At 69.2% G+C, this 55,390-nt stretch carries 50 protein-coding genes and 2 tRNA genes; 31 read left to right on the top strand and 21 right to left on the bottom strand.

Going from position 1 to position 55,390, the window contains the following annotated elements:
* The 4 genes from AC1DW3_RS25160 to AC1DW3_RS25145 form a co-directional block, all read left to right on the top strand.
* The coding region (locus AC1DW3_RS25160; RefSeq protein WP_477936054.1) for a delta-60 repeat domain-containing protein at nt 1-1,589 on the top strand (1,589 nt) is incomplete at its 5' end.
* Between the two features lie 288 nt (nt 1,590-1,877).
* Entirely contained in the window at nt 1,878-3,032 is a 1,155-nt protein-coding gene (locus tag AC1DW3_RS25155; RefSeq protein WP_477936052.1) for a response regulator, read from the top strand.
* 22 nt (nt 3,033-3,054) lie between these two features.
* Complete coding sequence (locus AC1DW3_RS25150) at nt 3,055-7,458, top strand: response regulator (protein ID WP_477936050.1); 4,404 nt, start codon at nt 3,055-3,057, stop codon at nt 7,456-7,458.
* Nucleotides 7,459-7,499: 41 nt separating this feature from the next.
* Nucleotides 7,500-9,029, top strand: a complete 1,530-nt coding sequence (locus AC1DW3_RS25145; protein ID WP_477936048.1) for an ATP-binding response regulator — start codon at nt 7,500-7,502, stop codon at nt 9,027-9,029.
* A gap of 287 nt (nt 9,030-9,316) precedes the next feature.
* On the opposite strand, the gene AC1DW3_RS25140 is transcribed toward AC1DW3_RS25145, so the two are convergent.
* The 3 genes from AC1DW3_RS25140 to AC1DW3_RS25130 all read right to left on the bottom strand — a co-directional run bounded on the left by AC1DW3_RS25140 (nt 9,317) and on the right by AC1DW3_RS25130 (nt 11,579).
* A complete protein-coding gene (locus AC1DW3_RS25140; protein ID WP_477936046.1) occupies nt 9,317-10,348 on the bottom strand; it encodes a fatty acid desaturase family protein in 1,032 nt (343 codons plus the stop codon).
* 285 nt (nt 10,349-10,633) lie between these two features.
* Nucleotides 10,634-10,723: transfer RNA gene (locus tag AC1DW3_RS25135), tRNA-Ser, on the bottom strand.
* Nucleotides 10,724-10,754: 31 nt separating this feature from the next.
* On the bottom strand, nt 10,755-11,579 hold the full coding sequence (locus AC1DW3_RS25130; RefSeq protein ID WP_477936044.1) for a symmetrical bis(5'-nucleosyl)-tetraphosphatase: 825 nt from the start codon (nt 11,577-11,579) through the stop codon (nt 10,755-10,757).
* Nucleotides 11,580-11,969: 390 nt separating this feature from the next.
* Between AC1DW3_RS25130 and AC1DW3_RS25125 the strand changes: the two genes are divergently transcribed.
* The 3 genes from AC1DW3_RS25125 to AC1DW3_RS25115 all read left to right on the top strand — a co-directional run bounded on the left by AC1DW3_RS25125 (nt 11,970) and on the right by AC1DW3_RS25115 (nt 14,883).
* Entirely contained in the window at nt 11,970-13,277 is a 1,308-nt protein-coding gene (locus AC1DW3_RS25125; protein WP_477936042.1) for a hemolysin family protein, read from the top strand.
* A complete protein-coding gene (locus tag AC1DW3_RS25120) occupies nt 13,274-14,008 on the top strand; it encodes a SapC family protein (RefSeq protein ID WP_477936040.1) in 735 nt (244 codons plus the stop codon). The genes AC1DW3_RS25125 and AC1DW3_RS25120 overlap by 4 nt, the downstream gene beginning before the upstream one ends.
* A gap of 188 nt (nt 14,009-14,196) precedes the next feature.
* Nucleotides 14,197-14,883, top strand: coding sequence for an N-acyl amino acid synthase FeeM domain-containing protein (locus AC1DW3_RS25115; protein ID WP_477936038.1), 687 nt, complete (start codon nt 14,197-14,199; stop codon nt 14,881-14,883).
* Here the strand turns inward: AC1DW3_RS25115 and AC1DW3_RS25110 are convergent.
* Together AC1DW3_RS25110 and AC1DW3_RS25105 are read right to left on the bottom strand one after the other, a co-directional pair.
* Complete coding sequence (locus AC1DW3_RS25110) at nt 14,826-15,320, bottom strand: hypothetical protein (protein ID WP_477936036.1); 495 nt, start codon at nt 15,318-15,320, stop codon at nt 14,826-14,828. The genes AC1DW3_RS25115 and AC1DW3_RS25110 overlap by 58 nt on opposite strands.
* Nucleotides 15,321-15,376: 56 nt before the next feature.
* Nucleotides 15,377-16,786, bottom strand: a complete 1,410-nt coding sequence (locus AC1DW3_RS25105; protein ID WP_477936034.1) for a phospholipase D-like domain-containing protein — start codon at nt 16,784-16,786, stop codon at nt 15,377-15,379.
* 315 nt (nt 16,787-17,101) lie between these two features.
* Between AC1DW3_RS25105 and AC1DW3_RS25100 the strand changes: the two genes are divergently transcribed.
* The 3 genes from AC1DW3_RS25100 (at nt 17,102) to AC1DW3_RS25090 (ending at nt 19,319) form a co-directional block, all read left to right on the top strand.
* Nucleotides 17,102-18,571 (top strand): sigma-54-dependent transcriptional regulator, encoded by a 1,470-nt coding sequence (locus AC1DW3_RS25100; RefSeq protein WP_477936032.1) that lies wholly within the window; start codon nt 17,102-17,104, stop codon nt 18,569-18,571.
* A 68-nt stretch (nt 18,572-18,639) separates the two neighbouring features.
* Entirely contained in the window at nt 18,640-18,843 is a 204-nt protein-coding gene (locus tag AC1DW3_RS25095) for a hypothetical protein (protein ID WP_477936030.1), read from the top strand.
* Nucleotides 18,810-19,319 (top strand): hypothetical protein, encoded by a 510-nt coding sequence (locus AC1DW3_RS25090; RefSeq protein ID WP_477936028.1) that lies wholly within the window; start codon nt 18,810-18,812, stop codon nt 19,317-19,319. Before AC1DW3_RS25095 ends, AC1DW3_RS25090 begins: the two co-directional genes overlap by 34 nt.
* A 19-nt stretch (nt 19,320-19,338) precedes the next feature.
* Here AC1DW3_RS25090 and AC1DW3_RS25085 read toward each other — a convergent pair whose 3' ends face one another.
* Entirely contained in the window at nt 19,339-20,568 is a 1,230-nt protein-coding gene (locus AC1DW3_RS25085; protein WP_477936026.1) for a glycosyltransferase, read from the bottom strand.
* A gap of 52 nt (nt 20,569-20,620) precedes the next feature.
* Here AC1DW3_RS25085 and AC1DW3_RS25080 point away from each other — a divergent pair, with 52 nt between their 5' ends.
* Genes AC1DW3_RS25080 through AC1DW3_RS25070 form a run of 3 tightly spaced genes read left to right on the top strand, consistent with a single transcriptional unit; the run spans nt 20,621 to nt 24,045 of the window.
* Nucleotides 20,621-21,694 (top strand): DNA topoisomerase IB, encoded by a 1,074-nt coding sequence (locus AC1DW3_RS25080; protein WP_477936024.1) that lies wholly within the window; start codon nt 20,621-20,623, stop codon nt 21,692-21,694.
* 29 nt (nt 21,695-21,723) lie between these two features.
* Nucleotides 21,724-22,896, top strand: coding sequence for a glycosyltransferase family 4 protein (locus AC1DW3_RS25075; RefSeq protein ID WP_477936022.1), 1,173 nt, complete (start codon nt 21,724-21,726; stop codon nt 22,894-22,896).
* Between the two features lie 12 nt (nt 22,897-22,908).
* Nucleotides 22,909-24,045 carry a zinc-binding metallopeptidase family protein gene (locus tag AC1DW3_RS25070; RefSeq protein WP_477936020.1) on the top strand — a complete coding sequence of 379 codons (1,137 nt, stop codon included), beginning with the start codon at nt 22,909-22,911 and terminating at the stop codon, nt 24,043-24,045.
* A gap of 28 nt (nt 24,046-24,073) precedes the next feature.
* Here AC1DW3_RS25070 and AC1DW3_RS25065 read toward each other — a convergent pair whose 3' ends face one another.
* A complete protein-coding gene (locus AC1DW3_RS25065) occupies nt 24,074-24,520 on the bottom strand; it encodes a response regulator (RefSeq protein WP_477936018.1) in 447 nt (148 codons plus the stop codon).
* A gap of 103 nt (nt 24,521-24,623) precedes the next feature.
* Here AC1DW3_RS25065 and AC1DW3_RS25060 point away from each other — a divergent pair, with 103 nt between their 5' ends.
* The 7 genes from AC1DW3_RS25060 to AC1DW3_RS25030 all read left to right on the top strand — a co-directional run bounded on the left by AC1DW3_RS25060 (nt 24,624) and on the right by AC1DW3_RS25030 (nt 28,700).
* Nucleotides 24,624-25,133 (top strand): hypothetical protein, encoded by a 510-nt coding sequence (locus tag AC1DW3_RS25060; RefSeq protein WP_477936016.1) that lies wholly within the window; start codon nt 24,624-24,626, stop codon nt 25,131-25,133.
* On the top strand, nt 25,133-26,107 hold the full coding sequence (locus AC1DW3_RS25055; RefSeq protein ID WP_477936014.1) for an SDR family oxidoreductase: 975 nt from the start codon (nt 25,133-25,135) through the stop codon (nt 26,105-26,107). Before AC1DW3_RS25060 ends, AC1DW3_RS25055 begins: the two co-directional genes overlap by 1 nt.
* 96 nt (nt 26,108-26,203) lie before the next feature.
* Nucleotides 26,204-26,473, top strand: a complete 270-nt coding sequence (locus AC1DW3_RS25050) for a GlsB/YeaQ/YmgE family stress response membrane protein (protein WP_477936012.1) — start codon at nt 26,204-26,206, stop codon at nt 26,471-26,473.
* Nucleotides 26,474-26,510: 37 nt separating this feature from the next.
* Nucleotides 26,511-26,900 carry a DUF883 family protein gene (locus AC1DW3_RS25045; protein ID WP_477936010.1) on the top strand — a complete coding sequence of 130 codons (390 nt, stop codon included), beginning with the start codon at nt 26,511-26,513 and terminating at the stop codon, nt 26,898-26,900.
* A gap of 7 nt (nt 26,901-26,907) precedes the next feature.
* Nucleotides 26,908-27,315, top strand: a complete 408-nt coding sequence (locus AC1DW3_RS25040) for a phage holin family protein (protein WP_477936008.1) — start codon at nt 26,908-26,910, stop codon at nt 27,313-27,315.
* Nucleotides 27,296-28,159 (top strand): lipocalin family protein, encoded by an 864-nt coding sequence (locus AC1DW3_RS25035; protein ID WP_477936006.1) that lies wholly within the window; start codon nt 27,296-27,298, stop codon nt 28,157-28,159. The genes AC1DW3_RS25040 and AC1DW3_RS25035 overlap by 20 nt, the downstream gene beginning before the upstream one ends.
* A gap of 112 nt (nt 28,160-28,271) precedes the next feature.
* Nucleotides 28,272-28,700, top strand: a complete 429-nt coding sequence (locus AC1DW3_RS25030) for a hypothetical protein (protein WP_477936004.1) — start codon at nt 28,272-28,274, stop codon at nt 28,698-28,700.
* 27 nt (nt 28,701-28,727) lie between these two features.
* Here AC1DW3_RS25030 and AC1DW3_RS25025 read toward each other — a convergent pair whose 3' ends face one another.
* From AC1DW3_RS25025 to AC1DW3_RS25015, 3 genes are all read right to left on the bottom strand, one after another.
* Nucleotides 28,728-29,180, bottom strand: coding sequence for a PA2169 family four-helix-bundle protein (locus tag AC1DW3_RS25025; RefSeq protein WP_477936002.1), 453 nt, complete (start codon nt 29,178-29,180; stop codon nt 28,728-28,730).
* A gap of 94 nt (nt 29,181-29,274) precedes the next feature.
* Nucleotides 29,275-31,530, bottom strand: a complete 2,256-nt coding sequence (locus tag AC1DW3_RS25020) for a hybrid sensor histidine kinase/response regulator (protein WP_477936000.1) — start codon at nt 31,528-31,530, stop codon at nt 29,275-29,277.
* Between the two features lie 169 nt (nt 31,531-31,699).
* Nucleotides 31,700-32,017: a BON domain-containing protein gene (locus AC1DW3_RS25015; RefSeq protein WP_477935998.1), complete on the bottom strand. Its 318-nt coding sequence runs from the start codon at nt 32,015-32,017 to the stop codon at nt 31,700-31,702.
* Between AC1DW3_RS25015 and AC1DW3_RS25010 the strand changes: the two genes are divergently transcribed.
* Complete coding sequence (locus AC1DW3_RS25010; protein ID WP_477935996.1) at nt 32,016-32,141, top strand: hypothetical protein; 126 nt, start codon at nt 32,016-32,018, stop codon at nt 32,139-32,141. The two genes, AC1DW3_RS25015 and AC1DW3_RS25010, sit on opposite strands and share 2 nt — an antisense overlap.
* A 226-nt stretch (nt 32,142-32,367) precedes the next feature.
* A complete protein-coding gene (gene rpoN, locus AC1DW3_RS25005) occupies nt 32,368-33,855 on the top strand; it encodes an RNA polymerase factor sigma-54 (protein WP_477935994.1) in 1,488 nt (495 codons plus the stop codon).
* Here rpoN and AC1DW3_RS25000 read toward each other — a convergent pair.
* Complete coding sequence (locus AC1DW3_RS25000; protein WP_477935992.1) at nt 33,852-35,177, bottom strand: PQQ-dependent sugar dehydrogenase; 1,326 nt, start codon at nt 35,175-35,177, stop codon at nt 33,852-33,854. The genes rpoN and AC1DW3_RS25000 overlap by 4 nt on opposite strands.
* A gap of 68 nt (nt 35,178-35,245) precedes the next feature.
* On the opposite strand from AC1DW3_RS25000, the gene AC1DW3_RS24995 reads away from it, so the two are divergent.
* Both AC1DW3_RS24995 and AC1DW3_RS24990 read left to right on the top strand, forming a co-directional pair.
* Complete coding sequence (locus AC1DW3_RS24995; protein WP_477935990.1) at nt 35,246-35,500, top strand: DUF378 domain-containing protein; 255 nt, start codon at nt 35,246-35,248, stop codon at nt 35,498-35,500.
* Nucleotides 35,501-35,872: 372 nt separating this feature from the next.
* Nucleotides 35,873-36,064, top strand: a complete 192-nt coding sequence (locus AC1DW3_RS24990) for a CsbD family protein (protein ID WP_477935988.1) — start codon at nt 35,873-35,875, stop codon at nt 36,062-36,064.
* Nucleotides 36,065-36,210: 146 nt separating this feature from the next.
* Here AC1DW3_RS24990 and AC1DW3_RS24985 read toward each other — a convergent pair whose 3' ends face one another.
* Nucleotides 36,211-36,936: a D-glycero-alpha-D-manno-heptose-1,7-bisphosphate 7-phosphatase gene (locus AC1DW3_RS24985; RefSeq protein WP_477935987.1), complete on the bottom strand. Its 726-nt coding sequence runs from the start codon at nt 36,934-36,936 to the stop codon at nt 36,211-36,213.
* A gap of 141 nt (nt 36,937-37,077) precedes the next feature.
* On the opposite strand from AC1DW3_RS24985, the gene ku reads away from it, so the two are divergent.
* Complete coding sequence (gene ku / locus AC1DW3_RS24980) at nt 37,078-38,007, top strand: non-homologous end joining protein Ku (protein ID WP_477935985.1); 930 nt, start codon at nt 37,078-37,080, stop codon at nt 38,005-38,007.
* Between the two features lie 6 nt (nt 38,008-38,013).
* Here the strand turns inward: ku and AC1DW3_RS24975 are convergent, their stop codons facing one another.
* Genes AC1DW3_RS24975 through AC1DW3_RS24960 form a run of 4 tightly spaced genes read right to left on the bottom strand, consistent with a single transcriptional unit; the run spans nt 38,014 to nt 42,148 of the window.
* On the bottom strand, nt 38,014-39,813 hold the full coding sequence (locus tag AC1DW3_RS24975) for a family 2A encapsulin nanocompartment cargo protein cysteine desulfurase (protein ID WP_477935983.1): 1,800 nt from the start codon (nt 39,811-39,813) through the stop codon (nt 38,014-38,016).
* Nucleotides 39,788-40,711, bottom strand: a complete 924-nt coding sequence (locus tag AC1DW3_RS24970) for a family 2A encapsulin nanocompartment shell protein (RefSeq protein ID WP_477935981.1) — start codon at nt 40,709-40,711, stop codon at nt 39,788-39,790. Before AC1DW3_RS24970 ends, AC1DW3_RS24975 begins: the two co-directional genes overlap by 26 nt.
* 40 nt (nt 40,712-40,751) lie before the next feature.
* Complete coding sequence (gene epsC, locus AC1DW3_RS24965; RefSeq protein ID WP_477935979.1) at nt 40,752-41,675, bottom strand: serine O-acetyltransferase EpsC; 924 nt, start codon at nt 41,673-41,675, stop codon at nt 40,752-40,754.
* On the bottom strand, nt 41,675-42,148 hold the full coding sequence (locus AC1DW3_RS24960; protein ID WP_477935977.1) for a rhodanese-like domain-containing protein: 474 nt from the start codon (nt 42,146-42,148) through the stop codon (nt 41,675-41,677). The genes epsC and AC1DW3_RS24960 overlap by 1 nt, the downstream gene beginning before the upstream one ends.
* Before the next feature lie 152 nt (nt 42,149-42,300).
* On the opposite strand from AC1DW3_RS24960, the gene ligD reads away from it, so the two are divergent.
* Nucleotides 42,301-44,817 carry a DNA ligase D gene (gene ligD, locus AC1DW3_RS24955; protein ID WP_477935975.1) on the top strand — a complete coding sequence of 839 codons (2,517 nt, stop codon included), beginning with the start codon at nt 42,301-42,303 and terminating at the stop codon, nt 44,815-44,817.
* Between the two features lie 197 nt (nt 44,818-45,014).
* Nucleotides 45,015-45,290 carry a hypothetical protein gene (locus tag AC1DW3_RS24950; protein WP_477935973.1) on the top strand — a complete coding sequence of 92 codons (276 nt, stop codon included), beginning with the start codon at nt 45,015-45,017 and terminating at the stop codon, nt 45,288-45,290.
* Between the two features lie 12 nt (nt 45,291-45,302).
* On the opposite strand, the gene AC1DW3_RS24945 is transcribed toward AC1DW3_RS24950, so the two are convergent.
* On the bottom strand, nt 45,303-47,189 hold the full coding sequence (locus AC1DW3_RS24945) for an AAA family ATPase (protein ID WP_477935971.1): 1,887 nt from the start codon (nt 47,187-47,189) through the stop codon (nt 45,303-45,305).
* Between the two features lie 358 nt (nt 47,190-47,547).
* On the opposite strand from AC1DW3_RS24945, the gene AC1DW3_RS24940 reads away from it, so the two are divergent.
* Both AC1DW3_RS24940 and AC1DW3_RS24935 read left to right on the top strand, forming a co-directional pair.
* On the top strand, nt 47,548-47,874 hold the full coding sequence (locus AC1DW3_RS24940) for a DUF4398 domain-containing protein (RefSeq protein ID WP_477935969.1): 327 nt from the start codon (nt 47,548-47,550) through the stop codon (nt 47,872-47,874).
* A gap of 178 nt (nt 47,875-48,052) precedes the next feature.
* A complete protein-coding gene (locus AC1DW3_RS24935; protein ID WP_477935967.1) occupies nt 48,053-49,054 on the top strand; it encodes a sensor histidine kinase in 1,002 nt (333 codons plus the stop codon).
* 127 nt (nt 49,055-49,181) lie between these two features.
* On the opposite strand, the gene AC1DW3_RS24930 is transcribed toward AC1DW3_RS24935, so the two are convergent.
* Nucleotides 49,182-49,257: transfer RNA gene (locus AC1DW3_RS24930), tRNA-Thr, on the bottom strand.
* Nucleotides 49,258-49,376: 119 nt separating this feature from the next.
* On the opposite strand from AC1DW3_RS24930, the gene AC1DW3_RS24925 reads away from it, so the two are divergent.
* Nucleotides 49,377-50,162, top strand: coding sequence for an alpha/beta hydrolase (locus AC1DW3_RS24925; protein WP_477935965.1), 786 nt, complete (start codon nt 49,377-49,379; stop codon nt 50,160-50,162).
* Nucleotides 50,163-50,309: 147 nt separating this feature from the next.
* On the opposite strand, the gene AC1DW3_RS24920 is transcribed toward AC1DW3_RS24925, so the two are convergent.
* From AC1DW3_RS24920 to prfB, 3 genes are all read right to left on the bottom strand, one after another.
* Nucleotides 50,310-51,317: a class 1 fructose-bisphosphatase gene (locus tag AC1DW3_RS24920; protein ID WP_477935963.1), complete on the bottom strand. Its 1,008-nt coding sequence runs from the start codon at nt 51,315-51,317 to the stop codon at nt 50,310-50,312.
* 4 nt (nt 51,318-51,321) lie between these two features.
* Complete coding sequence (gene pepN, locus AC1DW3_RS24915) at nt 51,322-53,985, bottom strand: aminopeptidase N (RefSeq protein ID WP_477935961.1); 2,664 nt, start codon at nt 53,983-53,985, stop codon at nt 51,322-51,324.
* A gap of 64 nt (nt 53,986-54,049) precedes the next feature.
* A protein-coding gene (prfB, locus tag AC1DW3_RS24910) for a peptide chain release factor 2 (protein WP_477935959.1) occupies nt 54,050-55,154 on the bottom strand; the annotation gives its coding sequence in 2 pieces (ribosomal slippage) (nt 54,050-55,072 and nt 55,074-55,154; 1,104 coding nt in all).
* A 59-nt stretch (nt 55,155-55,213) separates the two neighbouring features.
* On the opposite strand from prfB, the gene AC1DW3_RS24905 reads away from it, so the two are divergent.
* On the top strand, nt 55,214-55,390 hold a 177-nt coding region (locus AC1DW3_RS24905), incomplete at its 3' end, for a DUF4212 domain-containing protein (protein ID WP_477936056.1).

Below are 55,390 nucleotides of genomic sequence, written 5' to 3'. Positions count from 1 at the left end.
CCCCGACCCCTCCGGCGCCGACCCCGCCCGCACCGCCGCCGCCGCCCGCGGCCGCGGGCTTCAGCTTCACGCTGGACACCGGCAAGGCCATCGTCTGGCAGGGCCAGCAGGCCAGCGTCGCCGTCGCCGTGCAGCGCGATGCCGGCTTCACCGAAGCCATCCAGTTCAGCGCCGAGGGCCTGCCCAGCGGCGCGACGGCCGCAGCGCTCAGCGTGCCCGCCGGCAGCAACGCCGGCACGCTGACGCTGCAGGCCGCTGCAGCGGCGCCGCACTCCCTGCCCACCAGCGTGACGATCAAGGGCAGCGGCGGCACGGCCAATGCCAGCAAGCCCTTGACGGTCACGGTGCGTGGCCAGGCGGGCGACATCGACACCAGCTTCGGCGGCGGCACCCTCGTGACGGCCGGCGGCCTGACGGACGACTATGTGCGCGGCGTGGCCGTGCAGGCGGACGGCAAGGCCGTCGTGGCCGGCTTCGGCGTCTTCGGCGCCGTCACCGGCACGGACTTCATGCTGGTGCGCCACCTGCGCGACGGTGGCCTCGACCCGGCCTTCGGCAACGGCGGCAAGGTCAGCACCGCCTTCAACAACGGCGGCCGCAGCGACGAGGCCCAGGCCGTGGCCGTGCAGGCTGACGGCAAGATCCTGGTCGCCGGCAGCAGCGACCAGGGCGCCACCGGCTACGACTTCGCGCTGGCCCGCTACAACGCCGACGGCACGCTGGACGCCAGCTTCGGCATCGGTGGCCGCGTGACGACCTCCTTCGGCAACGGCGCCGACAAGGCCTATGCGCTGCTGCTGCAGCCCGACGGCAAGATCGTGCTCGGCGGCGACAGCAGCCAGGGTGCCAATGGCAGCGACTTCGCGCTGGCCCGCTACAACGCCGACGGCAGCCTCGACGCCAGCTTCGGCAGCGGCGGCAAGGTGTTGACCGCCATCGGCAGCGACGGCGCGCGTGAGACCGTCTACGCGCTGGCGCTGCAGACCGTCGCTGGTGTCTCGCGCATCGTCGCGGCAGGCGGGGAGGGCGACTTCATTGCCGCGGCCTACCGCGGCGACGGCACGCTGGACGCCGGCTTCGGCTCGGCCGGCATCGTGCGCGGCCTGTTCGGCAGCATCACGGGTGCGGCGCGCGGCGTGGTCGTCACGGCGGGCAACGAGCTCGTGCTGGCCGGCCATCGCGACCACGATTTCGCCGCCGTGCGCCTGCTTGCCAACGGCAGCCTGGACGCGCGCTTCGGCAACGGCGGCCGTAGCGTCGTCGCCGTCAGGACCGACAACTGGGACGAAGCCACGGCCCTCGTGCAGCAGGCCGACGGCCGGCTGCTGCTGGGCGGCTGGGCCTACACGGGCAACAGCTCCAGCGGCGACACCGTGCTGCTGCGCCTGAACGCGGACGGCAGCCGCGATACCGGCTTCAGCCCCGACGGCCTGCGCATCACCCCGGTGGCGGCCGGCACGCGCAGCGACGTCGGGCGTGCGCTGGCCCTGCAGCCCGACGAGCGCGTGTCCACCGTGCGCGTGCTGCAGGCCGGCGAAGCCAGCGGCAGCAGCGACCTCGACGTCGTGCTGATGCGCCACTGGCTCTGAGCCCCGGCATGCCGCCGGATGCTTCCTGGAATCCGGCGGCCTGCCGCCACCGCGCATGGACACCGGCCAGCGCTGCGCCTGGCCGCATCGACTTGCTGTTGCCACACCGGTGGGGCCCGAGCTGAGCAGCCGACGCATATGGAAATTGCGGTCCGTCGTGCGATCTCCCTGCAATGGAGACCGGGCGCTGCTCGTTGTCGTCCTCTCACATGGGCGAGTCATCTGGACGCGCTGGAAGTATGCTGTGTGGCAGCACATCAAGGTGCCGGCCGACCGGGAGCTAACTTCATGGACGATGCAATCCCTGGAACAGGGCGACAAACGGTCCTCGTGGTGGATGACACGCCCGACAACCTGGCCCTGATGGCAGGCTTGCTCAAGGAGCATTACCGGGTGAGGCTGGCAAATGAGGGCCAGAAGGCGCTGCAGCTCGCCGCTCGGGCAGACCCACCCGACCTCATCCTGTTGGATGTGATGATGCCCGGCATGGACGGCTTTGCCGTCTGCCGCGAGTTGAAGGCGGATGAGCGTACGCGCGACATCCCCATCATCTTCCTGACCGCTCTGAGCGAAGCCGTCGACGAGGAGTTCGGGCTCGCCCTGGGTGCGGTGGACTACATCACCAAGCCCATCAGCCCGCCCGTGGTGCTGGCGCGTGTGCGGACCCAGCTGCAGTTGAAGGCGTCAGCGGACTTTCTGCGCGACAAGGCCAGTTTCCTCGAGGCCGAGGTGGCGCGGCGCACGCGCGAACTCGCCACCATCCAGGACGTGACCATCCAGGCCATGGCCTCCCTCGCCGAGACGCGCGACAACGAGACCGGCAACCACATCCGGCGCACGCAGCTCTACGTCAAGCTCTTGGCCGAGACCCTGCGCGGTCACCCGCGCTTCAAGGACCTGCTGACCGACACCTACATCGACACGCTGTTCAAGTCAGCGCCGCTGCACGATATCGGCAAGGTCGGCATTCCCGACCGCATCCTGCTCAAGCCGGGCAAGTTCGAGCCGCACGAGTTCGAGATCATGAAGACGCACTGCAAGCTGGGGCGTGACGCCATCCAGCAGGCAGAGGACCGGCTGGGGCTGAAGGTGGACTTCCTGACCGTGGCCAAGGAGATTGCCTACAGCCACCAGGAGAAGTGGAACGGCTCGGGCTATCCGGAGGGACTTTCGGGCGACGACATCCCGGTCTCGGCACGCCTGATGGCCGTGGCCGACGTCTACGACGCATTGATCAGCCGGCGCGTCTACAAGGAAGGCATGCCGCACGACAAGGCCGAGCAGATCATCATCGATGGCCGCGGGAGTCATTTCGATCCCGACATGGTGGACGCCTTCGTACAGGTTGCCGTCGAGTTCCGCGAGATCGCACAGCGCTACGCGGACAGTGATGCCGACCTGCACGACAAGGAACGCAGCCTCAGCGTCTTCAAGAGCCCCTGAGCGGCTGGAACGGGGAGGGGTGATGCTCGGCTCGAATTGGCTTGAAAGGCGTTCGCTGCGAAGCAAGCTGCTGCTGGGCTTCAGCGTGCTCATGTTCACGATGCTGGCGCTGGGCGCTGGCGAACTGCTCCGGCAACAGGCTCTGCTCGCGCAGATCACCCAGCTCTACGAAAAGGATCTTCTCGGCCTGGCCAATGCCAAGAACGCGCAGGCGGCCTATCTCACCATGGGCCGCGAACTGCGCCAGGCGCTGATTTCGGAGGACTTGGCAGACCGCGGCTTGGCCTTGCGCCACGTGGCCGAACAGGACGCACGCCTGCGGCGAGAGCTGGCCGAGCTGCGGCCGCGGTTGTTCCGCCCGGAGAATCTGCCGCGCCTGACGCAGTTCGAGGACGCGTACGTCCTCTACAAGCTCAACGTCGACAGTGCCGTCGGCATGTTGGTGCGTGGCGAGTACGAGCAGGCGCGCGCCTTTGTCGCTTCGCCGGATTTCCAGACCAGCGGCGACGCCGTGCGCGCGCGCATGGAGGACGTCGTGACGTCCAAGGAGAGCGGCGCTCGCGGCAGCATGGAAGCGGCCCTGGAGCGCGTGGACAAGGCGCGGATGCAGACCCTGGCGCTCCTGTTCGGCGGGTTGCTGCTGGGCAGTGGCGTGGCCTGGCTCGTGGTGGTGTCCATCCGGCGTCCCAACGCGCGCGTGCGCCGGGCGGTCGAGCAGCTCGCCCAAGGGCAACTCCAGATCGAAGTGCCGCATCTGGACTACGAAAACGAGCTGGGCGAGATCGCCCGCTCGGTTCATGTGCTGCAGAAGGTGGCGCAGGAGATGGAAGGCCGCAACTGGCAGAAGAGCCATCTGGCGCAGATCTCGGCGGCGCTGCAGGCGGCGAACGACGACACGGAACTGGCCCGACTGTTCTTCAGCGAACTCGCGGCGGCTGTTGCAGGCATTGGTCACGGTGCGCTGTACGCCTACGAGGAAGACACCCGCGAGCTGCGTCTGGTGGGCGGTTATGCGCTGCCCGAACGTGCCGCGCCGCAGCGGCTCGCGCTCGGCCAGGGCCTGGCGGGGCAATGCGCGCTGGAGCGGGCGCCCATCGTGCTGGCCGATCTGCCGCCGGGCTACCTGCCCATCGGCTCGGCGCTGGGTGCTGCGCCACCCCGCGCCGTCGTGTTGTTCCCGCTGCTGCGGGCCGAGCGGCTGCTTGGCGTGCTGGAGCTGGCCGCATTCCAGCCCTTCAGCGCGCGCGAACGGGGCCTGCTTGACGACCTGACCCCGGTGCTGGCCATGGACCTGGAAATCCTCGAGCGCGCCGCACGCTCGATGCGGCTGCTGCAGGAGACGCAGCGCCAGGCCGGCGAACTGGAGGCGCAGAAGACCGAGATCCAGGCGACCGAGGCCTGGTACCGCGGGATCATTGACGCCGCGCCCGACGGCCTGCTGATTGCCGATCGGGCGGGTGCCATCGTGACGGTCAACCGCCAGCTCGAACGCATGTTCGGCTACGCACTGGGCGAACTGCTCGGCCAGCCGGTGGAGCTGCTGGTGCCTGAAGCGACGCGCAGCCAGCACCCGGCGCTGCGCGCGTCCTTCATGGAGGCCGGTGGCACGCGGGCGATGACGAGCCGCGGTGGCGTGCTGCTGGGCCGCCGCAAGGACGGCACCCTGTTCCCGGTCGACGTGGGCCTGTCGCGGCTGGACGCCAAAGGCGGGCGCGATGCCAGCGTCTGCGCCTCGGTGCGCGACGTGACGACGCGACTGGCGGCCGAGAAGGCTCTGGCCGACAGTGCCGAACGCCTGAACTTCGCGCTGCGGGGCGGCAACCTCGGCCTGTGGGACTGGGACGTGGGCGCCGGGGTCAGCCGGGTCAACGAGATCTGGGCCACGATGCTGGGCTACACGCTGGAAGAAGTGGTTGACGAGCACGGCAGCGCCTCAGCCGCGTGGGCGGAATTGCTGCATCCCGATGACGCCGCGGAAGCCAACCGGCGCTTTGTGCAGTGCATCGAGACGCCGCAAGTGTCGGAGTACGAAGCGCAGTTCCGCATGCGCAGCAAGGGCGGTGATTGGCGCTGGATCCTGTCGCTGGGCCAGGCCACCGAACGGGATGCGAACGGCCGCGCGCTACGCCTTGTCGGCATCCACCAGGACATCACCGAGCGCAAGCAATTGCAGGACGAGATGGCCCGAGCCAAGGAAGCCGCCGAGGACGCAACCCGCGCCAAGAGTGAATTCCTGGCCAACATGAGCCACGAGATCCGCACGCCGATGAACGCCATCATCGGCATGTCGCACCTGGCGCTGCAGACCTTGCTCGACAAGAAGCAGCGCAACTACATCGAGAAGGTGCACCGCTCGGGTGAGAACCTGCTGGGCATCATCAACGACATCCTCGACTTCTCCAAGATCGAGGCCGGCCGCATGACGCTGGAGACGGTGGATTTCCGTCTCGAGGATGTGATGGACCACTTGGCCAACCTGGTGGGCCTGAAGGCCGACGACAAGGGGCTGGAGCTGCTGTTCGACGTCGCCGACAACRTGCCCACCGCTCTGCTGGGCGACCCGCTGCGCCTCGGGCAGATCCTCGTCAACCTGGGCAACAACGCCGTCAAGTTCACTGAAAGCGGCGAAGTGGTGGTCGGCGTCGAGCTGGCGTCCGAGGACGACGGCCAGGCCGAGCTGCATTTCCAGGTGCGCGACACCGGCATCGGCATGACGGCCGAGCAGCTGGGCCGCCTGTTCGTCAGCTTCAGCCAGGCCGACGCCTCGACGACACGTCGCTATGGCGGCACCGGCCTGGGCTTGGCCATTTCCAAGACTTTGGTGGAGCTGATGCACGGCCGCATTTGGGTGGACAGCACGCCCGGCGAGGGCTCCACCTTCCATTTCCAGGTGAAGCTGGGCGTGCAGAGCCAGCCGCGGCCGCGTCGCATGTTCCGCGCCGACGAGCTGCTGGGCGTGCGCGTGCTGGTCGTGGACGACAACGCCTCGGCGCGCGAGATTCTCTCGACCATGGCCCGCAGCTTCGGCCTGGAGGTGGATGTGGCGCACAGTGGTCCCGAAGCGCTGCGCATGGCCGCGCAGGCCGATGCGCGTGACCTCGGCTACGACGTCGTGCTGATGGATTGGCGCATGCCCGGCATGGATGGCGTGGTGGCCATGCACCGGCTGGAGACCGAGGGCCTCAAGCGCACGCCCACGGTCATCATGGTGACGGCCTACGGTCGCGAGGAAGCGCTGGGCGCCGCACAGCAGCAGGGCGTGACGCCCCGTGCGGTGCTGACCAAGCCCGTCACGCCGTCCACGCTGCTGGAGGCCGTGGGCGAGGCACTGGGCCGCCATGGGCTGGTGGAGACGCGCGCCGTCGGGAAGGCCGATACCCACGCCCAGGCTCGCGATCGGCTCGCTGGCGCGCGGCTGCTGCTGGTCGAGGACAACGATCTCAACCAGGAGCTGGCCCTGGACTTGCTGACCGATGCCGGCATCGAGGTCGTCTGCGCGGGCAACGGCCAGGAGGCGCTGGACCTGCTGGCGCATGACGCCCGCTTCGACGGCATCCTGATGGACTGCCAGATGCCGGTGCTGGACGGCTACGCGGCCACCCAGCGCATCCGCGCCCAGCCTGCCCTGGCTGCGCTGCCCATCATCGCGATGACGGCCAACGCCATGGCCGGCGACCGCGAGAAGGCGCTGGCAGCCGGCATGTGCGACCACGTGCCCAAGCCGCTCAACGTCGGCAGCATGTTCGCTACGCTCGCCAAGTGGATCCGGCCCGCCGCCGGCCGTGCGGTGCAGCGACCCAGCGGCGCCGGCCTGCCCGTGGCGACATTCCCCGCCCTGGCCGGCATCGATGCCGCGCGCGGCCTGGCGACGGCCGGCGGCAAGCCCGAGCTCTACCGTCGCCTGCTGCTCAAGTTCCTGGCGGGTCAAGCCGGTTTCTCCGAGGCCTATGCCGCGGCGTGCGCCGATGCCGCCGACGCACAGGCGGCGCGGCGCGTCGCCCACACGCTGCGCGGCACCGCCGGCAACATCGGCGCGCTGGCGTTGCAGGCTGCGGCCGCACGCCTGGAAGACGCCAGCGGGCCCGACCCCAGCGCCGCGGCCGACGCGGCGCTGGCCGAGGTGCTGGATCAGCTCGCCCCCGTGCTGGCTGGCTTGGCTGAGTTCGCGGCGCAGGAGGGCATCACGCCGGCTGCAGCGTCACCTGTCGCCGTGGTGGATGAGGCGCGCCTGCGACAGGATCTGGATCGTCTGTCGCGGCTGCTGTCCGAGGGCGACGTCGAGGCCATCGACCTGGCGGAGGCGCTGCTGGGTCAGGTCGGCGACGCTGCGCTGGCCCGCACGCTGCAGCGCGTCGCCAAGGCCCTTGCCGATTTCGATTTCGACACCGCTGCTGCCGCGTTGCAGGCGCTGGAGCCGTCACCATGACGCCGCCCTCTGCATCCCCCCGGCTTGGCCCGGAGACCCGCGTGCTGGTCGTCGACGACTTCGAGGCGATGTGCAAGGTCACGGTGAGCCAGCTGCGCCAGATGGGCGTGGAGCGCGTCGTCACGGCCCGCAATGGCGCCGAGGCGCTGCGCCAGCTGCAGGGCGCGCGCTTCGACATCGTGCTGTCCGACTGGAACATGCCCGTCATGTCCGGCATCGAACTGCTGCAGGCCATGCGTGCCGACCCGCAGCTGTCGGCCCTGCCCTTTGTGCTCATCACCGCCGAGGCCGAGCGCCAGAAGGTGACCGAAGCCATCGCCAGCGGCGTGACTTCCATGCTGCTGAAGCCCTATACGCCGCAGCAGCTCATCGACCGCGTGCAGAAGGCCATGCGCTGGACGCCGCGCCGGCCCGTTGCGGTCGCCGCGCCGCCACCGCCGCAGGATGCCGCCGGCGAGACGGCCGATGCGCGGCCCTCCATCCTGGTCGTCGATGACACACCTGACAACCTGGTGTTGCTGTCCGGCCTGTTCCGCGACGAATTCCGCGTGCGCCTGGCCCAGACTGGCGAGAAGGCCCTGCAGTTCGCCACCTCGGACCGCCCACCCGACCTCGTGCTGCTGGACGTCATGATGCCCGGCATCGATGGCTTCGAGGTGGCGCGCCGCATGCGTGAACATCCCAGCTCGCAGACCATCCCCATCATCTTCGTCACCACGCTGAGCACGGCGGACGCGCGCCTGCAGGGCTTGGATCTGGGCGCCGTGGACTTCATCACCAAGCCGGTCGATCCGGCGACGCTCAAGCCGCGCGTGCGCAACTTCATGCGCTATGTGCAGTTGCGCAAGGACTTGCAGGCCGAAGTCGACGGCATGATCGAGGCGGCGCAGATGCGCGAGGACGTGGAGCGCATCACCCGTCACGACCTCAAGGGCCCGCTGGCCGGCGCGCTGGGCGTGACGCAGGCCCTGCTCCAGGACGATGCCCTGGGGCGCCGGCAAATCGAGCAGGTGGAGCTGATCGAGGACATCCTGATGCGCGTGCTCGGCATGATCAACCTGTCTGCCGAGCTCTACAGGATCGAGACGGGGCGCTTCGAGCTCAAGGCCGCGCCCCTGCGCATCGGCGAGTTGCTGCGCCGCATCGTCGAGACCGCTCGCGTCACCTTTGCAGAGAAGCAGCTGTCCATCTCGGTCGACACCGACGTTCCCGTGGGCAGCGAGCCCCCGGAGGCCCTGGGTGATGCGACCCTGTGCTTCTCGGCCTTGCAGAACCTCGTCAAGAACGCCTGCGAGGCCGCGCCGGCCCACGGCACGGTCGCGGTGCGGCTGTTGGACCAGGCGCCACTGAAGATCGTCATCGAGAACAAGGGCGTGGTGCCCGAGCCCATTCGCGAGTACTTCTTCGACAAGTTCGTCACCGCCGGCAAGCAGGGTGGAACGGGTCTGGGTACCTACTCCGCACGCTTGCTGACAAGGGCGCAGCATGGCGAAGTCGAGATGGAAACTTCGGACGATGAGAACTTGACTCGCGTCACCATGCACCTGCCCAGGGCGGGCGGCGCCCGATAGGTTTCACAACGGCTCTGCGTCGGCCGCTCGAGCAAGCGGCGGTTGAGGGCGTTGCTCAGACCTTGGTCGTCTTTTTGCAGGTTGTTGGACAGCCGGCTCATCTGTTCCACTTTGTCGAGCTGCTTGTTGGCACCTGACACTCATGGCCGGCGGCGCGGCCTGAGAACTGGCGGATGCGGTCACTTCCGAACCCGTCAAGCGAGGGAAAATCGTCGCCAGAAAAAGCGAAGGGACCGTTAGGTCCCTTCGCTTTTTCTGCTTATGGCCTGCGGTAGTGTTAACAGGCCCTAGTCGGCCCGCTTGATCATGAGCCCGAGCATCCAGCCCTCGCCAAAGCCCAGGTAGCCAGGGCTGGCGACGATGCGCTCGGCGTAGCGCGGGTCCTTCATCAGCTCAGCGTGCAGCTCGGGCAGACGGTAGTAAGGCACCGCCGGGTAGAGGTGGTGGCCCAGGTGGATGTTGATGTTGTGGGGCGCAATGCTCCAGCGCTCGAGCAAGGTACCCACGGTGTGGCGCGAGGCGTCGAGCTCGTCGCTGTTGGCGATCAGGAGGTGCTCGGCCACCGTGCGCAGACGGACCATGGCCGGCGTGAGCGTCATCAGCGGCAGCAGCCACAGCAGCGCAAAGTTGAGCCACGCACCGGTGGCGATGAGCGTGCCCAGCACCGCCATGTGGAAGCCGTAGATGCGCAGGCGCTCTGCCGGCGTCGTGGGCGGCGGGCCTTTGGGGTCGCTGCGCTTGAAGTGGTTCACCCACGGCGACCAGCGCCATTGCACGCGGCCCCAGCGCTGCGAGTTGAGGCCGAGCAGGTCGCGCACAAAGACCCAGGCCGCAGCCGCAGGCGGCTTAGGCCAGTGCCAGGTGTCGTCGTGTTTGAAGTCCACCCAGTACGGGTCGTCGTCCGTATTGAGGCCGCGGTGGTGCTGCAGGTGCTCGTAGCGGTAGCGCGAGGTGAGCATGCCCACCGGCAGCGCGCAGAAGATGTCGCTCACCGCGTCATTGAGCGGCCGCGACGTCAGACAGCGGTAGTGCGTACCGTCGTGCATCAGGATGCCGAGCGCATGCTGACGGGTCGAGATCATCACGATAGCCACCACGTAGGCGAGCCAATGCCCGGCATAGAGTGCCAGCGCAGCAGCGGCCACGATCACACCCCAGTTCATCGCCACGTCCGCCAGAAAGCGGGCGTTGCTGACGCGCGTGAGTGCCTGCATGGCCGGGCTCTGGTCGCGCCGCGACAGCACACGTCGCGTGCTCAACGCGTCCGGCGGAATGGCCTCCAGGGGCGGGGCAGCGGCAGCGGGGGTGCTTGGTTCCATGCTGACTTCATTGCTAGGTCACCAAGCGGCTGTCGGCGACCTCTTGCAAGTCTAGACCGTTGGTGGAGGCCTGGCCAACGGGGTGGGATGTTCGGCGTGACTTCGAGCACGCAGGGTGGCCCTGGTCCCTTGCCGCAAAGTACAGACGGCACCTAAGCCCAGCTATAGCTGGACTTTTGGCTCAACTGATGGGGGAAGGCCCGGTGCGCTGGGTTGTCATCTCCGCACTCGAATCGGAGAGCGGCGGCAATGGCCGTGGACAAGCTGCTAGCCACCTAAAAGAACTGGCGGAAGCGGTGAGATTCGAACTCACGGAAGGCTCACACCTTCGACGGTTTTCAAGACCGTTGGATTAAACCACTCTCCCACGCTTCCGGCGGGGAGGCGCATTCTAAGGGCGGCGGGCTCAGCCGCCCGGCTGTTGCGCCTGCTCGCACTGCACCTGAATGATCTCGCGCGCCGCGCCGTCCACGCGTGCCGCCGTCAGCTGGCCGCCCCAGACACAGCCCGTGTCCAGCCCCAGCAGCGTTGGGCGGTCCAGCAGGCCGAGCGTCGACCAGTGGCCGAAGGCGATGGGCGTGTCGGCGGTCTGGCGGCCCGGCACATCGAACCAGGGCATGAAGCCCTCGGGCGCGGCGCCGGCGCCGTCCTTGGTCTTGAAGTCCATCTCGCCGTCGGCCGTGCAGAAGCGCAGCCGGGTGAGCGCATTGACGGTGAAGCGCAGCCGCGCGGTGCCGGCGAGGTCGGGGTCCCAGCGCGCTGGCTCGTTGCCATACATGGCGTGCAGGAAGTCGGGCAGGGCAGGGCCGCGCAGCACGGCCTCGACGTCGGCGGCCAGGGCCAGGGTGTCGTCGCGGCTCCATTGCGGCACGACGCCGGCATGCACCATCAGCCAGCCGGCCTCGAAGACGGCCATGCGCTGCTGGCGCAGCCAGTCCATCAGCGCCTCGCGGTCGGGCGCGGCCAGGATGTCGTCCAGCGTGTCACCGCGGTGCGGGCGGCGCACGCCGTGGTGGGCGGCAAGCAGGTGCAGGTCGTGGTTGCCCAGTAGGCAGGTTGCCGTGCCGCCAAGGCCGGCCAAGCGGCGCAGCGTCGTCAGCGAGGCCGGGCCGCGGTTGACGAGGTCGCCCAGCAGCCAGAGGCGGTCGCGCGAAGGCGAGAAATCCAGGCGCTGCAACAACCGCTCCAGGGCCCCGCAGCAGCCTTGCAGGTCACCGATCAGATAGTTCATGCCCGTGATTGTCCCGGCCCTGGGGTCTGCGCGGCAGAGGGCGTGGCCCGCGCCGGGGCGAGTTGCGGGGCCAGGCTAGGCGTCGGCGAGGCCGTGGGGCCGGCCCCACCACGAGCCGGCAACGACGCATGGCCCCGCAAATCACCCCGGCCCTCCGGGTTGAGACCGGCAAGGGCGCATGCGTTGTTGCTCGTCGTTGCGGGTAAGCACCCGCGGCCTCCTCGCGCCTGGCCTGCACCCCTGCCGGTCTCAACGCGGGCTGCGCCTTCTGCCGCGCAGACCCCAAAGCGAGGGATCGCACGGTGGGCCCGGTCATGGGCTTCTGATAGTCTCCCGGGCTTCGTTTTTGCCACGCGCCGCCTAGGGTTTTCCCCTGGTTTGGCGCCTTCGATGGATACCGCTCTCGTTCTCTTTCTGATCCTGATCAACGGCCTGTTCGCGATGTCGGAGATGGCGCTGACCGCCAGCCGCAAGGCGCGGTTGCAGGTGATGGTGGAAAGCGGCGAGGGGGGCGCGCAGGCCGCGATGGACCTGCACGACAACCCGACCAAATTCCTGTCGACGGTGCAGATCGGCATCACCGGCATCGGTGTGCTGAACGGCATCGTCGGCGATGCGGCCTTCTCCGGCCCGCTGTCGCGCTGGCTGACCGAGACCTTCCACCTGGCCCCGCATGCGACCGACATCGCCGCGACGGCGCTGGTCGTCGTCATCATCACGCTGCTGACCATCGTCTTCGGCGAGCTGGTGCCCAAGCGCGTCGGCCAGATCTACCCCGAGACGGTGGCCCGCCTCGTCGCGCCGTCGATGAACTTCATCTCCATCGCCGCGCGCCCCCTCGTGAAGTCGCTGAGCTTCATGACCGAGGCGACGCTGGGCCTGCTGGGCCTGCGCAACAAGGGCCAGCGCGGCGTCACGGAAGAGGAGATCGCCGCCAGCCTGGAGGAAGGCCTGGACGCGGGCGTCATCGAGGAGCACGAGCACCAGATGGTGCGCAATGTGTTCCGCCTGGACGAGCGCCAGGTCGGCTCGATGATGATTCCGCGCGCCGAGATCGCCTGGCTGGAAGTCGACGCGACGCCGGCCGAGGTGCTGGCCGTGCTGCGCGAACATGGCTTCAACCGCTACCCGGTCTGCCGTGGCGGCCTGACCGAGGTGCTGGGCGTGGCGAACGCGCCGGCCCTGCTGGCCGGCATGCTGGAAGGCCTGCCGCTGGACCTGATGGCGGGCCTGGAGCCGCCGCTGTTCGTGCCCGAGACGCTGTCGGGCATGGAACTGCTGGAACATTTCCGCGTGTCGGACGCGCCCCTGGTCTTCGTCGTCGATGAGTACGGCGAAGTGCAGGGCGTGATTGCCGTGCGCGACGTGCTGGAAGCCATCGCCGGGGAGTTCAATGCCCCGAGCGACGGCGACGCCTGGGCGGTGCAGCGCGAGGACGGGAGCTGGCTGATCGATGGCCTGATCCCCGTGCCCGAGCTGAAGGACCGCCTGGAGCTGAAGGAACTGCCCGAAGAGGACCGTGGGCGCTACAACACCCTGGCCGGCATGATCATGCTGCTGCTGGGGCGCTTGCCGCGCACGACCGATGTCGTGGAGTGGGACGCGTGGAGATTCGAGGTCGTGGACCTCGATGGAAAGCGTGTGGACAAAGTGCTGGTCAGTCGTCTGGCCGATGAAACTGGAGAGAGAGAAACATGAGCAACCCCCCGATGTACGGCGAACTGCTGCCGCTGGATCGTGATGTCCACAAGAACCTGAAGCTGGACACCAACCAGTCCGTCGTGTCCCGCGTGGCCGACCAGAACTCGGTCTTCCTGGCTGCCGTCGAATTTGCCGACGCCTGCAAGGAATACCCCATCGTCTTCGTGCGCGCCGGCCAGCCCGGTCCCGATGGCAAGCAGGCCGTCGCGCCGCTGGCCGTGCTGGGCCTGAAGTCGGGCTCCAACCTGTTCGTCGATGGCGACAAGTGGACCGGCGGCTATGTGCCCGCCTATGTGCGCCGCTACCCCTTCGCGATGGCGCGCCTGGACGAGAGCGCGACCAATATGGCGGTCTGCTACGACCTCAAGTGGCCGGCTTTCAACGAGACGACCGGCGAGGCCCTGTTCAAGGACGGCCAGCCGACGGAGTTCCTGCTGAATGCCAAGGCCTTCCTCGAGAACTTCGAGCAGGAAGCCGAGCGCACCCGCCTGATCTGCAATCTGCTCGTCGAGATGGACCTGCTGCAGGACATGCGCTTCGAGGCGACGCTGCCCAATGACGAAAAGCTCGACGTCGAGGGCTTCATGGCGCTGGACGAGAAGAAGTACGCCGAGATGGCCGACGACAAGGTGCTGCAGCTGCATCGCAACGGCCTCATCGCCATGATCGAGATGCACCGCCTGTCGCTGACCAATATGAACCGCCTGGTCGGCAAGTACGCGGTCTGACCCGTCTTCGCCCGCACCCGAGGCCACGCGATGCGTGGCCTTTTTCTTGCCCGTAGCCCTTCTCGGCGACAGGGTAAACCCCGTTTTGACCCCCGATTAGATGTATCGGTCTGTGACCTTCAATGAATTGAGGCATTTCAATCCCTAGACTCGCCCGCTCGGCGCGTTGGGCGCCAAGGATGCTGTTGATGATCCCCATGTTTGAAGAAAGCCGCCGCACGCCGCTGAACCCCAACGGTGGCCCGCCGCTGGAGTTGGACAGCGATTTCGGTTCGCTGGATGGCGACGCCTACGACCTGGTCGAGCGTCGCTATGGGGATAGGGGCCTCGCTGTCTCGAAGGAGCGCTACAGCAGCCGCAACGAGGACGGCGACATCGTCTGCACGGCACGCAACGGCGAGCAGATCGTCGGCACGCTGTCGGTGCGCTTCGATGGTGTCGGCGGCCTGCATGCCGACGCGCTGTTCGCCGAGGAATTGGCCGAGTGGCGCGCCGCTGGCGTCAGGATCTGCGAATTCGGCAGCCTCGCCGTCGATCGCCATTCCCACAATGCCAAGCGCGTGCTGGCCCAGGTTTTTCACCTCGGCTATCTGCACGCCCACCGCCGCGCGCGCTGCGAGCGCCTCATCATCGAGGTCAATCCGCGCCATGTCGCCTTCTACCGCCGCTATCTGGGCCTGCTGCCCTACACGACGGCCCGGCACAACCCGCGCGTGAATGCGCCGGCCGTGCTGATGAGCATCGACTTCGCGACGGTGCGCGAACAGATCGCGCTCTGGGGCGGACGCCCCGAGCTGCTGACCCAGGCGCGCTGCCTTTACCCGTTGGCCTGGGACGAGGCGACCGAAGCCGCCATGCTGGACAAGTTGCCCTGAGCGGTCAGTAGCGTCCGGCCCGGCGCCATGCCGGCGAGCAGGCTCGCCGCCAGCGGCGCGGTGGAGAATTCCTGCTGCAGCCGCTGCAGCAGATCCTCGCGGTCCGGCGGCGGCGCGCCGCAGGAGCAGCGCGCGGCAATGGCACGGTCCAGCGCGCCTTCCAGCCCGTTGCACTGCACCGAGAACGAGGTGTGGTGGGGCTGACCATGGCGGTCGGTCCAGGTGGCCACGACGCGCAGAACGGGCCCGATGGTGCGGGTCACCCATTCAAAGCGTATGCCGGCCGTGCGCGTGCGGCTGCGCCGCATCAGGCGGCCCGTGCTGCTGCCGCCAGGGCGGCGTGAGCGCTGCAGGTGCATGTCGTTGAGGAAGCGCCCGGCCGCGGCCATGTCGGCGGTGGCTGTCATGGCGGAAGTGCCCATGAGGTCAATCGTCATCGCAAGACTCCGAGTTGCTAAAAAACCCAAAGACCTGGGGCAAACGGGGTGCCCGGTCAAAGCAGAGGCTCCACGAGGCGGGCAAAACCCTGCAGCAGGCGCTGGCCCAGGCCGCGCTGGGACCATTGCGCCGGGTCGATGCGCTGGGAGACGGTCAGGTCGCGGGCGAACAGGGCCTGCATCTGCTGGCCGAAGTCGTCGCCCAGCACGATGACGTCGATCTCGCGGTTGCCGACGATGCTGCGCCAGTCGAGATTGCTGGAGCCGACGCTGGAATAGACGCCGTCGACGACGGCCGTCTTGGCATGCATGACCGACCCCGACATCTCGTGGATCTGCACGCCCGCCTCCAGCAGCTGGGCATAGCGCGAGCGTGCCGCGTGCAGCACCATGGCGACGTCGCTGCGGCCCGGCAGCACGAGGGCGACGGCGACGCCGCGCCGCGCCGCGTCGCACAGGGCCTGGATGAGCTCCGGCCCCGGCGCGAAATAGGCCATGGTCAGCTGCACGCTGCGCTGCGAGGCATCGATGGCATGCAGCAGCGCCGTGTAGGCCGGGTTGATGCCGTTGCTGGGGTCGCCTGCCACCAGCTTGACGACGCGCTGGCCGGGTGTGGCCACGCGCGGCGCCGGCCCCGGCACCAGTTCGCCCTTGCAGCCCTGCAGGGCCCAGGATTCGCGGAACAGCGTCGCCAGCGCCGTCACGACCGGTCCACGCAGCTCGACCTGGGTGTCGCGCCAGCCCTGCTTGTCGGCATCGGCGGGCGGGCTCTTGCGGCGAGCGCTGCTGAAAGACCCCTCGGCGTAGACATTGCTGAGATTGATGCCGCCGGTGAAGGCCACGTCGCTGTCGACGGCCAGCATCTTGCGGTGGTTGCGTTCCAGCACGCCCCAATGGCCAGGGCGCTCCAGCGGATTGACCGGGTTGAAGGCGCAGACGGCGATGCCGCCCTCGCGCAGGCGGTCGAAGAAGGCGCTGTCCGTGCCCATCGAGCCCAGGCTGTCGTACATCAATGCCACGTTGACGCCCTCGGCCGCCTTGCGCAGCAGCAGCTCGCCCACTTCGGCGGCGACGCCCTCGTCCTCGATGATGTAGAACTCCACCAGGATGCGATGGCGGGCGGCGCTGATGGCGGCCTTCATCGCGGCAAAGGTGGCGGGCCCGTCGACCAGCAGCCTGGCCGTGTTGCCGCGCAGCAGCTGGGTGTCGCCCTTGGCGGCCAGCACGCCGAGATGGTGCTCGAACAAGGCGCCATTGCCTTCGTCGCGCACCCGGGCGAGGTCGCGGGCCTCGACCGCGTCGGACACCGGGCCGTTGCGGCCTTGCAGGCTGACGCGGTCCGCGGTCAGCCGCGAAGATGCGGGCGTCAGCTGCCGGTCCTGTTCCGGCAAGCTGCCGCAGGCGACCGTGCCCGCCAGGGAGAACACCAACACGAGGCTCCAGGCCCAACTGCGGGATTGCTTCATGAGCCCTTTGCCAATGCATCAATGCAGGGCAGGAGGGGCAAGCGGCGTGCCCGCAGCCTGCGGCAACCCGGGAGCGACTTCGGTCACCGGTAGAACTTGCAGAAATTCTGGCAACGGCTCGCGGCCGGCTCCTACAAGGGCGGACCGCGAAGCTGCATAACGTGATGGTCAAGCAGCCCGAGCAGACGGCGTGCCAGGGCTCTTGTCGGATGCCACCGCCGGGCCGAAACTTTTCCGGGTCGCCGCGAATGTGCCGACAATGATTTGCCCCTGAAGCGCCTGCGTCCCCGCAACAAAGAAAGCTGGAAGGAAACGATGCCGCATGCCCTGGTAGTGGATGACGACCATGATTCGGCAGCGTCGCTGCGCGAGTTGATCGCGGGCGAGCAGTTCACCGTGGCTGTGGCCCATAACCTGCGCGATGCGCGCAAGCAGATCGCGCTGCAGCAGCCCGACATCCTGCTGCTGGATCTGCGCCTGCCGGATGGCAATGGCATGGACCTGCTGGCCGACCCCAAGCTGGTCGCCAATTCCGAGGTCGTGCTGTGCACCGGTCACGCCAGCCTGGAAACCTCGCTGCAGGCGCTGCGCCTGGGCGCGGCCGACTACCTCGTCAAGCCCGTCAACCTGAAGCAGCTGCAGGGCGTGCTGTCGCGCATCATGAAGCCCGCGACCCTGCAGGCCGAGGTCGAGGATCTGGCGGCCACCCTGGATGAATCCGGGCACTTCGGCCTGCTCTGGGGCCGCAGCGCGCCGATGAAGCGCATCTACGAGCAGATCTCGCGCGTGGCCGGCACCAGCGTGTCGGTCTTCATCACCGGCGAGTCCGGCACCGGCAAGGAGGTCGTCGCCCAGACCGTGCACGACCTCAGCCGGCGCCGCAAGCAGCCCTTCCTCGCGGTGAACTGCGGGGCCATCAGCCCCAACCTGATCGAGAGCGAGATCTTCGGCCACGAGAAGGGCAGCTTCACCGGCGCCGAGCGCCAGCATCAGGGCTTCTTCGAGCGCGCCAGCGGCGGCACGCTGTTCCTGGACGAGATCACCGAGATGCCGCTGGAGTTGCAGGTCAAGCTGCTGCGCGTGCTGGAGACCGGGCGCTTCATGCGCGTGGGCAGCACCACGGCGCTCGAGACCGATGTGCGCATCGTCGCGGCCACCAACCGCCTGCCCTACCAGGCCGTGGCCTCGGGCAAGCTGCGCGAAGACCTGCTCTACCGGCTGAACATCTTCCCGATCGCGCTGCCGCCGCTGCGCGACCGCATCGCCGACATCCCGCTGCTGGCCAACCATTTCCTGGCCGCCATCAGCGAGCAGGAGGGGGTGGTGCGCCGCTTCACGCCCGAAGCGCAGGCGATGCTGGTGGGCTACTCCTGGCCCGGCAATGTGCGCGAGCTGCGCAACGTCGTGCAGCGCGCCTATGTGATGGCAGCCGGCGAGACCATCGACGAAACCTGGCTGCCCGGCAGCCCGGAAGCCGGGGTCACTTCGAGCTGGGGGGGCTTGGCGCCGCCGGCCGCAGCGCCGGTCAGTGCGCCGGCTGCGGCGCCCCGGCCTCCGGAGGCCTTGAATGGCGACGCCGACACCCCTTTCATCACCCTGCCGATAGGCTCCAGCGTCGCCCAGGCCGAGCGTGCGTTGATGCTGGCCACGCTGCGCCACTTCAACCACCACAAGGAACGCACCGCCGCGGTGCTGGGCATCAGCCTGAAGACGCTTTACAACCGGCTGAAGGAATACGCCGCCGAGGGCGACGAGGCGGCCCGCAGCAGCGCGCCGCAGGACTGAAGATCGCCCTGACCCCGGGCGCGCCGATTGCCCGTTGCCTGTCCCGACATCTCGTTGAAGGACAGACCATGGGTCACGCTGATCTGATGCACGAGGCAGCCGACGCGGTGACGCCGATGCTGCGTGATGTGCGTTCGCGCGTCGCGCAGGCCTCCGGCCGCACGCTGGGCTATGTACGCGACGAACCGGTGCGTGTGGCCGTCGCCGCTGCGGCCGTGGGTACGCTGGTGTTTGCACTATGGCATCTGCTGAGCTCGCGCAGTTCCCGCTGACGGCGCAGGCCCTGGTGGCCAGGCTGCCGCTGCTGACGCAGCTGGCCAACTTCCAGCACGCCCTGAACGAGGAGTTCGACAGCAGCCGCCACGCGGCCCGCTACCGCCCCAGCCTGGCGCTGCGGCGGCTGCGCTCGGGTGTCGAGTTGTTGTGCCGCTTGCAGCAAGAACTGCTTCACCCCGCCTTGCGCGCGTCACGGCCAGAGGCCTGGCCCGAGCTGGAGCTGGCCATGGAGGCGGTGGCTGCGCTGCGCGACCTGGCCAGTCGGGGCGCCAGGGGCGACACCGAGCAGCTTGCCTTGGTGGCCGTGCTTGAAGGACTCGTGCAGCTGCAGTTCGTCAGCCTCGACGAGCTGCTGGCCCAGGCCGACGCCAAGACCATGCCCTGGCAGGCGCTGGAACTCGAGACCGAGGCGGCGCTGCAGCATTGGCAGGCGGGCAGCCGCGATGTCGAGGATCAGTACGCGCTGAACTGACCGTGCCGCGCTGCGGCGGTCAACGCTGGCGGGCCAGGCTCGGCAGCGCCAGGCCGCGCGCGGGTGCGGGTGCGGTCGTGGTGGTGGCGCGGCCGAGCAGGGCGGCGTAGCGCCGCGTCATCTGCGCCAGCACATGCGGCCAGTCATGCGACTGCGCCCGGGCCAGGCCGGCGCGGCGCCGGGCGGCGTTGTTGCCGCCCAGGCTGGCGTCCATGGCCTCGGCCCAGCAGCCGGCCCGCGGCCGGTCCACCAGCAGGCCGGCGCCCTGGGCCAGCTCGGCCAGGCCGCCGGCATTGGCGACGACCACCGGCGTGCCGCAGGCCATGGCCTCGAGCACGCCCAGGCCGAAGGTTTCCTGGTCGCCCGCGTGCACAAAGGCGTCGCAGCTGGCCACCATGCGCGCCAGCCTGGCGCTGTCGGTCTCGGTCGGCAGCCGCCGCACCTGCTCGCCCAGCGGCGGCGCCGGCCCGTCGCCCACCGCCAGCAGCACGTGGCCCTGGCCGAGCAGGGCGACCGCATCGGCCAGCAGCTGCAGGTTCTTGGCGCGCGCGAAGCGGCCGGTGTAGAGGAGCAGGCGAGTGTCCGGCGCCAGGCCCTGGTCACGGCAGAACCGGGCCCGCCAGGCAGCGTCCGTTGCGCAGGGTGTGAAGACCGAGCAGTCCACGCCCAGCGGCTGCAGCGTCACGCGGGGCACGCCCCAGGATTGCAGGCGCTGCACCATGACGCTGCTGGGTGCCATGACGAGGTCGAAATGGCGATACAGATGGACCAGATAGCGCCGCGCCCAGCGCTCGGCGCCGCGGCCCAGCGGCCCGTCTTCGGCGCCGCCTGCCAGGCGCTGCGCCAGCCCGGGCAGGTTGCCGTGGCAGAAGGCGGCGGCCGGCACGCGCAACTGTTCGGCCGCGGTCAGCGCAGCCCAGGCCAGCACATAGGGGTCGGCCGACTCGATGAGGTCGGGCGCAGCGAACTGCATCTGCCGCAGCGCACGGCCGCGGCCCAGCACCAGGCGCTGGCCGCCGCTGCGCGGCAGGCCGACGCCGCCGCAGTCCAGCAGGCCCGGGCCCTGGGCACCCGGGGCGACGATGGTGTGGCGCCAGCCCAGCGGGCGCAGCCTATCGTGCTTGGCGGTCAGCGCGTGCCGCACGCGGCCGGTCGCGCCCCAGAACATCGACACGTCCAGCAGATGGGGGGCCGCGCCCGGCGATGTCGCCGGGACCTGCTGCTCGGGCACGGAATGGTTCAAACGCATTGYGGCGCGGGGGCAAGCGGCATGCCTGGCACGTCGCCTGCCTGAGAGCCGCATGCCCAAGCCACCCGCATCCCCCGAGATCCGCCAGGCGCGTCAGGCTGGACTGCGCTGGCTCAGTGACGACGGCCCTGGCCTGTGCCGTTCGCCGACGGCCGGCGGCGGCTTCCAGTACCGCGACGCCCGCGGCCGGCGCGTCCGCGACGAGGCCACGCTGGCGCGCATCCGCCGGCTGGCCGTGCCGCCCGCCTGGCAGCGGGTCTGGATCAGCCCGCATGCCGACAGCCATCTGCAGGCCACCGGCCGCGACGCGCGCGGGCGCAAGCAGTACCGCTATCACGCCGACTGGATGGCCGGCCGCGGCCAGACCAAGTTCGACGGCCTGCTGCGTTTCGGTGCCGTGTTGCCGCGCCTGCGCCGGCGCGTGCAGCGCGCGTTGGCCGGCTCCGGCGAGCCGACGCGCGAGCGCGTGCTGGCGACGCTGGTGCGCCTGCTGGACACCACCTGGCTGCGCATCGGCAACAGCAGCTATGCGCGCGAGAACGGCTCCTACGGCCTGTCCACGCTGCGCAACCGCCACGCTGGCGTCAAGGGTGACGCCATCCGGCTGTCCTTCGTGGGCAAGAGCGGCGTGCGCCATTCGGTCAGCGTGAACGACCGCCGCGTCGCCCGCATCGTGCGCCGCTGCCGCGAACTGCCGGGTCAGGAGTTGTTTCGTTATGTCGACGACGCGGGCCAAAGCCATGCGATCGATTCGGCCGACGTCAACGCCTGGCTGACCGAGGCCGCCGGCCTGCGCGTGACGGCCAAGGATTTCCGCACCTGGCACGGCAGTGCGCTGGCGCTGCAATTGACGCTGCAGGCCTGCGCCGAGGGCGCCGAGCCCTGCCGGCCGCAACAGGTGCTCGAAAGCGTGGCCCGGCGCCTGGGCAACACCGCCGCCGTTTGCCGCAAGGCTTACATCCACCCTCGTGTGCTCGGCCTGGGCGAGGCCCTGGGCGATGAAGCGGCCCGCGCCAGGCTGCGCGCGCAGCCCTGGGCATCCGCGCCCTCGTCCCGGGCCGGCCTCAGTGCCGCCGAGCGGCAGTTGATGGCCCTGCTGCGCTCGCGGGCATCCCACTTGCCCTGACGTCGGGATGCAACCCGGAGTGAAACCTCGTGCGCATCGCCTTTGTCACCGAGACCTTTCCGCCCGATATCAACAGCGTGTCCCTGACCGCCGACCGCGCGCTGCGCCATTTGCGCGAGGCCGGTCATGACGTCCAGCTGATCCGGCCGCGTCGGCCCAACGAGCTGCCCTGCCGCGACAGGCACGAATGGCGCTGCGGCGGCGGACCCGTGCCGAGGTATCCGGGCCTGCGCTATGGCTGGGCGACGCCCGCGGCGCTGCGCGCGCTGTGGCATGACCATGGTGGCCTGCCCGACCTCGTGCACGTGACCACGCCGGGCCCGTTGGGCTGGGCTGCGTTGCGCGCCGCGCGCGGCGAAGGCATCGCCCGCAGTGCCGATTTCCGCATCAACTTCCACGCCTATTGCGGCCATTACGGCCTGGGCTGGCTGGAGCCCGTCGTGCTGGCCTATCTGCGTCGCCTGCATGGCATGGCCAACCTCAACTTCGTACCGACCGCCGAGCTGCAGCGGGAGCTGGCCGGCCACGGCTTCGAGCGCCTGCAGGTGCTGGGCGCGGGTGTCGATGCGCGCCACTTCTCGCCCGACCGCCGCGACCCGCGCCTGCGCCGTGACTGGCGCATCGGCGATGACCACCGCGTCATGCTCTACGTGGGCCGGCTCGCCGCGGAGAAGAACGTCGGCCTGGCGCTGCAGACCTTCGAGCGCCTGAGCGCGCGCCGCCCCGGGCTGCGCATGGTGGTGGTCGGCGACGGCCCGATGCGCGCGCAGCTGGAATACGCCCATCCGACGGCGCGCTTCGTCGGCATGCAGACCGGCGTCGCGCTGGCCCGCCACTACGCCAGCGCCGACGTCTTCCTCTTCCCCAGCCTGACCGAGGCCTTCGGCAACGTCACGCTGGAAGCCATGGCCAGCGGCCTGGCCGTGGCCGCCTTCGACACCGGCGCCGCCGCCCAGCATGTGCGCGACGGCATCAGTGGCTGCCTGGCGCCGCCGTGCGACGGCCTAGACGCGGCCGACGCCTTCCTCGACGCGGCCACCCGCGCCCTCGATGCTTCCGCCCCCGACGGGCCGCTGCGCCTGCAGGCGCGCCTGGCTGCCATGCAGGCCGATTGGGCCGGCGTGCAGCGCCGCTTCGAGCAGGCTCTGCTGCAGCTGGCCGACCAGGCCGAGGCCGTGCCCGGCTACGCGGCCCTGGCCTGACACCGGTCGCCGATGCTGCCCGTCGCCGCCACGCCGCGCGCGGTACCGCCACCGACGACGCCGCGCGCCTTCAGCTGCGCCTGCGGGCGGCCGGTGTTCTTCCGCAACAGCGCATGCCTGGCCTGCCACCGGCCGCTGGGTTATGACGCCACGCGCGGCGTGCTGCTGGCGCTGGAGGCCGTGCGCTCGGGCCGCGGCGGCTGGCGCGAGGCTGGCGTGCCGGCGCGGCGCGCACCGCGCTATGCGCGTTGCGCCAACCTGGACGCGGCCGCCGCCTGCAATTGGCTGCTGGACGCCACCGAGGTGATGGCCGGCTTCGCGCTGTGCCGCTGCTGCCGGCTGACGCGCACCGTGCCCGACCAGTCGCAACCGAACGCCGGCCTGTGGTGGGGGCGCATCGAACTCGCCAAGCGCCGCCTGGTGTCCTCGTTGATCGGCCTGGGCCTGCCGGTGCTGTCGCGCAGCGAGGATGCCGAGCACGGGCTGGCCTTTGACCTGCTGCTGGCGCCGCCCGAGGGCCCGGCCGTCGTCACCGGCCATGCGGACGGCGTCATCACGCTGGACGTGTCCGAGGCCGATGACGCCCGCCGCGAGGCGCGCCGCCACGATCTTGGCGAGCCCTACCGGACCCTGCTGGGCCATCTGCGCCACGAGACCGGCCACTACTACTGGCAGCGCCTCGTCGAGCACAGCGACTGGATAGAGCCTTGCCGCGCCTTGTTCGGCGATGAGCGCGAGGACTATGCGGCGGCGCTGCAGCACCACTACGCCCACGGCGCACCGGCCGACTGGGGCCAGCGCTTCGTCAGCTCCTATGCCAGCGCCCACCCCTGGGAGGACTGGGCCGAGACCTGGGCCCACTATCTGCACCTCGTCGACACGCTTGACACGGCGCGCAGCTTCGGCCTGGACGGCGAGCGCGTGGAACTGAGCTATGAGCGCTTCGGTGCCGACCTCGCCACGGATGCCGACGATCCCGGTGCGGCCGGCTTCCTGCAGCTCATCAACAGCTGGATGGAGTTGACCGGCGTGCTCAACGAGTTGTCACGCAGCATGGGCGTGGCGGACTTCTACCCCTTCGTGCTGTCGGCGCCCGCGGTGCGCAAGCTGCACCTGGTGCACCGAATCGTGCAGGGCGCGCGGGACTGAGCTCTCGGTGGCGGTGCCTGTGGCGCCCTCAATGCCAGTGCGGTGCCAGCGCGGCCGGCGCGGGCCGCGCCCGCAGTTCGGGCAGGGGCGGTGGCGGCGACGCATGGGTGCCGACCAGACCGTCCAGATGGCTCAGGACTTCGTCGACATTCAGCGGCTTGCTCCACAGCTCGCAGAAGCCCCAGTCCTCGACGGGAAAGTTGACGTCGGCCGTCACGGCCACAGCCGGTACCGATTCACAGCCGGGCAGGGTACGCAACAGTCCGAGCAGGCGGCTGCCGTGGCAGTCGGGCAGGCCCAGATCCAGCAACAGCAGGGCCGGCGCCAAGCCGGCTGCCATGCGCATGGCCTCCTCGCCCGTGGTGGCGATGAAGAGTTCGAGTTCGGGGCGCCGCTCCAGGATCGCCGCCATCAGCAGCGCATTGACCGGATGGTCCTCGACATAGAGAACGGGTCGGCGGGCTGGGTTGGGCATGGATCCTCCGGGCGTCATGGCCAGCACAACGGCAATCCGTGTGCCCGCCGGACCGGGCACCGGCCTTGCCTGTCACGACCATCGACTCCACCAAGGCCCTGCCATGTCAACCACCACCTCCACCAGCGGCGCGCCGCGCAGCTTTGGCGTCTTCAAGCCGGTCGGCCATGTCGTCATCTCCTTCCCCGAGGCCGGCCAGGCCGTGCGCGCCGGCCAGGCCCTGGCCGCGCTGGGCCTGCCCGACGCCGCCGTGCACCATTACAGCGACCGCGAGATGCTCAGCCAGATCGACGATGACATCGCCCATGCCAGCCCGATCGCCGCCATCGGCCAGGAGATGAACCTGGTGCTCGCCCACCGTGCGCTGGCCGCCAGGGGCTACCACTGGTTGGTCGTCCAGGTCGGCAGCGACGATCAGGCCACGCGCGTGGCGCGGGCGGCCGAGGGCTGCGGCGCCGAGCGCGCCCAGCACTACGGCCACTTCATCATCGAGGAGCTCATCGAGCGCCCGGGCGACATGCCCCAGGTCGCCGAGTCCCCGGACCGGGGCCTGGACGCGCAGACGCCCTCTGGCAAGGAGACCGAAGCGGCCGCAATGAAGAAGGCGCAGTGATGTCTGAAGCCGACAAGACCCTGCAGACGCAGCGCGACATCCAGAAGCGCCAGGACCAGGCCGACGCCAAGGCGCCGCACAAGATGGACGAGCAGGACGGTGCCGTGCAGGCGGGCGCCCGCGCGCAGCCTGAGTCCTTGCCGGCCCAGCATCTGCAGAAGCCCGGCCGCGAGGCCGACCTCGAGCTGGCGCCGCGCTTTCTGGCGCCCGACTACCGCGGCAGCGCCAAGCTGCAGGATTTCGTCGCCCTCATCACCGGCGCCGACTCCGGCATCGGCCGTGCCGTGGCCGTGCTGTTCGCGCGTGAGGGGGCCGATGTGGCCGTGGCCTATCACTCCTCCACCGAAGACGCCGAGGAGACGCGCCGCTGCATCGAAGCCGAGGGCCGCCAATGCCTGCTGCTGCAGGGCGACGTGAAGAGCAGCGCCTGGTGCGACAGCGCCGTGGCCCAGGTCATCGCCCGCTTCGGCAAGATCGACGTGCTCGTCAATAACGCCGCCTTCCAGGAGCATGCGGCCTCGCTCGAGGATCTCGACGACGAACGCATTCGCGAGACGCTGGACACCAACATCGGCGGCTATCTGCGTATGGCGCGCGCCGTCCTGCCCCATCTGAAAAAGGGCGCCTCCGTCATCAACACGGGATCGGTGACCGGCCTCAAGGGCAGTGCCCGGCTGCTCGACTACTCGGCCACCAAGGGCGCCATCCATGCGCTGACCAAATCGCTGGCCAGCAACCTGCTGGAGCGCGGCATCCGTGTCAACGCGGTGGCGCCGGGGCCGGTCTGGACGCCGTTGAACCCGGCCGACGCACCCGCCGAGAAGGTCGCCGAATTCGGCAAGCAGACCGACATGAAGCGAGCGGCCCAGCCCGAGGAGCTGTCGCCGGCCTATGTTTTCCTCGCCTCGCCGGTCTGTGCCGGCTACATCACCGGCATCGTGCTGCCCGTCACCGGCAGCGTCGGTGCGATCTGACCCGCAAGCAATGCGGCAAGTTCTGCCGCCACCGGCGCACGGCACCCCATTTGCCTGTTGCGGCGGCGGCGCTGCGCCGCGGCCAAGGAGTACTTCATGAATCTGATCATCTGGCTCATTGCCGGTGGCCTCATCGGATGGGTCGCCAGCTTGCTGATGCGCACCGACGGCGAGCAGGGCGTCGTCCTCAATGTGCTGGTCGGCATCGTCGGCGCGGCCATCGGCGGCTGGCTGATCTCGCCCATGGTGGGTGTTGCCACCATCAACGACGGCATGCTCAGCATGGGCTCCCTCGTGGTTTCCCTGCTCGGCGCGATCGTGCTGTTGGCCATCGTCAATCTCATCCAGCGCGGCACCACGCGCTGACCCTTCCCGTTCACCTTTCTTTCACCCAAGGACCACCATGACCACCACTGCGAATACTCCCTTCCCCACCTCTTCGGCCTCTCCCGCCACGCCCGCGCCCGTCGCTACCGCCATCAACGACACCGCGGCCAAGGCGGGTGACGCCGTCGACAAGGGTGCAGCCGTCGGCCACGACGTGCTGAACCGCGTCGTTCAGGGCGCTCACAGCGCCATCGATCGCGTGGCCGGGACGGCCGCACCCGCCGTGCAGCGCCTGCAGGAAGGCGTGCAGGCGGCCGGTGAATCGCTGAGCCAGCGCGCCAGCGATGTCCGCGAGATCGGCGATGAGTGGGCCGAGAGCCTGCGCAGCACGGTGCGCGAGCACCCGCTGGCCGCTCTCGCGACGGCCCTGGCCGTCGGCGTGCTCGTGGCCCGTCTGGCGCGCTGAGGCGGCCTTGGCCGACCCGCTGCAAGACAAGCCACTGCGGGATCAACTGCAGTCGCTTTGGCGCGAGCTGCCCGGCCTGGTCAGCGACCGCGTCGAGCTGCTGTCGCTGGAGCTGCAACGCGCGGCCCGGGCCCTGGCCCAGATCGTCGCGCTGATGGTGGCCGTGGCCATCCTCGGCGTGACGGCCTGGCTGGTGCTGTGGGCCGGCGTCATCCGCCTGCTGATGCGGGCCGGCCTGCCCCTGGAGGCCGCCCTGCTGATCGCCATCGCCGTCAACGGGCTGGCCATCCTGCTGGCGCTGCAGCGCGTGCGCAAGCTGCTGCCCAGGCTGGGCCTGCCCGTCACGCAACGCCATCTGATGCTGGCGCCCGAACCGCCACCCCGCGAGGACACCGATGAACGCGCCGCTGCCTGAGCCCGATATCGATGCACGCATCCTGGACGTCGAGAAGCGGCTGATGGCGCGCGAGGCCCGGCTGGGCGCGGGCGCTCACGACCTTGCCGACCGGTTGCGCCAGACCCTGCAACCCGCCAAGCTGCTGCTGCCGGCCGGCGCGGTGTTGCTCGGCGTCGCGGCACTGCTGTCGCTGCGACGGCGACCTCGTGCCGCTTCCGCGCCGTGGATCCTGGCCGGCGTGCTGCCCGACCTCTCCTGGGTGCGACTGCTGGGCCTGGCCTGGCCGCTGTTGCCGGAAAACTGGCGCAACCGCGTCAGTCCGACCACGGCCAGCAGCGTCGTGACGCTGGGCCTGCCGCTGGTCGAAGGCCTGCTGGGGACTCGCCGCGCCAAGCCACTGACGGCAGCGGCCGAGGTCGACCTGACGCGGCTTTCCGGCCGCTGGTTCCTCGTCGGCGAGTTGCCGGCGCCGCTGCAGGCCCCGGCGCTGCAGCCCCCTGAACTCGGCCTGCTGCCACGCGACGATGGCCAGTTCGACCTGCTGCAGCGCCGCATCGACGCCGGCGGCACGCATGGCAGCGAGGCAAGGGTCAAAGCGGTGCCGGCCAGCCAGGGCGCGCGGCTGCGCTTCAGCCATTGGCCGGAAGCCCTRCAATTCCTGCCCTGGGCCTGGATAGAACGCACCGTGCTGCATGTGGACGAGGGCTACGACGAGGCGCTGATCGGCAGCGCCGATCGCGACTCGCTGTGGCTGCTGTCGCGCCGGCCCGGGCTGGCAGCCGAGCGCCGCCAGGCCCTGGTGCAGATCGCGCGTGACCGCGGTTTCGCCGTCGACAGGCTGCGCTTCTTCGGGCCCGATTGAAATGCAGGCCCGCGTCCAAGGCCCGCCTTGGACAACCTGGGCGCCAAAGCCGGCGGCACATGGCTTGCCGTCAATCCTGGCGGGGTTGTCCCGCTTCGACCAGGAGATTCTTATGGCACGCAGCAGCTTGCTCGGTATTGATTCCGCTGCGGCCGAGCCCGCCGGCCGGGACAAGGCCAGCCTCGGCCCGGGCGACAGCTCGGACAGTGGCAGCGACGTCAGCGGCCTGGATGGCGACGACGATGGCACCGACCCGGGCCTGCCGGTGGACGTGGCCCTGCGCGACGATCAGATGGCACCGCTGCCGCTGGGCGAATCACTGGCCGCCGGCGAAGGCGAGACCGGTGTGCGCGATGGCGCCGACATCGGTGTGGACCGCGTCTTGACGCCTGGCGATGCCGATGACGTCGATGCGCTGCTCGGCGCCGTCGATGAGGCGCCGCTCAGTGAGGATGAAGAGGATGAAGCGGATGAAGAAGAGGACCGGGAAGACGAGCAGATCGCCCCCGATCCAGCCGGACATCGCCCCGGCCGCAGCTAGCCGCGGCCGGGGCGGGGCGTCGCGCGGTCAGACGGCGGCGCGGGCCTGGTCGCGCAGCGTGCGCACCTGCAGGTGGTTGCGCTTCACGCCCTCGTACTGCCGCTCGACGACCGAACGCACATCGGGCGGCAGCGCCTGCTCGAGGGCCTCGCGGTAGGCCTTCATGGCGCTGTCCTCACCGCGCTCGGTTTCCTCGAGGATGGCCTTGTCGGTGTAGCCGGCCAGCGTGCCCTTGACGGCCACCCAGCCGCGGTGCATGGCGCCGGCGGCCGTGCCGCTGTCCTCGGCCTTGCCACCCAGGCGCACGACGCTGGATTGCAGCTCGGCGGCGGCCTGGCGGCATTCCTCGGCGCGGCGTTCGAAGGATTGCTTGATGGACGGATCCTTCAGGTATTCCGCCGAAGCGTGGAAGCCGTACTCGCCATCCTTGCAGGTTTCAATGAGATCGTTCAGCGTGTCGATGATGTCGTCGTTGCTCATGGCATTGTCCTTTCGCGGGTCGATGAAGGCGCCGGCGTGCCGCAGCCGCACCGTGCGTCCAGCCCGCTTGGGGGCAGGTGGCGTGCCCGCCCTGTTACGGCGGGTTCACGGCCGGGCCGCCGGCGCGTGCCGCCGCCAGGGCGGCCTGCAAGGCGGCCAGCAGTTCGGCAGGGGCGCAGGGCTTGCGCAGCTGCACGAACTCGCCGTCAGCGATGGCCGTGTTGCTGAAGCCGCTGATCAGCACCACCGGCAGGCCGGGGCGCTGCTCACGCAGCTGCCGGGCCAACGCGACGCCATCCAGCGGCCCCGGCATGACGACGTCGCTGAGCACGATGTCGGGCTGCGCACCGCTGTCCAGCACGCGCAACGCGGTGCCCACGTCGTGGGCGCGCAGCACCTTGGCGCCGTGGGCCATCAGCAGGGCGGCGGTCACATCGCCCAGGGCTTCGTCGTCCTCGACGAGCAGCAGGGTGGCGCCGGCGATGCTTTGCGGGGCGGCATCGGCAACAGCAGGCGTGGGGCGGTCCTCGTCGCTGGCCGCCACCGGCAGCAGCAGTGACACGGTGGTGCCCACGCCCGGCGTGCTGGCCAGGCGCGCGGTGCCGCCGGCCTGCGTCGCGAAACCATGGACCTGGCTGAGCCCCAGGCCGGTGCCCTGGCCGACGCCCTTGGTCGTGAAGAAGGGCTCGAAGGCGTGCTCGACCAGCGCCGGGTCCAGACCCATGCCGTCGTCGCCGACGGTCAGCAGCACATAGTTGCCCGGAGCCAGGTTCGGCAGGCCCTCTTTGTCGGCGGCCTCGGCATTGCGTGCTCCCAGCCTCAGCTGGCCGCCCGCCGGCATGGCGTCGTGGGCGTTCAGGGCCAGGTTGACGAGGGCCAGGTCCAGTTCATTGGTGTCCACGCGCACCGGCCAGACATGCGCTGACACCTGCACCTGGATCTCGATGCGCCGGCCCAGCACGCTGCGCATCAGCTCCTGCACCTCGGGCAGGTAGCTGGCGAGCGACAGCGTCTGCACCCGCACCGGGCGACGGCCGGCGAAGCGCAGCAGGTGCTGGGTCAGCTGGCTGCCCTTGTCGACCAAGCGCTGCGTGGCGCTCAGTGGGCCCTGCAGTTCGGCGGCGCTGGGGTGGCGCTGCATCAGATGCATGCTGTTGCTGATGACGCCCAGCAGATTGTTGAACTCATGCGCCACGCCGCCGGTGAGCCGGCCCAGCGCGACGACGCGTTGGCTCTGCGCACCGCGCTGCTCCGCCAGCCGCGTGCGCTCGACGGCCTGGGCCACGCTGTGCTCGAGCTCGGCGCGCGCGCTGGCCATGCTGCGGCCGGCGGTGACAAGGGCGTCGGCCACCTCATCGCACTCGACCATGCCGGTGGGCTGGGCCTGCACCGGCAGGCCGGCCTGCAGGGCCTCGGCCTGGCGCTTCAGCGCGCGCAGCGGCCGCTCGATGCGGCGCGACACCCACACCGCGCCCACCATGGCCAGCGCCAGCAGCACCAGCGTGCCGATGGCGACCCGCAGCACCGCCTGGGGCATGCGGCCGCCGAAATCCTCACGCGGCATCGCGCTGACATAGCTCCAGCCCAGCGGCGAGGTGCTGAAGTAACCCGCCGTCGGCACGCCGTCCAGAGAGACCGATTCAAAGGCACCTTCGCGGGCCGCGGCCATGTGGGCGAGGATGTCGGGGCTTGCCCTGCGGCCCACGTAGCGAGTGCCGCCAGGCAGGCGGGCGACGAGTTGGCCGGAGTTGTCCAGCACCGAGCCGATCCAGCCCGGATGCGGCGCCTGGGCCTGCACGATTCTCTGAAGCTCCGAGGGCCGCACGGTGACGACGAGGTTGTAGAGCAGTGTGCCGTTGCGCGTCACGGGCTCGACCCATGACGCGTGAGGCTCCTGCAGCTCAGGCGCTGCGTTCGTCATCGCGGGCTGAAGGGGCAGCATGACGGGGCTGGCGCTGAGGTTTTCAGGTCCGGGCGCCTCGCTGCCGCCCCCCGCCGGCAGGCGGGTGCTGAGCAGCAGCTTGCCCGGTGCCCTCAATTCGACCCAGCCGTCCAGCCCCTGCATGGCGCGCCGGGCCAGACTCTCGAAGCCCAGGCGCTGTTCCTCGTCGAGCGGCCCGGCGCTGTCCAGCGCCGGTGACTGCGCGAGCACGTGGGCGATGGCCGCGCGGCGCGACAACTCGCCATCGACCAGCATGGACAGGGCGCGCGCCGTGTCGCGCAAATTGCGCTGGTGCGCGTCGCGCTCGGCTTCGTAGGTACTGGCGACCAGCCACGCCACGCCCAGCATGCCAGGCAGCAGCACGGACAGGACAAGCAGCAGCAGACGTGAACGGATGGTGACCGGCATGGCGAATCGCGGGTGTGCCAGGCCCCGCAGGAAAGCCGGGACCGATCGCATCAACGCAACCATAGCAACCCTATCAGCCAAAGCACCGCGGCCCGGCCCCGGCCCGCGGAATGTCTCTTGTGCGAGCCGGATGGCAAACGGCGTGCCCGCCTGCGGCGGGCGGTTCACTTCAGTTCGTGGGGACCTTCACGATGATGTTGTTGCGCACCTCCTTCACGTCGGGCGTGCTGCGGGCCAGCTGGCCGGCACGGTCCTTCTCGGCCTGCGAGGTGGCGAAGCCGGCGAGCTGCACCGTGCCCTTGAGCGTCTCGACCTGGATGCGCATCGCGCTGACCTGGCTGTCTTCGGCAAAGCGCGCCTTGACGCGTGTGGCGATGGTGGCGTCGTCGACATACTGGCCCACGGTGCTCTGGCCGCTGGTAACGGCGCAGCCGGTGCCCGCAAGCGTGGCGAGAGCCACCATCGAAGCGATCAGGATCTTCTTCATGCCTTCTCCTTTGCGCGAGGGGGACTCGCGCGACTTCACGGCAACCGGTGTGCCCGGGCTGGTTGGGCGGGCCCGGGCCGGCCCCGTCGCGGCGCTGCGCGACGGCAGGCTTTACCGCAATTAGCCGGTCCGCGCCCGGGCGATCGGTAAATCCTGCAAGGTGGGGGCCAGCCTGACGCCGCCACGATGTGGAGGTGCGTGCCCAAATCCTTGTTGCGCAAGGAGAAAGTCGATTTTGTGTCCGGACGCGACGCCAGCGCGAATCCGGCATGGACGTTGCGTTGGAAGGGTTCAGCGCTGCAGCGATGCGGCCGGCCCCTGACCCTGCAAGACCCGCAAGAGGAACCCCCGTGCCCTCCCTGGACCTCCGTGCCGACCACCGGCAAACCCAGACCCTGTCGCCCCGACTGCAGCACGCCGTGCGCCTGCTGCAGATGTCTTCGCTGGATTTCGCGGCCATGCTGCGTGACACCCTGGGCCGCAATCCCTTCCTCGAGGCCGAGGAGGGCGAGGGCGGTGAAGGCGAGGAGGGCGGGCAAGCCACCGAGGCCGCCGACGGCGCCGAACCCGGCCCGCTCGGCATGATGGAGGCGGTGTCGGCCGATGGCGTCGTCGAGGCGGATGCGCCGATGGCGGACGGCGACGGTGCCGGTGCGCCCGACGATGGTGGCGACCGCGACCTGTGGGCCGTCGACAGTGCCGGCCAGCGTCGTGCCGAGGACGGCGATCTCAGCGCCCTGGACATGATGGCCGTCGAGACCTCGCTGACGACGCATCTGCATGGCCAGCTGAACGTGCTGCCGCTGTCCGGGCGCGACCTCGCGCTGGCGCGCACCATCGTCGAGTCGCTGGACGACGACGGCTATCTGCGCACGCCGCTGGAGGAACTGATCGTCGTCGCCGCGCAGGATCCGCTGCCCGATTTGCAGGAGATGCAGTTCGCGCTCAAGCTCGTGCAGTCGCTCGACCCGGCCGGCGTGGCCGCGCGGGACGTCGGCGAATGCCTGCTGCTGCAGCTGCCCGCCATCGACTGCCCCGACACGCGCGCCCTGGCCCAGGCCATCGTCAGCGACCACCTGCCTGCGCTGGCCGCGCGCGACGTCGCCACGCTGGCCCGGCAACTGGGCGAGTCGCCGGCGCGCGTCGAAGCCGTCTGCGACCGCATCCGCCGGCTGGACCCGCGGCCGGGCTGGCGTTTCGGTTCCTCGCACGTCGCCTATGTGGTGCCGGACGTCATCGTCAGGAAGGTGCGCGACCGCTGGACGGTGCAGCTCAACCCGGCCATCGTGCCCAAGGTGAGGTTGAACCAGGTCTACGCCAACCTGTTCCAGCGCCATCGCACGGCGGCGAACGCCGAGATGGGGGCGCATCTGCAGGAGGCGCGCTGGACGCTGCGCAATGTCGAGCAGCGCTTCTCGACCATCCTGGACGTGGCCGAGGCCATCGTGAAGCGCCAGCACAACTTCCTCGACTACGGCGCGATGGCCATGAAACCGCTGGGCCTGAAGGAGATCGCCGAGGAAGTGGGCATCCACGAGAGCACCGTCTCGCGGGTGACCAACAACAAATACATGGCCACGCCGGTCGGCGTTCTCGAGCTGAAATACTTCTTCAGCCGCGCCATGATCAGCGCCAACGGCAGCGCCTGCTCGGGCACGGCCATCCGCGGCCTCATCAAGGACATCATCGAGGCCGAGAGCCCGGACACGCCGCTGTCCGATGCCGAGATCACGCGCCAGCTGGCCCAGCAGGGCTTGGTCGTGGCGCGTCGCACCGTCACCAAATACCGCCAGATGCTGAAGATCGAGGCGGTGGACCGGCGCCGGCGGGTGGCTTAGCGCGGCGTCACGCGCCAGATGGTGTTGCCGACGTCGTCGGCCACCAGCAGGGCGCCACGCGCATCGATGGCCACGCCCACCGGTCGGCCGCGGGCTTCGCCCTCGGGGCTGAGGAAGCCTGTCAGCACGTCGATGGGCAGGCCCTGGGGCCGGCCAGCGGCAAAGCCGATGTAGACGACCTTGTAGCCCGAGAAGGGCTTGCGGTTCCACGAGCCGTGCATGCCGATGAAGACGCCCTCCGAGCCGCCACCGGGGAGCAGCCTGGGCAGGGGGCTGGCGCCTGCTGCAGCCAGGCCGAGGGCGGCGACATGGGCCCCCAGCGCGTAGTCGGGTGYGATGGCGCGTGTCACCAGGTCCGGCCGCTGCGGTTGCGCGCGCTCGTCCACATGCTGGCCGTACCAGCTGTAGGGCCAGCCGTAGAAGCCGCCGTCGCGCACCGAAGTCAGGTAGTCGGGCACCAGGTCGCTGCCGATCTCGTCGCGTTCATTGGCCACCGTCCACAGCACGGGCGTGCCGCCGGTGGGTGTCATCCAGGCCATGCCGTTGGGATTGCGCAGGCCGGTGGCGAACAGGCGCTTGGTGCCGCTGGCGCGGTCGATCTCCCAGATCGCCGCACGCCCTTCCTCGGCCGCCATGCCGTTCTCGGCCACGTTGCTGTTGGAGCCCACCGTGGCGTAGAGCTTGCTGCCGTCGGGGCTGGCGATGAGGCTCTTGGTCCAGTGGTGGTTGCGTGGGCCGGCCGGCAGGTCGGTGAGCTTGCGGCCCGGGCCCGCCAGCGCGGTCTGGCCGGGCGCGTAGGCGTACTCCCAGACGGCGTCGGTGTTGGCGACATAGAAGCGGTCGCCCACCAGGGCCATGCCGAAGGGCGAGTTCAGGTCGTGCAGGAAGACGGTCCTCACCTCGGCGCGGCCGTCGCCGTCGGCGTCGCGCAGCAACGTGATGCGATTCGCACTGGGCGTGGCCGAACCGGCCTTGGCCATCAGCTTCTTCATGACCCAGCCCTTGACGCCCTTGCCTTCGTCGGGGCGCGGCGGCGCATTGGTCTCGGCGACGAGCACGTCACCGTTGGGCAGCACATGCAGCCAACGCGGGTGTTCCAGGCCGCTGGCGAAGGCCTGGGCCTGCAGGCCCGCCGCGGCAACCGGCGCCTCGCCGGCCAGCCAGGGGCGGGTCGCGGCGACATGGGCCGTCGGCACCAGGGTGTGGACCGGTTCGACCAGCGTGGGCCGAGGGCCGACGTCGGCGCCGTCCGGCAAGCGGGTGGTCTCGCCGCAGCCCGCCAAGGCCAGCGCCAGCAGCAGGGAAAAAGGCCCCGTGTTCATGCGCGAAGTCATGACCATGAACGGCAAGCCGGGTGCCCGCCGGGCATGCCGCATGCCGCGCAGCGTCCATGGACACATCCGACACGACATCCGCGGCCGCCGTGACCGGCCGCCCCACGGCCCGCGCGGCCGCCACCGTGGCCCTGGTGCTGCTCATCATCGGCGGCCTCAACTGGGCGCTGGTGGGGCTGTTCAACCTGGACTTCATCGCCGCCCTGTTCGGCCGCATGACGCTGCTGTCGCGCACGGTCTATGTGCTCGTCGGTGTCGCGGCACTGTTCGCCTTGACCTTGCTGCCACGGCTGGGGCGCGGCCGACTCTGAGGCGCCGCAAAAGCAAAGGGCCCGGCAGTGCCGGGCCCTTTGCGTTTGGAGGGGTTCAGTGGAAGAAGAGATAGACCAGCAGCAACACGATGCCCGGAACGCCGAGCAGCCAGGCGAGAAGGTATTTGCCCATGGTGATCTCCTTGTGAGGTGGGGGTAAGGCAAGCATGACTGCCACGGGGCCCCGCACGTAGCGGACGAGGCCCGACACCTGCGTAGGAAGAGCGGCAGGCGCCCGGCCAGCCAAGGCGGCGTAGGAGGGGGCCMACCGCCAGACAGGGCGCGGGCTGGCGCAGTCAGAACGGCTGACTCGTTAGTCTGACGCCAGTCCCTAGGCAAGCCGCCACAAGGGCTACAGCAAAGGAGTACCTCATGAACAGCGACCAGATCAAGGGCAGCGTCAAGGATGTCGCCGGCAAGGCGCAGCGCAAGTTGGGTGAGGCCATCGGCAGCACCGAGCAGCAGGTCAAGGGTGCCGCGACCCAGGTCGAAGGCAAGGCCCAGAAGGCCGTGGGTGATGTGCGCGAGGCCGTCAAGGAAGCGCGCGACAACCGCAAGATCTGACGCCCCTGCGCCAGTGCCGCGCCGCCGGGCCTCAGGGTCCGGCGGCGCTTTTTCGCGCTATCGGGCGCCCCTGATCGATCAATGAGGGTTGCCGCTCGCCATGCTGGCCCGGCAGATCGGCAAGCTGCGCGCGTCTTGCCGCCCGTTCAGCCGATCTGAAGCTGAGCTTGGGCAGGCACCGCCCGCGGAGCCGTGATGTGCAGGGGCTGCGCTGCCGACGTCGTCGCTTCGGCGCCGGCGAGCTTCTCGACATAGTCGGCCAGCGTCGGCCAGTCGAAGAAGCGCGCGTCGGGCTGACGCAGGGGTGAGCGGCGCCAGGCGGTCTCGCTGCCGCTGTCGAACAGCAGGCCCTGGGCGCCCGCGCGGTGGCCGGCCTCGACGTCGTCCAGCGTGTCGCCCACCATCCAGCAGCGCGCCAGGTCCAGGTGGTGGCGGTGCGCGGCGCGCACCAGCATGCCGGGCGCCGGCTTGCGGCACAGGCAGGCGGGGCGTCCCTCGTCGTCGGGCGCGTGGGGGCAGACCTCGACGCCGTCGATGCGGACGCCGAATTCCTGCTGCAGGCGTTGCAGCAGCACCTGCTGCAGGCGGGCGAACTCGGCGCGCGTGAAGCGGCCATGCGCCAGCCCGCTCTGGTTGGTCACGATGACCAGGGCCAGCCCTGCAGCCTGCAGCCGCGCCAGCGCCGCGCCGGCACCGGGCACGAAGCGCAGCAGCAGCGGGTCGGTGTTGAAGGGCGCGTCCTCGACCAGGGTGCCGTCCTTGTCGATGAAGAGGCCGGCACGCAGGCGCGGGCGCGCGGCAGGCCGGGGCAGCTCGCGCATGGTCAGCAGGCTGGATGAAGCGATGGGGTCGAAAGAGGCGCTGAAGCTCATGGGCTCGTTCGGGCAGGGCGGGAGTGCCAGACCGGCTCCAGGCAATCGGCGTGCCCGCCAGCGTCCTACAGCCCGATGGGGCGCCGTCCCCTGAGCCCCGGAACGGCGCGGGGCTAGCGTGTGAGCAAGACAGGAGATCCCATGGCCACCTCTGCCCGCTCCATCGCCTCCCTGACCCTGAGCTTCGGCCTGGTCAACGTGCCCGTGCGGCTGTATTCGGCGACCGAGAGCGGTGCGGACATCCGTTTCAACCTGCTGGACAAGGACGGCTCACGGCTGAAGCAGCAATACATCAACGAGCGCACCCAAAAGGTGGTCGAGCGCAAGGACATGGTCAAGGGCTATGAGGTAGAGGACAACCAGTTCGTGCTGTTCACGCCTGAGGAGCTCAAGGAGCTGGAAGAGGGCAGCAGCCACGTCATCGAGATCGTCAACTTCGTGCCGCTGGCCTCCATCGACCCGCTGTACTACGACAAGAGCTATCTGCTCGCGCCCGACAAGCGCGGTGAAAAGCCCTATGCCCTGCTCGCCGAGGCGCTGCGTCAGTCGGGCCGCTGCGCGCTGGCCAAGTGGCCCTGGAAGGCCAAGCAATACGTGGCGCAGGTGCGGGCCAACGAGGACGGGTTGATCCTGCAGCAGCTGCGCTACTCGGCCGAGGTGAGGTCGCTGGCGGCGTTGGAAATTCCCAAGGCCGCGGTCTCCAAAACCGAGCTGCAGCTGGCCCTGCAACTGGTCGACCAGATTGCCGCCGACAGCTTCGACCCCGAGCAGTTCCGCGACGAGGAGAAGGAGAGGGTGCTCGCCGCCATCGAGGAGAAGGTCAAGGGCAGGAAGATCGTCGCCTCTTCCCGCGAGGAGCACGGGCCGACGGGCGGCGGCCAGGTCATCGACCTGATGGAGGCCCTGCGCGCCAGCCTGGGCGGCAAGCCGGCCGCCAAGGCAGGCGCCAAAGCGGGCAGCAAGGCGGCCTCGGCCAAGGTCACGCCGCTGCCGACACGCAAGACGGCCGCCCGGCGCGACGCGGCCGAGCCCGAAGCCGCCGCACCCAAGCGGGCGCGGGCGCGCAAATAGCGCCGTTCAGGCCCTCGCCAGGCGGCGCACGACCGACACGAAGTGGTCGATCTCGTCGCAGCTGTTGTAGAACGCGAACGATGGCCTCACCGTGGCCTCGACGCCGAAGCGGCGCAGGATGGGCTGGGCGCAGTGGTGGCCGGAGCGCACCGCGATGCCTTGCTCCGCCAGCGCCTTGCCCACCGCCGCCGTCTCGTGGCCGGCGAGCACGAAGCTCAGCACGCTGGCCTTGTCGGCCGCCGTGCCGATGAGTCGCACGCCCGGGATGGGGTGTATGGCTTCGGTCGCATAGGCGAGCAGGTCGTGCTCGTAGCGGGCGATGTGGTGCAGACCGATACGCGACACGTAATCCAGCGCCGCGCCCAGCCCCGCGGCGTCGGCGATGTTGCCGGTGCCGGCATCGAACTTCGCCGGTGCCGGCTGGAACACCGTGCGCTCGAAGCTCACATCGGCAATCATGTTGCCGCCACCCTGCCAGGGCGGAATGGCGTCCAGCACCTCTTTGCGGCCGACGACCGCACCGATGCCGGTGGGGCCGAAGATCTTGTGGCCGCTGAAGATGAAGAAGTCGCAGCCGAGGGCCTGCACGTCCACGGCGAGGTGGGAGACCGACTGCGCGCCGTCCACCAGCGTCGTCACGCCCTGGCGCTGCGCGATGCCGACCAGCTCCTGCACCGGCACGACGGTGCCGAGGGCATTGCTGACCTGGGTCACGGCGAGCAGCTTGGCGCGCGGGCTGGCTATGAGCTTCTGTGCCTCGGCCAGGATGACCTGGCCGGTGTCGTCCACCGGGATGACGCGCAGATGCGCACCCTTGCGAGCAGCGAGCTGCTGCCAGGGCACGATGTTGGCGTGGTGCTCCAGGTGGGAGACGACGATTTCGTCACCGGCACCGATGTTCTGCTCGCCCCAGGTGTTGGCCACCAGGTTGATGGCCTCGGTGGCGCCGCGCACGAAGATGACCTCGTCGGCCGAGCGCGCGTTGACGAACCGGGCCACCGTCTTGCGGGCGCCTTCGTAGGCGTCGGTCGCGCGCGCGGCCAGCGTGTGGGCGGCGCGGTGGATGTTGCTGTTCTCGTGCTCGTAGAAGTAGCTCAGCCGGTCGATGACGACCTTGGGCTTCTGTGTCGTGGCCGCGTTGTCGAACCACACCAGCTGCTTGCCGTTGACGCGCTCCTGCAGGATGGGGAAGTCGCGCCGGATGGCGTTGACGTCGAAGGGCAGGCGCTGGCCTTGAAGCGCATGCTTGTTGGGCAACTCACCCGCGTGATGGCCATGCGCTCCCGGGTGGCGCTGCAGGTCCAGCACATACAGAGAAGGCTGTTGCGACGACACGCTGGCCGGCTCGACGAAGTAGTAGCCCGAAGGCACGGCTTCGCGTTGCGGCGGCGAGATCTGTTGCGGCACACCGAGCAACTGGCTGCCGGCGCGGCCGTCGATGCCGGGCACGCTGGTCAACAGCACATCGGGCACGCCGTTGCCGGCCTGCGCATGAGGCGCTCGGGCGGGCGACGGGCGCAGCAGTGCCGCCACATGATCCGGGCCGGTTGGCGCGAGATTGAGGCCAGGCGCTGCGGCGCCGAAGCCGCCGAACTGCGTGGTGGTGGACTGGGGCAGCGGGCCGCTCGGCAGGCCCGGCGGCAGCGGGTTGGCGGGCACGTTCAAGCCGCCGGCGGACTGCACTGGCTGGGCCGAAGGCAGGGAGCCTGCGTTCAGGCTGCCGAACAGCTCGTTGGCCAGCCGGCCCAGCGCCGCGACGTCGAAAGGGCTCTCGACCACGTCAGCGGTAGGTGTCAGGGTACTCATGGTATTTGCCAACTTCCACGTCTTCGAGCACGGCCAGCGCATCGTCGCTGTGCACCGCCAGCGAGCAATACAGGCTGATCAGGTAGGAGGCGATCGCGTTGCGGTTGATGCCCATGAAACGCACCGACAGGCCCGGGCCTTGTTCGCCCGGCAGGCCCGGCTGGTAGAGGCCGACGACGCCCTGGCGCTTGTCGCCCACGCGCAGCAGGATGATGCTGGTCTTGCCGTCGTTGACGGGCACCTTGTCGCTCGGGATCAGCGGGATGCCGCGCCAGGTCAGGAACTGGCTGCCGAACAGGCTGATGGTGGGCGGCGGCACACCACGGCGAGTGCACTCGCGGCCGAAGGCGGCGATGCCCAGCGGGTGGGTCAGGAAGAAGGCCGGCTCCTTCCAGACCTTGCCGAGCAGGTCGTCCAGGTCGTCGGGCGTGGGCGCGCCGGTCAGCGTGGACAGGCGCTGCGAGTCCGCGACATTGGCCAGCAGGCCGTAGTCTGGGTTGTTGATGAGCTCGGACTCCTGGCGCTCCTTGATCGTCTCGATGACGATGCGCAGCTGCTCCTTGATCTGGTCGTGCGGGCTGCTGTAGAGGTCGGACACGCGGGTGTGCACGTCCAGCACCGTGGCCACGGCGTTCAGGAAGTACTCGCGTGGTGCCGCGTCGTAGTCGGCGAAGGTGACGGGCAGCTCGGCCTCGTCGCGCTTGGCGCAGGCGACCTTGACGGCCTCGGGATCGGCCACCTTGTTGAGCCGGTAGATGCCGGCCTCGACCGGGATCCACTGCAGCAGATGCGTCAGCCAGCGCGGTGTGATGGTGGAGAGCTGCGGGACTGTTTTTGTCGCATTCGCAAGCTGCCGCGCGGCGGTGTCGCTGAGCGCGAGTTGAGGGGTGTCAGCCATGGGGAAAAGGGCTCCTGGGGGCGGTGGGTGGATGAGAGGGTCAGGCGCTCAGCGGCTGGAAGGCTGAGTTCGGATCGGCCTGCGAGGCCGCTTGGGAGATGCGGCTTTGCGGCGGCAGGCTGCGGGTCAGCCAGACGTTGCCGCCGATGACCGAGCCGCGGCCGATGGTGATGCGGCCCAGCACGGTGGCGCCGGCGTAGATGACGACGTCGTCCTCGACGATGGGGTGGCGCGGCTGGCCCTTGTGGGCGTGGCCGGCGTCGTCGGTCGGGATGCTCTTGGCGCCCAGCGTGACGTTCTGGTAGATGCGCACGCGCTGGCCCAGCACGGCCGTCTCGCCGATGACGACGCCGGTGCCGTGGTCGATGAAGCAGCCCGCGCCTATGGTTGCACCGGGGTGGATGTCGATGCCGGTCTGGGCATGGGCCAGCTCCGAGATGACGCGCGCGATCAGCGGCAGGCCCAGCAGATAGAGCTCATGGGCGAGGCGGTGGCTGATGAGGGCGTGCAGGCCCGGGTAGCAGAGCAGCACTTCGTCGACGCTGCGCGCGGCGGGGTCGCCCTGGAAGGCGGCGATGACGTCGCTGTCGAGCAGTTCGCGCACGGCGGGCAGGCGGGCGGCGAAGCGGGCCACGCGCTCGGCGGCGTTGTTGAAGGGCGGCGCCTCGACGCCGCGCAGCCGCGCGTCATGGCCGAGCTCCAGTGCCACCTGCTGGCGCAGCCTGGAAAGCGCCGCGCCCAGCGTGTGGCCGACGAAATAGTCCTCGCCCTCGGGTTGCAGATCGGGTGGCCCCAGACGCATCGGGAACAGCGCACCGGCCAGTTGCTGCACGACGACGGCCAGCAGCTCACGCGACGGCAGCTCGCGGCCGCCAGCATCCCAGCGCCGGTGCTCTTCGCGCCAGCGGCGCCGCGCATGGCGCAGCGCGGAGACGATGCCGGAGAGGTCGTCAACCGGCTCCATCAGTCCTGCACCCACGGCAGGCTGTGAAAGCGCCAGCCGTTGAAATGGCCGCGCTGCTGCTGGTCGTCGCTGTCGCCCTCGAAGCCTTCCTGCACATTGAAGACGTGGGTGAGCCCCGCCTTGGTGGCGGCTTCGGCGGCGAGAGCCGAGCGCTTGCCGCTGCGGCACAGCAGCAGCACCGGCAACTCGTTGCCGGACTTGGGCCCGACCTTGGCGTCCAGCTCCTTGGCAAAGCGCGGATTGCGGTTCAGCGAAGTGCCGGTGGCCCAGGCCACGTGCAGGCTGCCCGGCACATGGCCGACGAAGTGGCGCTCCTCGGTGCTGCGCACGTCGACGAGGACGGCCCGGCCGGCCTGGACCAGGGCCCGGGCATCGCGCGGCGCGACGCTGCCGGCGAAGGGCAGGGCGGCGGCCAGGGCGGCTTCGCGGGCCTGCGCCAGCACTTCGGATTCTTCGAGAACTGAGTTGCTCATGTCGGATCTCATGCGAAAACCGAGCAAGGCTAGGTGTCGGGCGTTTTTCGGCAAACGAATCAAAACAAGAACGGTTATGAGCTTTCTGGCGCGCCGCGAATTGCGCCCTTGTCCGACATCCAGCCCCCGCCGTCGCGGCCAAGCTGATGGCGATGGCCACCACGCGTTCCTCACCCAAGAAGAGCGGCCTGCCTGCCGAGGCGCCGCTGGCGCGCTACAACGCCAAGCGGGATTTCAGCGCCACCGCCGAGCCCAAGGGCCGCGTCGGCCGCAAGGCGGCCAAGGCCCTGGCCTTCGTCGTGCAGAAGCACTGGGCCTCGCGCCTGCACTACGACTTCCGCCTCGAGCTCGACGGCGTCATGCTGAGCTGGGCCGTGCCCAAGGGGCCGAGCTTGGACCCGGCTGTCAAGCACATGGCGGTGCGCGTGGAGGACCACCCGCTCAGCTACAACCGCTTCGAAGGCGAGATCCCCAAGGGCCACTACGGCGCCGGCCGCGTCATCATCTGGGACCGCGGCGCGTGGACGCCCGTCGGCGACCCGCATGAGGGCCTGGCCCAGGGCAAGCTGATCTTCCAGCTGCATGGCGAAAAGCTGGCCGGGCTGTGGGAGCTGGTGCGCATCGCCAAGCCGGGCGACAAGCAGGAAGCCTGGCTGCTGCTGAAGAAGAAGGGCGACGCCTGGGCGCGACCGAGCAGCGAGTACGACGTCGTGACGGCCCTGCCGGACAGCGTCGTGGAGACGCCACTGGGCCTGGTTGAGGAGCGCGAGGGCCGCGGCGAAACACCGTCGGCGCCCGATCTGGCCAAGGCCGTTAAGGCCGCCCTGCCCAGGACGCTGGCGCCGCAACTGGCGACGCTGGCCGCCGCCGTGCCGCCGGGCGGTCAATGGGTCGTCGAGAACAAGTTCGACGGCTATCGCATGCTGGTGCGCCTGTCGGCCGGGAAGGCCCGCCTCATCACGCGCAATGGCAATGACTGGACGGGCAAGCTGAAGCACCTGGCCACGGAGGTCGAGCAGCTCGGCATCGCCCGCGCCTGGCTGGACGGCGAGATCGTCGTGCTCAATGAAGCCGGCGCGCCGGACTTCAACCGCCTGCAGGACGCCATCGACGGCGCCCGCAACGAGGACATCGTCTTCTACCTTTTCGATGTGCCCTTCCTCGGCGACCGCGACCTGCGCGCCGTGCCGCTGCAGAGCCGCCGTGCCGTGCTGCAGGGCCTGCTGAAGGGCCATGAAGGGCCACGCATCCGCTTCAGCGATGCCTTTCCAGCCCCTCCGGCCGAGGTGCTGGATGCCGCCTGCCGCATCGGCCTGGAAGGCGTCATTCTGAAACGGGCCGACTCGCCCTATGTGAACCGGCGCAGCGACAGCTGGCTCAAGCTGAAATGCCAGCGCCGCCAGGAGTTCGTCGTGCTCGGCTTCACGGATCGCAGCAACTCGGCCAACGAGGTGGGCGCGCTGCTGCTGGGCTATCACGATGAGCAGGGGAGGTTGCGGCATGCGGGCGCCGTCGGCACCGGTTGGTCGTCGGTGCAGGGACGGGACATGCACCGCCAGCTGGTGGCGTTGGAAACGAAGCGTCCGGCCGTCGCTGCCGAGGCGCCGCCGCCCAGCCGGCGCGGCGGCCGCTCGCGCGGCCAGGAGCGCTGGGTCAAGGCCAAACTGGTGGTCGAGGTCGCCTTTGGCGAATGGACGCCCGACGGGCATATCCGCCATGCGAGCTTCCGCGGCCTGCGCGAGGACAAGCCCGCCAAGGCCATCGTGCGCGAGCAGGCGCTGCCGGCCACAGCCTCACAGGCGCCGGCAGTGAAGGTGTCGCATCCCGAGCGGGTCATCGATGCCGCCTCGGGCGTGACCAAGCTCGACCTGGTGCGCTACTACGAGAGCGTGGCCGACTGGCTGCTGCCGCATCTGCGCGACCGGCCTGTGTCCCTGGTGCGGGCACCGCGCGGCATCGCCGGCCAGCTGTTCTTCCAGAAGCATGCCGACGCGCCCCTGCCTGGCATCCGCCAGCTCGACGCCGACCTCTGGCCCGAGCACGAACCGCTGCTCGTCGTCGACTCGGCCGAAGGACTGGTGTCGGCGGCCCAGTTGAACGTCGTCGAGTTCCACACCTGGAACTCCACCACCGCGCATATCGACCAGCCCGACCGCATCGTCTTCGACCTGGACCCCGGCGAGGGCGTCCCCTGGGCCCATCTGCAGGAGGCGGCCTTGCTGACGCGCACGATGCTGGAGGAGCTGGGCCTGCGCAGCTGGCTCAAGACCAGTGGCGGCAAGGGCCTGCACGTGGTGGTGCCGCTGAAGCCCAAGATCGATGACGCCCAGGCCAAGGATTTCGCCCGCGCGGTTGTTGCGCACATGGCGCGCACCATTCCGAAGCGCTTTGTCGCCAAGAGCGGCCCCGCCAACCGGGTCGGCAAAATCTTCATCGACTATCTGCGCAATGGCGAAGGCCAGACCACGGTGGCGGCATTTTCTGCCCGCGCCCGGCCCGGCCTGGGTGTTTCCATGCCGGTGGCCTGGGAGCAACTGGCCGAGCTGAAGAGCGGTGCGCAATGGACGGTGAAGACGGCGCGCGACCACCTGTCACTGCAGCGCGCCGACCCCTGGGCCGATTTCTGGAAGAGCCGCCAGACTGTCAAGCGCCGGCCACCCGAGCGATGAGCACGACCGATCCGGACCCCAGGCGCGCCGTGCTCTTCCGCATGCTCATGCCCGAGCATGTCGACCATCCGATCAGGGACAAGGACGAGGCCAGCTCTATCCGTTTGCGGAAGGATTGGCGGGCCTGCGGGCCGCGGCGGGGAGGGCAGGCACGCGGTTTGCCAGGAATGTCCCTTCAGCTTTGAACTGGGTGTCCCATGCCAGCAGCGATGGAGCGCTATGTCTTCTTCAACCATGCCGCCGACGGCGAGGCCGTGCGCAAGGCCGGCGCCCTGGCCACTGCTTGTGGGGCCAAGGTGATCGAACGCCTTCCCAGGGCCCTCCTGATGGAGGTGGAAGTGCACCGGGTGCCCGACATCGCTGCGGTGTTGGCGGACTGGCAGTTCACGCCCGAGAGGCGGCAGGCCCGCGAGCGGCGCCTGACGCCGGCCCGGCGTGCCGCGGCATCACGGCAGGGCATGGTCGCGGCTTAGCCGCGCCCAGCATCAGGCAGCTTCACCGGCCAGCACCCGCTTCAGTGGTGCACCGCTGACGGTCTCCTGGCCGAGCAGCATCTCGGTCAGCGTGTCGAGGCGGTCGCGCTTGTCTTCCAGCACGCGCCGGCATTCGGCCTGGGCGCTCTCCAGCAGCGCGCGGGCCTCGTCCAGCAGCGATTTCTGCACATCGGGGCCGATCAGCTCCTTGGGCACACCGGCCATGCTGAGCAGGCCGAAGGTCTTGCCAAAGCCCAGCGAACCCACCATGTTGGTGGCCAGCTCGGAGGCGCGCTTGAGGTCGTCGGCGGCGCCGGAGGAGGCATTGCCGAAGGCGATCAGCTCGGCTTCGCGGCCGGCCAGCATCATGGCCAGGCGCGAGCGCAGTTCACGCTCGCCATACAGCGGCTCTTCGTTGGCACGGGCCACATAGGTCACGCCCAGGGCCGGGCCGCGCGGTTCGATGCTGACGCGCTCGACGCTGCCGGCCTCCAGCACATGGGCCACCAGCGCGTGGCCGGACTCATGGAAGGCGATGCGGCGCAGCGTCTCGGGCGTGATGAGGCCCTTGGTGTTGCTGACCTCGCCGCCGAGCTGGTGGGTCTCCAGCGACTGGTAGACGCGCTCCTGGCTGACCAGCGCCTCGCCGGCCTCGGCCGCATAGGCGGCGGCGCGGTTGACGCAGTTGGCGATGTCCGCCGGCGACATGCCGGCCGCGGTCCGGGCGATGGAGGGGAGGTCGATGCCGGCGGCCGCCTTGACCTGGCCGAGGTAGAGGCCGAACAACTGCTCGCGCTCGGGCACCGTCGGTAGGGCCGTGCGGACGATGAGGTCGAAGCGGCCGGGGCGGCGCATGGCCTCGTCGACGTTGTCGACATGGTTGGTGGCGCCGACGATGACGACGTTCTCCAGCGAGGAGAAACCATCCATCTCCACCAGCAGGCGATTGATGATGCGGTTCTGCTCCTGCTCGCCGCCGCCCGGGGCTTCGTTGCCGCTGCTGCGCCGGCCGATGCCGTCGATCTCGTCGATGAAGATGATGCAAGGCGCCGCCTCGCGGGCCTTCTTGAACAGCTCCTTCACCTTGCCGATGCCGGCGCCATAGAACATGGAGCTGAAGTAGGAGCCGTCCACGCTGATGAAGCTGGCGCCGCATTCACCGGCCAGGGCCTTGGCCAGCAGCGTCTTGCCGGTGCCGGGCGGGCCGTCGAGCAGCACGCCGCGCGGCGCCTTGGCGCCCACTTCCGCGTACTGCTTGGGGTCCTTCATGAAGGCGGCTACGCGGCGCAAGGCCTTCTTGGCCTCGTCGGCACCGATGACGTCGTCAAAGCGCGTCTTGGGCTTGTCGGCCAGGCGGGTGCGCTGGCCCAGGCCGCCGCGCATCTGCAGATAGACCAGCGGTGCCGCGACGAGCAGCAGCAGCAGGATGGGGCCCAGCATGGTGCCGGCGCGCTCCAGGGACTGGAACAGGCGCTGGCCGCCGGTGCGTGCGTCGACATCGATATCGGTCAGCGCAAAACCCTGGGCCACGCTGAGCTCGCCCAGGCGTGCACCGATTTCGTTCTTGCAGCCCAGGCCGCAGTCGATGAGCCGGGTGCTGAACTGCTGGCCGGCGCGGTCGGTGTAGAGCACCAGGCCGCCGCCGACGCCGACGGCCGCGATCTCCTTGGCCTGCAGGGCGCGCTCGAACGTCGAGGCCTCGCGCGGATTGGCCAGCCACTGCTCGGGCGCCTTCTCGAAGGCCAGGGCGGTGGCGTTCTTGCGGGCCTGCACCTCGTTGGCCGTGCGCTCATGCAGTGTCGACAGGCCGAACAGGCCCAGCAGCAGGGCGGCGGCACTGGCCACGAGAATGAGTTTCTGACGCAACCCCGGTGTGGGGGTGTTGCTGGCGCTGTCCATGGTGTTCGGGTGGGGTACTGCAGTCCTGCCAGACTAACGGCCCGGTGGCTGCGCCGTGCGTGCGTTATCGAGGCTTGGTCTCAGTCGCTGCACCGCAAATTGCAACAGCCGGCCCGGGTGCGAAAAACTGCCCAGAATGCCTGAGCGATCGGCTTCGCCTCGTTGTGTCATTCGAATGGGCGGTTGGCTGTTGGTGCTCTACCGAACAGACCCATGCGCTGCGGGCAGTCCAGAGTTGCCCCAACTCACCGTGCAGGGCCAGCCCTTGGCCACGACTGGGGCGACACCCCGGCCCATGACCGAGCGAGTTTTCAAACTTGAGGAGAGCATCTTGAGGTCGTCACGCAGGAGTCTTTCTGTGCTGCCGCCCCTGGCCTGGTTCGTGATGGCGGCGTTGACAACCGCGGTTGCCGCACTGCTGCTCGGGGGCGATATGGCGCCGTCGCGGGAGCCCGCGCTGCTGGCGGCGGCCGAAGCGGCCGTGCACCGCGCCAACACACCGGCGATTGCGACCCATGCGCCGGCCGAGTTGCGCAGGGCGCATGAAAATCTCGCCGCCGCGCAGGCGGCATTTGCATTGGGCGATACCGTCAGCGCCGGCCAACTCGGCGAGCTGGCCGAGATCGACGCCCGCGTAGCCGAGTTGCACGCCCAGACCGTGCTTTCCCGCCAGGCGGCACGCTAGTCGCAGGACGCAGCGAGCGCTGCACGACGGAACCCCAAGTCGGGCCCTCCGGTGATCGTCTCCACCGTGGTCTTCACTCGCCAGTGCAACCGTCGCAGCTGGCTTGCGTCGCCCCGCATCGACCGCCTGGACCTGACTTCTAGGTGCGGCACCGCACGGACTTCCTGTGGGAGTCCGAATGATGCTTCCACGACCGTTGCTTCCGGTTCTTGCCATGAACTCGCAATGCCCACTCCTTGACGCGGCAGTTCCACCTGCGGCTGCAGCGATCTTGCCCGCCTCGGCGGGTCACTTCGGTAGCTCACGCAGCTTGTGGGGGGCTATTGCCAGCGATGCAGAGCTCGACACCGTCGAACTTGCCCGCGAGCTATGGCGGCAAGCCGTTCATGATCTGCGCGGGAAACTCGGCGTGGTCACGAACGTCACCGCCTTGCTGCAGCAACCCTGCAGCGAGCCACGCCGCTCTCAACTCGTGGCCCTGCTGAATCGCAACGTTGTCGGCCTGGGTGATTTGCTGGATGGCGTGGCCGATCTTGCCCGCCTCGACGCGAAGAAGGAACGGCCTGTCGTTCGCACCTTCGACATTGCCACGACGCTCGACACGACGTGCGGCAACCTCCAGGTGTTGGCGCGCTCACGGGGCATTCAGCTCGAATTCTGCGGCCCCAGGAGCCTCATTGCCGACAGCGACCCGCTGATGGTGACACGCATCGCGCAAAACCTCTTGCTCAATGCCATCCAGTACACGCACGGCGACGGCGTCAGGTTGACCTGCGGTCCTTGTGAAGCGGCGGAGGCGAGCGATTGGTACTTCGAAGTCGGTGGCGCTGAGGTCAGCTGGGGTGGCAACGACCTGACGAAGCTTCTTCAGACATCGAGCACCCGGAGCGCCCCGGGTTCAAGCTCCGGCGAAGGCATTGGCCTGTCCATCGTCAAACGGCTGTGCAGCCTGCTGGGAGGCAGCATGGCGGTCGAGTACGCCGGCGGCACTGGCAGGATCACCCGTATCCGGTTGCCGAGACGCTACCCGGGCCCAGCTGCGGTCCAGACCATTTCAGCCATCGGCGGCAGGCTTATCTCTGTTCCCAGCGTTCGATCCCTCGCAGATCTCCAGAGCTGCCAGCCGCGCCTGGATGCCCCACCTCCAGCCAACCCGGGCGCTCCCCTGACGCATTCGTAGCTGCGGCCCGATTTAGGTCGCGGTGGCTATGGCACAGGTTGGGGGCACATGTGCCCAAGCTGTGCCCACGGCGCCCAAAAACAAAGGGCTTGACCGCAGCCAAGCCCTTGATTTAATTTGGAAATTCTGGTGCCGGCAAGAGGAGTCGAACCCCCGACCTTCGCATTACGAATGCGCTGCTCTACCAACTGAGCTATGCCGGCCTCACGCAGTTCCTTTTATTGGAGTTGTTGGAATCAGCGAAGCCCAGGATCATAGCTCAACTGCAGGCAGCCGCCAAGATTGGCTTGCTTTTCAAGCGGCAGCAAGCAAACTCCGCCGCATGAAAAAGGTCCGGAAGCTGCTGTTGTGCGTGGGAATGCTGGTCGCTGCGGCGACGGCCCGGAGCGAGGACGGGCGCTTTGACGTTGCTACCCGCGAGGGCGTCGTGACACCGGTGTTCTGGCAGGCCGCCCAACCAGCCGAACGGGCCAAGGCGACGGTGCTGCTGTTTCCCGGCGGCATTGGGGGCTTCGGGCGCGTCGAGGCGGGGCGGCCGACGAGCCGCAATTTCCTGGTGCGCTCGGCTGGCGAGTTCGTCGCGCGCGGCTACAACGTCGCGATCTTCGGCAAGCCGAGCGACACGCCCGATCTGGGCTACGCAGAGCGCCTATCGGACGCCCACATGACCGACATCCGCGAGGTGCTGGCGGCGGTCAGGAAGAAGTCGGCGCTGCCGGTCTGGCTGGTCGGCACCAGCCGGGGCACGGTTTCGGCGACGGCTGCGGCCATCCGCTTGCAGGGCGACATCGCGGGCCTGGTGCTGACGTCCAGCATCGTTGCCTGGGACAAGACGGGCGCCGTGCCGCGCCAGGACCTCGCCGCCATCCGCGTGCCGGTGCTGGTGCTGCACCATGCGAAAGACCAGTGCCGGCAGACGCTGCCGCGCGACGTGAGCTACATCCTGAAGGGCCTGACGGCCACGCCGGTGAAGAAACTGGTGATGGTGGACGGCGGTGCCGACCCGACGGGCGACGCCTGCGAGGCCTTGCATTGGCACGGCTTCATCGGCATGGAGGCCGAGGCCGTGGGGCTGATCACCGGCTGGATGGACCAGCCGAYCCCTTGATTGGTGTCTTCCGGGCCGAGCGCTGGGCCGCTCCCGAGCCGGCCCGTCTGGCGATGTGCTTGCGGCTCGATGCCGCAAGCATCGCTGTCCCCTCGGGGGACCGGTCAGCCGCAACGCGTTCAGCGGTGTGCGGCTGGACGAGGGGCGTCATTCCTGGCGGTGGTAGGCCGCGATGCGCTCGACCTCGTTCTTCGAGCCCAGCGCGACGGCCACGCGCTCGTGCAGCTTGCCGGGCTTGAGGTCCATGATGCGATCCGTGCCGGTGGTGGCTGCGCCGCCGGCCTGCTCGACGATGAAGGCCATCGGGTTGGCCTCGTACAGCAGGCGCAGCTTGCCGGGCTTGTCGGGCTCGCGCTGATCCCAGGGGTACATGAAGACGCCGCCGCGCGTGAGGATGCGGTGCACGTCGGCCACCATGCTGGCCACCCAGCGCATGTTGAAGTCCTTGCCGCGCGGCCCCGTGGAGCCGGCCAGGCATTCGTCGATATAGCGACGCACCGGCGGCGCCCAGTGGCGCAGGTTGGACATGTTGATCGCGAATTCCTTGGTGTCCTCGGGAATGCGCACCTGGTCCTGCGTCAGCACCCAGGAGCCGGTCTCGCGGTCCAGCGTGAAGACGGCCACACCGTCGCCCACCGTCAGCACCAGCATGCTCTGCGGGCCGTAGACGCAATAGCCGGCCGCGGCCTGCTGCTTGCCGGGCTGCAGGAAGTCTTCTTCCGACACGCCCCGCGAATGGCCCACCTTGCGCAGCACGCTGAAGATGGTGCCGATGGACACGTTGACGTCGATGTTGCTGGAGCCGTCGAGGGGGTCGAACAGCAGCAGGTATTCGCCTTGCGGGTAGCGGTTGGGGACGACGTAGATGCCGTCCATCTCCTCGCTGGCCATGGCCGCGAGATGACCGCCCCATTCGTTGGCCTCGATCAGCACCTCGTTGGCGATGACGTCGAGCTTCTTCTGCACTTCGCCTTGCACGTTCTCGCTGCCGGCGCTGCCGAGCACATCACCGAGGGCGCCCTTGTTGACGGAGATCGCGATGCGCTTGCAGGCGCGCGCGACGACCTCGATCAGGAGGCGCAGCTCCTGCGGGATGTGGCCGTGCTCGCGCTGCTGCTCGACGAGGTACTGGGTCAGGCTGGTTTGACGTGCCATGGCCTCAGCCTCCCGACGCCAGCGCGCGCTCGACGATCTCGCGCACGTCGCTGGACAGGTCGGCCTTGGCCGCTACGCGGGCGACCGCTTCACGCGCTGCCGTGCGATAGGGCTCGGCCAGCACGGCCCAGCGGTCCATCGCGCGGGCGATGCGGCTGGCGAGCTGGGGGTTGATGGCGTCGACGGCCAGCACCTGGTCGGCCCAGAACACATAGCCCGCCGCGTCGGCGCGGTGGAAGGCGGCCGGGTTGAACATGCACAGCGAGGCCAGCAGGCTGCGCGCGCGGTTGGGGTTCTTCAGCGTGAAGTCGGCATGCTTGGTCAGCGCCTTGGCGCGGGCGAACACGCGGCCATCGGCCTCGGGTGCGCGCGCCTGCAGCGCGAACCACTTGTCGACGACCAGCGCGTCGTCCTTGAACAGCGCATGGAAGCGCTGCAGGGCCGGCGTGGCCAGCTCGGCGTTGGCATTGACCAGGGCGGCCAGCGCGCCGAGGCGGTCCGTCATATTGGACGCATCCTTGAAGCGCTGGAAGGCCTTGCCCGGCCAGACGGTGTCGCCCGTCGTCTGCGCGTCCAGCACGAGCATGGACAGCGCCAGGTTGGCCAGCGCGCGCTTGCCCGACGAGACCGGGTCGGGCGTGTAGCCGCCGCCGATCTGGTGCGCCTCGAAGGCCGCGGCCCAGTCGTCACGCAGGGCGGCGGCCAGCTGGGCCTGGGCGGACATGACGGCGGCGTGGATGGCCTGCGGGTCGACGACGTCGAGCTGCTCGGCGATATAGGCCTCGCCGGGCAGCGTCAGCGCCAGTTCCTTGAAGGCCGGGTCCAGCTCGGGGTGGTTGAGCAGGCCGCGCATCGCCTCGATGAAGACGGGGCTCAGCACCAGCGGCTGGCCGGCACGCAGCGCGTGCAGGATGCGGTTCAGCGCCAGGCGCTGGCCGGCTTCCCAGCGATTGAACGGGTCGCTGTCATGGCGCATCAGCACGATGAGGCCGGCGTCGGAGAGGCCGTCGTCCAGCACCACGGGCGCCGAGAAGCCGCGCATCAGCGAGGGCACGGGCTCGTTGTCGATGTTCTCGAAGACGAAGGTCTGCTCGGCCTGGTCCAGCACCACCACGCCTTCGGTGTCGCCGTTGGCGTTCAGGGGCAGGGCGGCGCCGTGGCGGTCCAGCAGGCCCATGACGACCGGAATGACCTGCGGCTGCTTGTCGCCCTGGCCCGGCGTGGCGGGCGTCTGCTGCGTGAAGCGCAGGGTGAAGGTGCGGGCGCTAGCGTCATGCTCGCCGCGGGCGGTCACGCGCGGCGTGCCGGCCTGCGAGTACCAGCGCTTGAAGGCGTCCAGGCGGGTGGTGAGGGCCGAGCCGGGGTTGGCGTCGGCGATGGCCTGCGCGAAGTCGTCGCAGGTCACGGCCTGGCCGTCGTGGCGCTCGAAGTAGAGCTTCATGCCCGCTTCGAAGCCCTTGCGGCCGACCAGCGTCTGGTACATGCGCACCACCTCCGAGCCCTTCTCGTAGACGGTGGCGGTGTAGAAGTTGTTGATCTCGCTGTAGCTGTCCGGGCGCACCGGGTGGGCCATGGCGCCGCTGTCCTCGGGGAACTGCATGGCGCGCAGCTGGCGCACGTCCTGGATGCGGCAGACCGCGCGTGCCGACGGCGTGCCGGCCATGTCCATGCTGAATTCCTGGTCGCGGAAGACGGTCAGGCCTTCCTTCAGCGACAGCTGGAACCAGTCGCGGCAGGTGACGCGGTTGCCGGTCCAGTTGTGGAAGTACTCGTGGGCGACGATGGACTCGATGCGGCCGAAGTCGGCATCCGTCGCGGTGGCGGGCGAGGCCAGCAGGGCGCTGGTGTTGAAGATGTTCAGGCCCTTGTTCTCCATCGCGCCCATGTTGAAGTCGGACACGCCGACCACCATGAAGCGCTCCAGGTCCAGCGGCAGGCCGAAGCGCGCCTCGTCCCACACCATGGAGGCGATCAGCGAGTTCATCGCGTGCTCGGTCTTCTCCAGGTCACCGCGGCGCACATAGACCTGCAGCAGATGGTCCTTGCCGGCGCGGGTGCGCACGCGCTGCTCGCGCGCGACGAGGTCGCCCGCGACGACGGCGAACAGATAGCTGGGCTTGGGGAAGGGGTCGTTCCAGACGGCGAAGTGGCGGCCGTTCTCCAGCTTGCCGCTGTCGGTCAGGTTGCCGTTGGACAGCAGCACCGGGTATTTGCTGGCGTCGGCGCGCAGCGTGACCGTGTAGACGGCCATCACGTCCGGGCGGTCCAGGAAGTAGGTGATGCGCCGGAAGCCCTCGGCCTCGCACTGCGTGAAGAAGCTGCCACCCGAGGTGTAGAGGCCCGACAGCGCGGTGTTCTTGTCGGGGCAGGTGGTGTTGCGGATCTCGAGCGCGAAGTCGGCGTCGGGCGCGCCTTCGATGATGAGCTCGTGGCCTTCCTGGCGGAAGGAGACGCTGGCGCCGTCGATCAGCACGCGCAGCAGGTTCAGTTCTTCGCCATGCAGGCGCAGCGGGCCATGCGGCACGGCGCTGTTGCGCTCGACCTGCATCTTGCTGGTGACCAGGGTTTTGGCCGGGTCGAGGTCGAAGGTCAGGTCGACCTTGCGGATCCAGTAGGCCGGTTGCTGGTAGTCCAGCCGCTGGATGGTCGGGGAGGTGCCTTCACGCATGAGGGGCGTCCTTGGGTGAGGAAAAACGGGCCAAGAAAAAGGCCGCCGCGGCGGCCCGGGGGCGTCAGACGCCTTGCTTCAGTGATTCGGTGATGAAGGGGTCGAGGTCGCCGTCCAGCACCTTCTGCGTCGCCGAAGTCTCGTAGTTGGTGCGCAGGTCCTTGATGCGGCTCTGGTCCAGCACATAGGAGCGGATCTGATGGCCCCAGCCGACGTCGGTCTTGGTGTCTTCCAGCTTCTGCTGCTCTTCCATGCGCTTGCGCATCTCATGGTCGTACAGGCGCGAGCGCAGGCGCTTCCAGGCCACGTCGCGGTTGCTGTGCTGGCTGCGGCCGTCCTGGCACTGCACGACGATGCCGGTCGGGATGTGCGTCAGGCGCACCGCCGAGTCGGTCTTGTTGATGTGCTGGCCACCCGCACCCGAGGCGCGGAAGGTGTCGGTGCGCACGTCGGCCGGGTTGATGTCGATCTCGATCGAGTCATCCACCTCGGGGTAGACGAACAGCGATGCGAAGGACGTGTGGCGGCCGCCGGAGGAGTCGAAGGGCGACTTGCGAACCAGGCGGTGCACGCCGGTTTCGGTGCGCAGCAGGCCGAAGGCGTACTCGCCCTCGACCTTGATGGTCGCGCTCTTCAGGCCGGCCACGTCGCCAGGCGTCTCATCCTCGATCGTCGCCTTGAAGCCCTTGCGCTCACAGTACTTCAGGTACTGGCGCAGCAGCATGCCGGCCCAGTCGCAAGCCTCGGTGCCGCCGGCGCCGGCCTGGATGTCCACGAAGCAGTTCAGCGGGTCGGCCGGGTTGTTGAACATGCGGCGGAACTCGAGTTCCTCGATCTTCTCGCGCAGCTTGGCCGCGTCGGCCTCGATGGCCAGCATGCCGGCCTCGTCGCCCTCCTCGCGGCTCATCTCGAACAGCTCGGCGTTGTCGGCCAGCGAGCCGGTCAGCATCGTGATCGTGTCGACCACCGCCTCCAGCGTGCGCTTTTCCTTGCCCAGCTCCTGGGCGCGCTTCTGGTCGTTCCAGACGTTGGGGTTCTCGAGGGAGGCGTTGACTTCGTTCAGGCGCAGCGCTTTGCGGTCGAAGTCAAAGATACCCCCTTAGCGCGTCGGTACGCGCTGAGAGGTCGGCCAGGGAGTTGCCGATTTGGTTGATGTGTTCGATGTCCATGTCAGGGCACGTCTTGTCTTGGGAAAACGCGGATTTTCTCATGGGCCAGAATCGGGCCGATGAAGGCCCCGCCCCGAGACACCTACTGGCGCCGCACGCGCCACCTCACCGCCTGGCTGCTGCTCGCCTGGGCCCTGGTGGGTTTCGCGCCGGTGTTCTTCGCGCGCGAACTCAGCGTCGAGGTGTTCGGCTGGCCGCTGGCGTTCTGGCTGGCCTCGCAGGGCGCCCTGCTCGGC

It is taken from the genome of Roseateles sp. P2_H4, assembly GCF_056403315.1.
The sequence above is the reverse complement of the archived record's forward strand: the minus strand, read 5'-3'. Positions and strand labels throughout refer to the sequence as shown.

What these genes read in the sequence shown, in the direction of transcription:
- AC1DW3_RS25155 (WP_477936052.1), top strand. Translation starts at nt 1,878, where the DNA reads ATGGACGATGCAATCCCTGGAACAGGGCGACAAACGGTCCTCGTGGTG.
- AC1DW3_RS25140 (WP_477936046.1), bottom strand. Translation starts at nt 10,348, where the DNA reads ATGGAACCAAGCACCCCCGCTGCCGCTGCCCCGCCCCTGGAGGCCATT.
- AC1DW3_RS25130 (WP_477936044.1), bottom strand. Translation starts at nt 11,579, where the DNA reads ATGAACTATCTGATCGGTGACCTGCAAGGCTGCTGCGGGGCCCTGGAG.
- AC1DW3_RS25125 (WP_477936042.1), top strand. Translation starts at nt 11,970, where the DNA reads ATGGATACCGCTCTCGTTCTCTTTCTGATCCTGATCAACGGCCTGTTC.
- AC1DW3_RS25120 (WP_477936040.1), top strand. Translation starts at nt 13,274, where the DNA reads ATGAGCAACCCCCCGATGTACGGCGAACTGCTGCCGCTGGATCGTGAT.
- AC1DW3_RS25115 (WP_477936038.1), top strand. Translation starts at nt 14,197, where the DNA reads ATGATCCCCATGTTTGAAGAAAGCCGCCGCACGCCGCTGAACCCCAAC.
- AC1DW3_RS25110 (WP_477936036.1), bottom strand. Translation starts at nt 15,320, where the DNA reads ATGACGATTGACCTCATGGGCACTTCCGCCATGACAGCCACCGCCGAC.
- AC1DW3_RS25105 (WP_477936034.1), bottom strand. Translation starts at nt 16,786, where the DNA reads ATGAAGCAATCCCGCAGTTGGGCCTGGAGCCTCGTGTTGGTGTTCTCC.
- AC1DW3_RS25100 (WP_477936032.1), top strand. Translation starts at nt 17,102, where the DNA reads ATGCCGCATGCCCTGGTAGTGGATGACGACCATGATTCGGCAGCGTCG.
- AC1DW3_RS25095 (WP_477936030.1), top strand. Translation starts at nt 18,640, where the DNA reads ATGGGTCACGCTGATCTGATGCACGAGGCAGCCGACGCGGTGACGCCG.
- AC1DW3_RS25090 (WP_477936028.1), top strand. Translation starts at nt 18,810, where the DNA reads ATGGCATCTGCTGAGCTCGCGCAGTTCCCGCTGACGGCGCAGGCCCTG.
- AC1DW3_RS25085 (WP_477936026.1), bottom strand. Translation starts at nt 20,568, where the DNA reads ATGCGTTTGAACCATTCCGTGCCCGAGCAGCAGGTCCCGGCGACATCG.
- AC1DW3_RS25080 (WP_477936024.1), top strand. Translation starts at nt 20,621, where the DNA reads ATGCCCAAGCCACCCGCATCCCCCGAGATCCGCCAGGCGCGTCAGGCT.
- AC1DW3_RS25070 (WP_477936020.1), top strand. Translation starts at nt 22,909, where the DNA reads ATGCTGCCCGTCGCCGCCACGCCGCGCGCGGTACCGCCACCGACGACG.
- AC1DW3_RS25065 (WP_477936018.1), bottom strand. Translation starts at nt 24,520, where the DNA reads ATGCCCAACCCAGCCCGCCGACCCGTTCTCTATGTCGAGGACCATCCG.
- AC1DW3_RS25060 (WP_477936016.1), top strand. Translation starts at nt 24,624, where the DNA reads ATGTCAACCACCACCTCCACCAGCGGCGCGCCGCGCAGCTTTGGCGTC.
- AC1DW3_RS25055 (WP_477936014.1), top strand. Translation starts at nt 25,133, where the DNA reads ATGTCTGAAGCCGACAAGACCCTGCAGACGCAGCGCGACATCCAGAAG.
- AC1DW3_RS25050 (WP_477936012.1), top strand. Translation starts at nt 26,204, where the DNA reads ATGAATCTGATCATCTGGCTCATTGCCGGTGGCCTCATCGGATGGGTC.
- AC1DW3_RS25045 (WP_477936010.1), top strand. Translation starts at nt 26,511, where the DNA reads ATGACCACCACTGCGAATACTCCCTTCCCCACCTCTTCGGCCTCTCCC.
- AC1DW3_RS25030 (WP_477936004.1), top strand. Translation starts at nt 28,272, where the DNA reads ATGGCACGCAGCAGCTTGCTCGGTATTGATTCCGCTGCGGCCGAGCCC.
- AC1DW3_RS25025 (WP_477936002.1), bottom strand. Translation starts at nt 29,180, where the DNA reads ATGAGCAACGACGACATCATCGACACGCTGAACGATCTCATTGAAACC.
- AC1DW3_RS25020 (WP_477936000.1), bottom strand. Translation starts at nt 31,530, where the DNA reads ATGCCGGTCACCATCCGTTCACGTCTGCTGCTGCTTGTCCTGTCCGTG.
- AC1DW3_RS25010 (WP_477935996.1), top strand. Translation starts at nt 32,016, where the DNA reads ATGCCTTCTCCTTTGCGCGAGGGGGACTCGCGCGACTTCACGGCAACC.
- AC1DW3_RS25015 (WP_477935998.1), bottom strand. Translation starts at nt 32,017, where the DNA reads ATGAAGAAGATCCTGATCGCTTCGATGGTGGCTCTCGCCACGCTTGCG.
- AC1DW3_RS24995 (WP_477935990.1), top strand. Translation starts at nt 35,246, where the DNA reads ATGGACACATCCGACACGACATCCGCGGCCGCCGTGACCGGCCGCCCC.
- AC1DW3_RS24990 (WP_477935988.1), top strand. Translation starts at nt 35,873, where the DNA reads ATGAACAGCGACCAGATCAAGGGCAGCGTCAAGGATGTCGCCGGCAAG.
- AC1DW3_RS24985 (WP_477935987.1), bottom strand. Translation starts at nt 36,936, where the DNA reads ATGAGCTTCAGCGCCTCTTTCGACCCCATCGCTTCATCCAGCCTGCTG.
- ku (WP_477935985.1), top strand. Translation starts at nt 37,078, where the DNA reads ATGGCCACCTCTGCCCGCTCCATCGCCTCCCTGACCCTGAGCTTCGGC.
- AC1DW3_RS24975 (WP_477935983.1), bottom strand. Translation starts at nt 39,813, where the DNA reads ATGAGTACCCTGACACCTACCGCTGACGTGGTCGAGAGCCCTTTCGAC.
- AC1DW3_RS24970 (WP_477935981.1), bottom strand. Translation starts at nt 40,711, where the DNA reads ATGGCTGACACCCCTCAACTCGCGCTCAGCGACACCGCCGCGCGGCAG.
- epsC (WP_477935979.1), bottom strand. Translation starts at nt 41,675, where the DNA reads ATGGAGCCGGTTGACGACCTCTCCGGCATCGTCTCCGCGCTGCGCCAT.
- AC1DW3_RS24960 (WP_477935977.1), bottom strand. Translation starts at nt 42,148, where the DNA reads ATGAGCAACTCAGTTCTCGAAGAATCCGAAGTGCTGGCGCAGGCCCGC.
- ligD (WP_477935975.1), top strand. Translation starts at nt 42,301, where the DNA reads ATGGCCACCACGCGTTCCTCACCCAAGAAGAGCGGCCTGCCTGCCGAG.
- AC1DW3_RS24950 (WP_477935973.1), top strand. Translation starts at nt 45,015, where the DNA reads ATGCCAGCAGCGATGGAGCGCTATGTCTTCTTCAACCATGCCGCCGAC.
- AC1DW3_RS24945 (WP_477935971.1), bottom strand. Translation starts at nt 47,189, where the DNA reads ATGGACAGCGCCAGCAACACCCCCACACCGGGGTTGCGTCAGAAACTC.
- AC1DW3_RS24935 (WP_477935967.1), top strand. Translation starts at nt 48,053, where the DNA reads ATGATGCTTCCACGACCGTTGCTTCCGGTTCTTGCCATGAACTCGCAA.
- AC1DW3_RS24920 (WP_477935963.1), bottom strand. Translation starts at nt 51,317, where the DNA reads ATGGCACGTCAAACCAGCCTGACCCAGTACCTCGTCGAGCAGCAGCGC.
- pepN (WP_477935961.1), bottom strand. Translation starts at nt 53,985, where the DNA reads ATGCGTGAAGGCACCTCCCCGACCATCCAGCGGCTGGACTACCAGCAA.